Source organism: Streptomyces xingningensis (assembly GCF_054957865.1).
Genome location: NZ_JBDJPF010000036.1, coordinates 1 through 56,256 on the forward strand (window position 1 = coordinate 1; position 56,256 = coordinate 56,256).

The following is a 56,256-nucleotide window of genomic DNA, read 5'->3' on the forward strand; positions in this document are numbered from 1 at the left end:
CGAGAGGGCGTGCCGGGCGTCGCGACGGGGCGAACCCTGGCTGACGCGGCACTAGCCCCGGCTGATGCGGCGCCGGCCGCCAAACCCCCACCTCCAGAGCCGCCCTGGCGGTTCGTCAGGAGTCAAGTTTCCGGATTTTCTCACCACCACCGCGGACCGTTCCCCGGTCCGTGACAACCACGGAGGTCGCGACATCGTGGCAACGCAAGGCAAATCGAGGCGCAGACTGGCCGCGGGAGCGGCACTGGTGGTCGCGACCCTCGTCGGAGTCACCGCCTGTGGCGGCGGCAAGAGCGACAAGGGCAGCGGCGGCGGGGGCGGCGGCAAGGCCGCGGGCTTCAATGCGGGTGTCGGCAAGGTCGCCAACCAGTCCGACAAGAAGGGCGGTGAACTGAAGTTCATCAGCACCCAGGACGCCGACTCCTGGGACCCCACGCGGGGCTACTACGGCTTCGGCTGGGACTTCTCCCGGGGCTTCTTCCAGCGAACGCTGATCACCCCCAAGCCGGTGCCCGGAGCGGACAGCACCACCCTGGTGCCGGACCTGGCCACCGACAACGGGCAGGTCTCGGCCGACAAGAAGACCTATACCTTCAAGCTGCGTGACGGCATCACCTGGGAAGATGGCAAGCCCATCACCAGCAAGGACATCAAGTACGGCATCGAGCGCACCTGGGCCCAGGACAAGCTCTCCGGCGGCCCTACCTGGCTGAGTCAGGTCCTGGACCCCAAGAAGGAGTACCAGGGCCCCTACAAGGACTCCAGCCCCGACAAGCTGGGCCTGAAGGCCGTCGAGACGCCGGACGACAAGACCATCGTCTTCCATCTGCCCACTCCCAACGGTGACTTCCTGCAGATTCTGGCGCTCCCCTCGGCGGGACCGGTGCGGCAGGACAAGGACACGGTGGAGAAGTACGGCTCGCATCCGTTCTCCAGCGGCCCCTACAAGTTTGAGTCGTACTCTCCCAACAAGAGCCTGATGCTGGTCCGCAACGACAAGTGGAACCGGGATTCGGACCAGGTCCGCAAGGCGCTGCCGGACAAGGTCTCGATCAAGTTCACCACCAATGCCGACACCATGGACAGCGATCTGATCGCGGGCAACTACGACCTCGATCTCGCCGCCACCGGAATGAGCTCGGCCGGCCGCCAGAAGGCGATCCAGACCAGCAAGGGCAACCTCGACAACCCGCAGACCGGCTTCATCCGCTATGCCGCGTTCCCCAAGTCCGTCGCGCCCTTCGACAACGAGCACTGCCGCAAGGCGGTCATCTACGGCGCCGACCACACCTCGCTGCAGACCGCGCGCGGTGGCCCCGAGGCGGGCGGCGACATCGGCACCAGCATGATCCCGCCGGTCGTCAAGGGCTTTGACCAGAGCTACGACCCCTACAACCTCAAGCAGGGCAAGCCCGATGTGGCCAAGGCCAAGGAGGAGCTCAAGGCCTGTGGCAAGCCGGACGGCTTCAAGACCACCATCGCCGTCCGCAACAACAAGCCCGCGGAGATCGCCACCGCCGAGTCGATGCAGGCATCCCTGAAGAACGTCGGCATCGACGCCCAGATCGACCCCTACGACGGCGCGCAGTCCGCGGGCATCGTCGGCGCTCCCAAGAACGTCAAGTCCAAGAACTACGGCATCATCATCTTCGGCTGGGGCTCCGACTTCCCCAGTGGCCAGGGCTTCCTGCAGCCGGTCGCGGACAGCCGGTTCATCCTGCCCAACGGCAACCAGAACTACCCCGAGATCAGCGACCCCTCGATCGACAAGATCTTCGACCAGGGCATCGCGGAACTGGACCCGGAAAAGGCCGGAAAGATCTACCAGGAGGCCAACAAGAAGGTCATGGAGGGTGCCTGGTACCTGCCCTTCACCTTCGAGAAGAACATCATCTGGCGCAGCTCCCGGCTGACCAATGCCTTTACCGCAGACTCCTGGAACGGCCGTTACGACTACGGCTCGCTGGGCGTCGAGAGTTGATCGTCCGTCCGCTCCACCGGCACACCCGGCGCTAGGCCCGAAGGGCAGGTGAGGGCCGCGTGCGGCGGCTCGGAGGCGCACAACGCCGCCGAGCCGCCGTCGGGCCGACCGCAGTGTTCGCTTATATCGTCAGGCGGCTGTTCGCCGTCATCGTGATGCTGCTCGTGGTCACCCTGGTGACCTTTGGCATCTTCTTCGCCATCCCGAAGCTCACCGGAGCCGACCCCGCCGCCATGTACGTCGGCAAGGCGTCCGACCCGGCGTCCATCGAGGGCATCAGGCAGAAGCTGGGGCTCGGCGACCCGATCCTCGTCCAGTACTGGCACTTCATCACCGGGATCTTCGCCGGCCGCGACTACACCGGGGGCGGCACCAGCACCCATTGCGCGGCACCGTGCTTCGGCTACTCCTTCAAGACCGAGCAGGACGTCTGGCCGATCCTGACCGACCGGCTGCCAGTCACCCTGTCGCTGGCCGGCGGGGCCTGTGTGATCTGGCTGCTGGTCGGGGTCAGCACCGGAGTGGTCTCCGCGCTCAAGCGGGGCACCAAGATCGACCGTGCCGCCATGACCACCGCACTGGCGGGCGTCTCGCTGCCGATCTACTTCACCGCGCTGCTGGCGCTGTCCATCTTCAAGTTCAAGCTCGGCTGGTTTGAATCCGAGTATGTGGACATCGCCGACGACCCCGGCAACTGGTTCGGCTCGCTCGTCCTGCCCTGGGTCACCCTGGCGTTCCTCTATGCGGCGATGTACGCCCGTCTCACCCGGGCCACCATGCTGGAGGTCCTCGGCGAGGACTACATCCGCACCGCCCGCGCCAAGGGCCTGACCGAGCGAGTGGTCATCGGCAAGCACGCCATGCGCTCGACCATGACCCCGATCCTCACCATCCTCGGCATGGACCTCGGCGCGCTCATCGGCGGCGCGATCCTCACCGAAACCGCCTTCAATCTGCCCGGACTCGGCCAGGCGGCGGTCCGGGCCATCAGCGACCGCGATCTGCCGGTGATCCTCGGCGTGGTGCTGGTCGCCGCGACCGCCGTGGTCATCGCCAACCTGGTGGTGGACCTCCTGTACGCCGTGATCGACCCCCGAGTGAGGCTCTCATGACCACCGCACCCGAGCCCGTGCCCGGGGACACCACCCCCACCACCTATCTGGACGTACGCGACCTGCGCATCCACTTCCCCACCGACGACGGCCTGGTGAAGTCCGTCGACGGCCTCTCCTTCCGGCTGGAGAAGGGCAAGACCCTGGGCATCGTGGGCGAGTCCGGCTCCGGCAAGTCGGTGAGCTCGCTGGGCATCATGGGCCTGCACACCGTCGGCCAGTACGGCCGCGGCAAGGCCCGCATCAGTGGGGAAATCTGGCTGGACGGCAAGGAGTTGCTCACCGCCGACCCCGAAGAGGTGCGCCGGATGCGCGGCCGCGAGATGGCGATGATCTTCCAGGATCCGCTGTCCGCCATGCACCCGTACTTCACCATCGGCTCCCAGATCGCCGAGGCCTACCGGATCCACCACGAGGTGGACAAGAAGACCGCCCGCAAACGCGCCGTGGAGATGCTCGACCGGGTCGGCATCCCCCAGCCCGACCGCCGGGTCGACGACTACCCGCACCAGTTCTCCGGCGGCATGCGCCAGCGCGCGATGATCGCCATGGCGCTGGTCAACAACCCCGCCCTGCTGATCGCCGACGAGCCGACGACCGCCCTGGACGTGACCGTACAGGCGCAGATCCTCGACCTGATCCGCGATCTGCAGAAGGAGTTCGGCTCCGCGGTCATCATCATCACCCACGACCTCGGCGTGGTCGCCGAGCTGGCCGACGACATCCTGGTGATGTACGGCGGCCGCTGTGTCGAGCGCGGACCGGCCGACCAGGTCTTCTACGAACCCCAGCACCCCTACACCTGGGGCCTGTTGGGCTCCATGCCGCGCATCGACCGCGAGCAGACCGAGCGGCTGATCCCGGTCAAGGGCTCCCCGCCCAGCCTGATCAATGTGCCGTCCGGCTGCGCCTTCAACCCGCGCTGCCCCTATGCCGACGTGCCCAAGGACGGCGTCACCCGCACCGAGCGGCCCGAGCTGCGCCTGGTGCCGGGCAAGGAGAAGCACCACTCCGCCTGCCATATGTCGCACGAGGAGCGGACCCGGATCTGGACCGAAGAGATTGCGCCCAAGCTGTGAAGGACCAAAAGGACCAGAAGGACCAGACGGTGTCTGACAAAACGGTGCCTGACAAAGACGTGCTCCTCAAGGTCGAGGGCCTGGTCAAGCACTTCCCCATCACCAAGGGGCTGTTGCGCCGCCAGGTGGGCGCGGTGCACGCGGTGGACGGCATTGGCTTTGATGTGCGCGCGGGGGAGACCCTGGGGGTGGTGGGCGAGTCCGGCTGCGGCAAGTCCACCATGGGCCGGCTGATCACCCGGCTGCTCGAACCCACCGGCGGGAAGATCGAGTTCGAGGGGAAGGACATCTCGCATCTCGGCGTCGGCGGGATGCGGCCGCTGCGCCGTGACGTCCAGATGATCTTCCAGGACCCGTACTCCTCGCTCAACCCCCGGCACACGGTCGGCACCATCGTCGGCGCCCCGTTCCGGCTGCAGGGGATCAGCCCCGAGGGCGGGGTGAAGCAGGAGGTCCAGCGGCTGCTGGAGCTGGTCGGTCTCAACCCCGAGCACTACAACCGCTATCCGCACGAGTTCTCCGGCGGCCAGCGGCAGCGCATCGGCATCGCCCGCGCCCTGGCGCTCAAGCCCAAGCTGGTGGTCGCCGACGAGCCGGTCTCCGCGCTGGATGTGTCGATCCAGGCCCAGGTGGTCAACCTGCTGGACGACCTCCAGGACGAAATGGGCCTGACCTATGTCATCATCGCCCACGACCTGTCGGTCATCCGGCATGTCTCGGACCGGATCGCGGTCATGTACCTGGGCAAGATGGTCGAGTTGGCGGACCGCCAGTCGCTCTACACCAGGCCCAGGCACCCCTACACCAAGGCGCTGCTCTCCGCGGTGCCGGTGCCCGACCCCAAGCGGCGCGCCAAGCGGGAGCGGATCCTGCTCAAGGGCGATGTGCCCTCGCCCATCTCACCCCCGGCCGGCTGCCGCTTCCACACCCGGTGCTGGAAGGCGACGGAGGTGTGCAAGCAGCAGGAGCCGCCGCTGATCGCCCTGGAGACCGGACACCAGGTGGCCTGCCACCACCCGGAGGAAATAGCGGAAGCAACAGCCTGAAAAACGTGACAACTTGATAAAGGCATGTGCATGACGGGAGGGGAGGGGGCAGATTCCGCGAGTCGTAATGACCCTTGAAGGGACGGCCCGTGGGACTCGCACCCTCCCGCTCGTTCAGAGCGCGCGCACGATCCACCAAGCTCCTCGCCCTCTCCATCGCGGCGGCCTCGGCCTGTGTGGTCTCGGCCGCCCCCGCCCCCGCATCCTCCCGCCACCACCCGACGCCCGGGGCACCGGGCATCGGCGACTCCTACTTCCCGGGCCTCGGCAACGGCGGCTTCCAGGTGGCGCATTACGACCTCGACATCGCCTACGCCCCGGACACCGGCCGGCTCGACGGACGGACCACCGTCACCGCCCGGGCCACCCAGGACCTCTCCTCCTTCGACCTCGACCTGCAGCAGCTGAACGTCAGCTCGGTCGAGGTGAACGGCAGGCGGGCCGCCTTCACCCGCGACGGGGACGAACTGGTGATCCGCCCCCGGCACGCCCTCTACCAGGGCCACGCCTTCACCGTCACCGTCACCTACGGCGGCATACCCCAGCCGCTCAGCGGCCCCATCATCTTCGGCTCCAAATACGGCTGGATGAAGACCAAGGACGGCGTCTTCGTCGGCTGCGAGCCCAACGCCGCCTCCACCTGGTTCCCCTCCAGCGACCACCCCTCGGAGAAGGCGACCTTCGACATCACCATCAAGGCCCCCAAGGGCCTGACCGCCGTCTCCAACGGCAGGCTGATCTCCACCCGGAACCGCGGCGCCGACACCGTCACCCACTGGCGGGAGAACCGGCCCATGGCGACCTACCTCGCCACCGCCACCATCGGCAAGTTCGACGTCCGGACCGGACGGACCCCGGGCGGCATCCCCATCTACACCGCCATCGACCCGAGCCTGCCCAACAAGGGCAAGGTCGACGTCTACGGCGTCACCGCCGAGGCCACCGACTACTGGTCGAAGATCTTCGGCCCCTACCCCTTCGAGGAGACCGGCGCCATCGTCGGCGACATGCCCGAGGCGGGCTTCTCCCTGGAGACCCAGTCCAAGCCGCTCTACTCCGCCGTCCGCAGCGAGACCACGATCGTGCACGAGCTCGCCCACCAGTGGTTCGGCGACTCGGTCTCGGTCGCGCGCTGGAAGAACATCTGGCTCAACGAGGGCTTCGCCAGCTACGCCCAGTGGCTGTGGGACGAGCACAAGGGCAGGCGCAGCGCCCATGACTCCTTCCTGCGTGCCTATGACGGCATCAAGGCCGAGGCCCCCTTCTGGAAGATCGACGTCGCCGACCCACAGCGCGACACGATGTTCTCCGGCGCGGTCTACGACCGCGGCGCGATGACCCTCCAGATGCTGCGCGAGCGCATCGGCGACAAGGCGTTCTTCAGGCTGCTCCCGCTGTGGACCGCCCAGCACCGCTATGGCAACGCCGGCACCGAACAGTTCATCGCGCTCGCCGAGCAGGTCTCCCATCAGCGCCTCGGGGACCTCTTCCACACCTGGCTGTCCACCCCGTCCAAGCCCGCCCTGCGGTAGTCACTGGCGGGCACGCGTGCCGTGCCGGAAATGTCAGTAAGAATGTCGCGTGCTCACCGATCTGTTCAGCCCCTCCGTCCAGCACTGGCTCGACATCGCCGGAATCTTCGTCTTCGCCATCTCGGGCGCGCTCCTCGGTGTCCGGAAGAACTTCGACGTCTTCGGCATGGCCGTGCTGGCGGAGGTCACCGCGCTGGGCGGCGGGCTGTTCCGGGACCTGGTCATCGGTGCCGTACCGCCCGCCGCCTTCAGCGACCTCGGCTACTTCATCACCCCGCTGATCGCCACCCTGATCGTCTTCTTCCTGCACCCCGAGGTCGAGCGGATCACCATGACCGTGGGGGTCTGCGACGCCGCCGGGCTCGGCCTGTTCTGCGTCACGGGCACCGTCAAGGCCTATGGGCACGGCCTCGGGCTCACCCAGTCCGCCACGCTGGGACTGGCCACCGCGGTCGGCGGCGGGGTGCTGCGCGACGTACTCGCCCACGAGGTGCCCTCGCTGCTGCGCTGGGACCGCGACCTCTATGCGGTGCCCGCCATGGTCGGCGCCGCACTGGCCGCCCTGCTGATCCGCTATGACGCGCTCTCCGGCGCGACCAGCGGGCTCCCGGTCCTGACCGCCTTTGTGCTGCGGCTGCTGGCGATGCGCTACCACTGGCGGGCACCGCGCGCCTGGCACCGGCGCAGCGCGGCCGCGGAAGAGGCCTGATGACGCCGTGCGGCCCGGCTCCAACGCAAACCCACGGGGTCTGGCCGCGCGCCGCGGCTCGTAGAATCGTGCGCACCATGGCCTACCTCGACCACGCCGCCACCACTCCGATGTACCCGGAAGCGGTACAGGCGATGACCGCTCAGCTCACCGTCACCGGAAACGCCTCGTCACTGCACGCCGCGGGCCGGCGCGCCCGCCGCACCGTCGAGGAGTCACGCGAATGGTTCGCGGCCTCGCTCGGTGCCCGGCCCAGCGAGGTGGTCTTCACCGCGGGCGGCACCGAAGCCGACAACCTCGCCGTCAAGGGCCTGTACTGGCTGCGCCGGGCCGCCGACCCGGCCCGTACCCGGGTGCTCGCCAGCCCGGTCGAGCACCATGCGGTGCTGGACGCCGTCGACTGGCTCGCCCGGCACGAGGGCGCGACGGTCGAGTACCTCCCCGTCGACTCCCATGGGCGGGTGCATCCGGGTGCCCTGCGCGAGGCGATAGCCCGCAACCCCGCCGATGTCGCCCTGGCCACCGTGATGTGGGCCAACAACGAGATCGGCACCATCCTGCCGGTTCGCGAACTGGCCGAGGTCGCGGCCGAGTTCGGCATCCCGCTGCACGCGGACGCGGTCCAGGCGGTCGGCCAGCTGGATGTCAACTTCGCCGCCTCCGGCCTGGCCGCCATGACCGTCAGCGGCCACAAGATCGGCGGCCCCTATGGCATCGGCGCCCTGCTGCTCGGCCGCTCCTATGAGCCGGTGCCGCTGCTGCACGGCGGCGGCCAGGAGCGGCAGGTGCGCTCCGGCACGCTGGACGTACCCGCCATCGCCGCCTTCGCCACCGCGGCTGCGCTCGCCTCCGAGCGGCGCGCGGATTTCGCCCGCGAGGTCGGCGCCCTGCGGGACGAGCTGATCCGCGGCGTACGGGCCGCCGTCCCCGACGCCGTCCTCGGCGGCGACCCGGACCCGGCGGGCCGGCTGCCCGCCAACGCCCACTTCTCCTTCCCCGGCTGCGAGGGCGACTCGCTCCTGCTGCTGCTGGACGCCCAGGGCATCGAGTGCTCCACGGGCTCCGCCTGCACGGCCGGTGTCGCCCAGCCCAGCCATGTCGTCCTGGCCACCGGCACCGATCCGGACCTCGCCCGGGGCACGCTCCGCTTCTCCCTGGGCCACACCTCCACCGAGGCGGACGTCCGGGCCGTGACGGAGGCCATTGGCCCGGTGGTCGAACGGGCCCGCTCGGCGGGCCTGTCCTGACTTACCCTGGACGGGCTATGAACGACTTCTCCGGTTTCCCTTCCGGCGGCCGCCGCCTCCGCGTGCTCGCCGCCATGTCCGGCGGCGTGGACTCGGCCGTCGCCGCGGCCCGTGCCGCCGAAGCGGGCCACGATGTCACCGGCGTGCACCTGGCTCTCTCCGCCAACCCGCAGTCCTTCCGCACCGGCGCCCGCGGCTGCTGCACCATCGAGGACTCCCGCGACGCCCGCCGGGCCGCCGATGTCATCGGCATCCCCTTCTACTGCTGGGACCTGGCCGAGCGCTTCCGCGAGGACGTGGTCGAGGACTTTATCGCCGAATACCAGGCCGGCCGCACCCCCAACCCCTGCCTGCGCTGCAACGAGAAGATCAAGTTCGCCGCCCTGCTGGACAAGGCCCTCGCCCTGGGCTTTGACGCGGTGTGCACGGGCCACTACGCCACGGTGGTGGTGCGTGAGGACGGCTCACGCGAGCTGCACCGCGCCTCCGACATGGCCAAGGACCAGTCCTATGTGCTGGGCGTGCTGGACGAGAAGCAGCTCGCCCACGCCATGTTCCCGCTCGGCGACACCCTCACCACCAAGGACGAGATCCGCGCCGAGGCGGAGCGACGCGGCCTGGCCGTGGCCAAGAAGCCCGACAGCCACGACATCTGCTTCATCGCCGACGGCGACACCCAGGGCTTCCTGGCCTCCCGCCTCGGCAAGGCGGCGGGCGACATCGTCGACGAGTCCGGCACCAGGATCGGCACCCACGACGGCGCCTATGGCTTCACCATCGGCCAGCGCAAGGGCCTGCGCATCGGCCACCCCGCACCGGACGGCAAGCCGCGCTATGTCCTGGACATCTCCCCGGTGAACAACACCGTCACGGTCGGCCCCGCCGAGTCGCTGGCCGTCTCCGCCCTGACCGCGATCAAGCCCCGCTGGTGCGGCATCGCACCGGAGGGCACCGGCACCTACACGGCCCAGCTGCGCGCCCACGGCGAGGAGACCCCGGTCACGGCGGAGCTGGTGGACGGCACGGAACTGCGGGTGAGCTTCACGGAGCCGGTGCGCGGAGTCGCCCCCGGCCAGGCGATCGTGCTCTACGACGGCACCCGGGTGGTCGGCTCGGCGACGATCGCGGCAACGGAGCGGGCCGGGGCGGGGGTTGGGGGGTGAGGTCCCGCCACTCGAGGCATCAAGCGCAGCTCACGGTGGTGATGACGATGCGCTCCCCGCGCACGTCGGTGATGTAGTGCACCATGACAGTCCGGCCGTCGGCGATGGATCCGAGAGCGATCCGCACGCCGGGCCCGGCTGCTGCATACGCGGGCCCGTCGAGAAAGGTCATGGAATTGACCGAGGCGAGCTGAGTCGCGAGCCGCTCGACTTCGGTCCGAAGGGCGGGTTCCATACCCTTGTCGACCCGTCTGTGAAGTACTCCCAGCTCCAGTCGCTCACCCGGCGGACTCCAGGGCCTCCACCTCACGCTCTGCTGTGTGCAGGATGTCTGCGATCTCCATGACGGCAGCCTGCTGTTCGTCCCCGGTGGCGGTGTGGAAGGTTCTCATTGCGGCATGAAAGCGAGCGGAGCGTTCAGGATCGCGCTCGATGGCCACGACGATTCCCCACCGACGGTAGAAGAGGCGGATGGCGCCGATACGGCCGTCCTTGCCGGCGGCATCGAATGCCTCCTGCATCTCGTCGATCATCTCGGGAAGTCTGGAGGGCGCCACTGTGGCCACCGCCCGGCGCAACGAGGGCAGGTTGAGCTCGGGCATGGGGATCAACGGCCCGTCGTGGTGGTGCACAGGCTGGCTGCTCATACGGAAGTCGCCTCCTGGATCGGCTGAGACCTCAGACTATCGACCGGCCTTGAGCATGCGCCGGAGTGCAGCGAGTGGGACCGATCGGGGCGGGCCCTGCTCGGTTGCGGTCAGGTCGCCACCGGGCGTGACCCGTGGACGACCGTACCTCTGATCGATCTCGAGCTGCCCGGCCGGGCGGAGTGGCCCCACAGGGCCCCGGCACCTACCCGGCCCAACTGCGTGCCGACGGCGAGGAGACCGACACGCGAATACCGGCACGCGCCAAGGTGGGATCAGGCGGGCTGCGGGGCGGGCATCGCCGGAGCGGCCGCGACCTTGCGGGTCTCGTGCATCATCAGCAGGCCGTTGACCACCATCAGCGTCGCGGTCAGGCCGTGGACGCCGAGCGCGGTGGCCACGGAGCCGTGGTGGGCCAGCACGGTGGTCATGTCGCCGTACGCGGCGAGGGCCTCCACCAGCAGCACCCAGCCCAGCGCCCGGCGGTGGCCCGTCACCAGCAGGATGCCCAGGACCAGGGCCAGGACGACGTCGCGGATTCCCTTGATGATCAGGAAGCCGCCGCCGTCGCCGGACAGCCGGCTCGACAGGCCGAAGCCCGGCGCCGTCGTCTCCGGGCTCAGGATGAACTCCCCTCCGAACCAGAGGATGAAGAGGATGAAGGCGGCGGCCAGGACGGTGTTGATCTTCTTCAGCGACATTGTTCTTCTCCTTGCGAGTTTTGTGAGCTTGGCGAGTCGTATGGGTCCTGGTCAGGCGTCGCGGACACGGCTGATGTGGCGGGCGCAGCGAGGGCGGCCGATGACGTGCCAGATGTCGCGTACCGGTGCGAGGAGGGGCCACGCGTGGTGGGGTGCTCGGCGGCCCTGACGACCCGGCATGGTGCATGGATGCGTGACTGCCCGGGGGGAGGGCAGGGCTTCTCCGGCTGCCCTCCCCCCGGCTACAGCTGCCGTGTCATACGTCGATCTGTTCGAAGATGTGCGGGTACGACACGATGTCGTCGGGGAACTCGGCCGCCATGCGCTGGAACTCCGGGCTGCCGAACGCCGTGGCGAGCGCTTCGGTCGACTCCCAGACCGCGACGTTCATCAGAAGCCGACTGTCCGCCGTTCCCTTGTGCATCTGCAGGGAGACGAATCCCGGCTGAGCCTTCATGAACTCCGCCTGCCTCCGAAAGAGGGCCAGGAACGCTTCCGCCCTCTCCTTCGGGACGACGAAGGTGTTGGCCAGGACGATGGGCCCGGTCTGCTCCTTGAACTGCGCGAACATCGGCGTATTCGGGTCCAGGCTCTGCAGCTTGGCCATCCTCGGTACTTCCTCTCGCTATCGGTTGTCCCACAGCGCTGAGGCCGGCCACCGCCGTACTGGATCCGGCGACGCTCACTACCTGTGGCACGAGGAGATCTGACGGTCACTCAAGGGACATCGCCGGTGACACCAAGGCCTCCAGCGACTGCGACCTTGCCAACGCCTGTTGGCAAACGCTTGTTGGCAAACGTAGAGCCACAGCCCTGGACTGTCAACACTTGTTGGCCTACGTTTGTTGGCATGACCGGCACCACGGAGAACCAACAGGCCGCACGGCGTTCCGACGCCACCCGCGCCACGATCCTCGCCGCGGCCCGCGAGCGGTTCGCGGCGGACGGCTACGAGAAGGCGACCATCCGGGCCATCGCGCGCGACGCGAAGATCGACCCGTCGATGGTGATGCGCTACTACGGCAACAAGGCGGGCCTGTTCGCGGCGGCCGTCGCGATCGACCCCGGGCTGCCCGGCCTGTCCGTCGAACCGCGCGAGGAGATCGGCCGCACGCTGGTGCGCCACTTCCTGACCCTGTGGGAGGAGAACGGGGAGCTCACCGCGCTGATGCGGGTCGGCGTCACCGACCCGGCCGTCGCCGAGCGCATGCAGAGCGTGCTGCGTGAGCAGTTGATCCCGCTGGCCCGCCGGGTGGGCCCCGAGCCGGAGCAGGCGCCGGCGCGGGCGGCGCTGTGCGCCTCGACCGTGCTAGGGCTCGCGCTGACGCGCTATGTGCTGCGGTTTCCGGCGAGCGTGGCGCTCGGCCGCGAGGAGATCGTGGACTGGCTCGGGCCCACGATCCAGCGGTATCTCACCGCGCCGACACCCTAGAAGACGCCCTGGACGACGCCCTGGACGACGCCCTGAAGAACGCGTCGAGAGCCCCCACCGCGACCTCGGTCACGGCGGGGGCCCTCAATGGAGTCGATTGGCGGCAGCCAGGCCCCTTACCCTCACCCGCATGCGACCACCCGCTTACCCGCCCAAGCCCGCGCCCGGCGACCGCATTGCCGTCATCTCACCGTCCGCCGGGCTGCCCGCGATCTTCCCGCGCCCCTACGAGCTGGGACTCCAGCGGCTGCGCGAGGAGTTCGAGCTGGAGCCGGTGGAGTACCCGGCGACGCGGAAGGCGGGGGCGAGCCCGCGGGAGCGTGCGGCCGACATCCATGCCGCGTTCGCCGACCCGACGGTCAAGGCGGTGATGGCAAGCATCGGAGGGGATGACCAGATCACCGTGCTGCCGCTGCTGGACCGAGAGTTGATCCGCGCCCACCCCAAACCCTTCTTCGGCTTCAGCGACAACACCAACCTGCTGCTCTTCCTGCGCAACCTCGGCATCGTCGGCTACCACGGCGCCTCGGTGATGACCGAGCTCGGCCGCCCATACGCCCTTCACCCGATGACTGCCGATTCCCTCCGCGCAGCCCTGTTCACCTCGGGCCCTTATCAACTGCGCCCCGCCGAGCGCTACCGCGACACCGACCGTGACTGGGCCGACCCGGCCACCTTCGCCACGGAGCCCGATGCACAGCCCGCCAACGGCTGGATCTGGCACCGGCCCGAGCGGGTGACCGAGGGTCGCTCCTGGGGCGGGAACCTGGAGATCCTCTCCTGGCTCCTGATGGCGGACCGTGAGATCGAGCGCGACCCCGCCGCTTACGAGGGCAACATCCTGTTCCTGGAAACCTCCGAGGAGATGCCCTCCGCCGAGGAGGTGTTCCGCATCCTGCGCAGCATGGGCGAGCGCGGCCTGCTGGCCCGCTTCCCCGCGCTGCTGATGGCCCGCGCCAAGGCCTGGTCCTTTCCACAGCCCAACGAGGCCGAGGCCAAGCGGCGTTACGCCGACCAGCAACGCGAAGCGGTGCTGCGCGCGCTGGCGGTGTACGCCCCGGACACCATGGCCGTTTTCGACGTGGACTTCGGCCACACCGATCCACAACTGGTGATCCCCTATGGCGGTACGGTGCGGGTGGACGGCCCGGCACGGGGCATTACGGTGACCTACTGACCGACTCCTCGTACTTCCGGCCGACTGCCGCGGCTATAGTCCACAGCTGTGGCAGGGGATATCGGAGGGATACTGGCAGACCGGTACCGGCTGACCGGTCTGTTGGGGCAGGGCGGCATGGGAGCGGTCTGGCGTGCTCGTGATGAGCAGCTGGACCGGGATGTGGCCGTCAAGGAGCTTCGCCTTCCCGAACACCTCGGTACCGCCGAGCGGGAGAACTGGATCGCCAGGCTGGACCGGGAGGCTCGCGCCGCCGCACGGTTGAAGCATCCCGGCATCATCACCGTGCACGACCGGGTCACCGGCGATGACGGACGCCCATGGATCGTCATGGAGCTGGTGCAGGGCGGGTCCCTGGACGACCTCCTCGCCAGGCAAGGCCCGCTACCACCGCACCAAGTAGCCCAAATCGGGCGCCAGATGGCCGAGGCCCTCAGCGTCGCGCACCGGATGGGCATCACCCACCGGGACATCAAACCCGCCAACATACTGCTGGAAGGCGATCGCGTCGTCCTGAGCGACTTCGGGATCGCGGCCGTCCATGGTGATGTGACCCTGACGGGCACCGGCATGCTCATGGGCACCCCGGCCTTTATGGCTCCCGAGCAGGTACGTGGCCTGCCCGCCACCGCCGAGTCCGACCTCTGGTCGCTGGGCGCGACCCTCTACAACGCGGTGGAGGGCCACCCTCCGTTCGACGGGGCGAGCCCCAGCGCGGTCTTTGTCGCCGTCGCCACGGAAGAGCCGATCGCCGCCAAGCGCGCCGGGCCCCTCGAACCCCTGCTCAGCGCTCTGTTCCGCAAGGATCCGGCCCAGCGGCTGACCATGGATCAGCTGAACTCGATGCTGGCCGCGCTGACTTCATACCGGCCGACAGCCGTCGATGTGCGGCCCGCAGCGGTGCCCGTCCAGCCCCCTCTTCCGCCTCCGCCGGTGGGCTCGCCGCCGGTCGTCCCACCTCCGCAGCCGCTCGCCTCGCCTGCCGTGCTGCGCCGCCGGAGGCCGGTACGGACCGCGGTGATCAGTGTGGTGGCGCTGGCTCTGGTGGTGGGTGCGTCCATATTCGGATATTCGCTGTACCAGAAGAGGGAGGATTCCGCCGCCTATCAGGCCAATGTACGTGCAACCAAGGAAATGACGGACCCTACCGGTTTCACCCGGACAAACGAAGAAGACGGTGATGCCGACCGGGCACGGGTGACCTATGAGGCGGACGGCTCTTGCTTCGCTGGATGTCCTACGCAGATGGAAGCCGCAAGGACATGGCTCAAATATCAGCATGGTATGGGGGCAGTTGGGTACGTCAAGAGCCTCACCAACTGCCCGAAGAACTGGTGCGTCCTGCCCGTGAAGGTCAGCGGGTACCGCAAGCCGACGGTTCATGACGCTTGGGTACGCGCCGAGAACGGCCGTTTCTATCTCCGGGTCGATGTCGGCCCGCCGGAGTAGCCATCCGCGATGCGGGCGGAGCTTGTGGAGCTCAGAGAGCTCCGGCTTTTACGCTGTTGAACAGGGCGCGGAGGGCGTCTGGGCTGGTCGATATGACGTGTGCTGGGGATTCGCTCTCGCGGAGAGCGGCTTCGTTGATCGTCACGGTCACCTGGACGCAGTTGTTGCCACCGCCTGCACAAAAGGTTGAGCGTTGCCAATCATGGTGACGCAATGTCTAGGTCCTCTCACGGATCGCGTGCGATGGACCGGATGAGCTTTTGAGATTCGTCCGGAGCGAGTGCGGAATTTTCCATCAGGTCCAGCAATGCACGGTAGTTGGCTAGTGGTGTCGGGGCATCTACAAAATGCGCGCCAAAGGCGGTGTCCAGGTGGACTGTGTCCAGCTCAGGAACAGGGCCTTCCGTGTAGAGGATCGATTGGCCCGCGCCGTGGAAGGCACCCGCACTGAACGGGATGACCAGGAACGTGACGTTGTCCCAGTCTGCCGCGTCTGCCAGGTAGTTCAGTTGCTTCCTGGCTACATCCCGGCCTCCGAACTCCAGCCGCAGCGCTGCTTCGTGGATGATGCCGATGTACGGGGTCGCCTGGCTACCCGTGACAACGGCTTGGCGGTCCATACGGTGGGCGACTCGTAGTTCCAGCTGCAAGCGCGGCAGTTCCGGCACGGCGAGATTGAAGATGGCCCGGGCGTAGTCCTCTGTCTGGAAGAGGCCAGGTAGGTGAATGGTCTGCGCGGTCCGGATGCGGGTGGCGTGATACTCGATCTCGGACACATCGAGGTGTCCGTCGGGAAGTTTTCCCCGATATTCGTTCCACCAAGGTCGCATTCGGCGGCCTGCCATTGCCGCAAGCCCGTCGATCAGCCTCGGGTCCGGACACTTGTAGTGGCAGGCCAGTTGGCGAACTCGTTCTTCGCTGAGCCCGGTTCGTCCCGCCTCGACGTTAGAGATCATCGTGCGATCGGCGCCGAGCATCGCGGCCGCCTCTTGAATGGAGATGCCTGCCTGTTCGCGTAGGCGGCGCATCTCGGTTGCCAGGCGTCTCTGGCGGCCTGTGGGGGCGTTCCGTGGAGCCATGGATCCTCTCTCATGTGCGCGGAACAGTCTGGCAGTGCGGTTCGCCATGGTCCAGTGAGTCCGTCAACTGCTCACTCGTTCGTGAGTTTTGGCTCACACGTGAGTAGCCGTGCCCTACTGTGTGACCCGCGCCACTCGCTTGTCAGTCTGAGTGCGGAGGCGCCCAGCCCACCACCGCCCCACAGGAGGTGCCCCGTGCCCACGCCACCAACGCCCCGGCCCCAACTCCCCGCCCCCATCCCCTTCGCCGACCCCTGGGAGTACGAACTTGCCTTCCCCTGTGACCCCCGTGGCCCTGGGATCGCCAGGACGACCCTGCGGGCCGTGCTGGTCGCTCACGAGCTGAGCGAACTGATGGACAGGGCCGAGGTGTTGACATCGGAGCTGGCCACCAACTCCGTCCGGTACTCCGGCGGACCGGCGACGGTCCGGCTCTTCTGGTCGCACCCCGTCCTGCGGGTGAGCGTCGCCGACGGCGGCCTGGAGCTGCCGGTTCGGCCCGAACAGCCCACCGCCGATGCGAGCCGGGGGAGAGGCCTGCTGATCCTTGACCTTCTCGCACACCGATGGGGCGGCTTCCCGCTCGGCGAGGACGGCAAGCTGATCTGGTTTGAGCTGGTACTGCCCGAAGATCCGCCCCCTCCGGCGCTGGCGCCGGCCTTGGCCGCCTGAGGGCGGAATTCACTGCATCCTCAACTGCCCCACCAGTACCGGTAATCGATGGCGTAACATGCCGGCCACAGTCACGGCGTTGCCGCCAAGCCGCCGTTCATGCCTGAGTCCACCTTGGAGTGAGCCCATGCCGGAGAACTCACCCGTCACAGCCGACTGGGTACGCCTGCCCGAGGGGCCTGACGCGTACATCGCCCAGCCGGCAGGCGGTCGCACCCCCACCGCCACCGTCGTGGTGGGCATGGAGCTGTTCGGCGTCACGGCCTGGGTGGAAGGGGCCTGCCGGCGGCTGGCCGGTGCGGGATACCGGGCCGTGGCCCCGGACTTCTACTGGCGGCAGGCCCGCCGCGCCGAACTCGGCTATGACGACGCGGGTCGCCAGGAGGGATTCCGGCTGCTGGGCGGTCTGACCCAGGAGAGTGTGGCGGCGGACACCGCCGCCGCCCTCACGGGCGAAAACATCGGCATCCGCGCCTTTGTGGGCTTCTCGCTCGGCGGGCACCTGGGAGTGCTCGCCGCCACCCGGCTGCAACTTGACCTGGTGGTCAGCTGCTACGGCGGCTGGACCCTGGACGGCGGGATCCCGCTCGCCGAGCCGGAGCCGCCGCTCTCACCGGCCGGTGCCGCCGTGATCGCGGAGCGCGGCACGTTCCTGCTGGGGTTGGTCGGCGAGCGGGACTTCCTGATCACCGCCGATGAACGGGAGCGGATGGAGAAGCGGCTCCAAGAGGCGGGCGTCCAGCATGAGTTGGTCGCCTACCCGGACGCCGCCCATGGCTTCCTGTGCGAGGACCGCCCGGACACCTATCACGCGGAGGCGGCGGAGGCGGCGTGGGACAGGATCCTGCGAGCCCTCGCCGTCGAAGCCAAGCGCTTCGCTGGAAAGTGAGGTCATGCGGCTGCGGTCGGTCCGTGGCTGGTCGCGCCCACACGGCGGAGCCGCATCGCGCAGCCGCCCCGCGCCCCTTCGGGGCCCGGTACCGTACCGGACCTCGGCAGGTTCGCCCTGATTGCCCTGATTGCCCCGGCTGCACTTCATTAAGGGAGCCATTTCCCTCACCCAAGGCCCTTCTCACTGCAGGAAACCGGGGCAAGTTCATCCCTGAACCACCCCACCAAGCACCACGCCCCCACCAACCCCGCGCAGCGCAGCGGAGCGGCCCCGGGCACAGCCCGGCACTCCGCACCACCAACGGACCACGGCTCCACCCCTGCTCCGGCCCACCCCCATCCGGCCGCGCAGCGGGCGGGCCCACAGGGGCGCAGCCCCCTGCTGCCCTGCCCCCCCAAACCGCGAAGCGGTGCAGAAACACTCCGTAGCTAGCGCTGGCCGTCGTAATCCCACGGATTGACCAGCGAGGCGCCGGTCCGCTCCAAGTGCTTGATGTTGCGGGTGGCCACCGTCCAACCATTGGCCATCGCGGTGGCGGCGATGAGGGCATCCGGCGGGTCGATGCCGTTGCCTTCGGCCTTGAGCCTCTTGTGAATGGCCAGGAAGGCTGCTGCCTCGGGTTCTCCGATCGCGATGATCCGGCCCTCGTATTCTGCTCGTAGTTCCGACAAGACTGTCGCGTAGAGGGCCTTCCGCTGGGGGTTCGGCGCGCAGTCAACGCCGAACTGGATCTCGGCCATTGTCATGGAGCTGAGGAAGAAGTCATTTGCAGCGAGGGAGCGTGCCCACGCCACGACGGACGGCTCGGGTTTGGGCCTGACGGTGAGTTCGGCGACCACATTTGTGTCCAGTAGGTAGCTCACTTGTCATCCGCCTGCTCGTCATAAGAGCGTTCCCCGAACTCCAGACCCTCGAAGGGGGTCGTGAGCATCCAGTCCAAGAAGCCGTCGGTCCCCAGAGTCGCCCATCGAGTCAGTACCGCAGACAGGTCATCGATGTCGGTCTCGGCCAGCTGAGCATCGAAGTGTCCCTGCTGATCTTCGGGCAGGGCGGCCCGGATGTCGCGGATGGTACGCAGCGGGTGTGCCTCCGTGGAGGAGGAAGCGGCCGGTCGCGGCGTGCTGTCGGGTGCGGTCGACATGGTCGGCTCCCTTAACGCGAGGGCGGGTGTCATGCGTCTCTCCAGCTTAGGCTCTGGATGTTCACGAACGTGGATGTCGGCCCGGCGGCCGTCGACGAGGCGACCGCCGATGCCCGGGCCGCCCGGCGCGAGCGTAACCACCGATCTAGTTGCCCTCCCGCCCAAGTCACCTCTTGTGGTGAAGAGTTGATGGATGGCTTGCGGCCAGGAAGTGTGGGCTGCCCGCAGCCCCCCGTATCCTGCCCCCATGAACATCACCGTCTTCTGCTCCGCCGCCGACCTCGATGACCGCTACACCACTCCCGCCCGCGAATTCGCCGGGCGGATCGGCAAGGGCGGGCACACCATGGTGTGGGGTGGTTCGGAGTCCGGGCTGATGAAGGTGATGGCGGACGGGGTGCAGCAGCACGGCGGGCGGCTGGTCGGGGTGTCGGTGGAGTTCCTGGCCGCCAAGGCCCGTAAGAGCGCGGACGAGATGGTGATCGCCAAGGATCTGGCCGAGCGCAAGGCGGGGCTGCTCGCGCGTGGTGACGCGGTTGTGATCATGGTCGGCGGGACGGGGACGCTGGACGAGGCGACCGAGATCCTGGAGCTGAAGAAGCACGGGTTGCACGCCAAACCCGTGGTGCTGCTGAACACGGCCGGGTTCTATGACGGGCTGAAGGAGCAGCTGCTGCGGATGGAGGCGGAGGGGTTCCTCCCCGTTCCCCTCGCGGACCTGGTGTTCTTCGCCGAGGACGGCGCGAGTGCGCTGGCGTATCTGGAGCTGGCGTATCTGGAAAGGTGAGCAGGCGCGCGATAGGGCAGTAGGGCAAACTGGCGCGCATGGCAACTCATGTGATCACTGGTGCCGGATCGGGCATTGGGGCGGCCGTCGCCGAGCGGCTGCTCGCCCGCGGGGACGAGCTGTATCTGTTCGCGCGGGACGCGGGGCGGGCCAAGGAACTGGCCGCGCGGTTCCCGGGGGCCCGTACGCTCGTCGCCGACCTGGCCAACCCGGACCGGCTGTCCTGGGCGCTGAGCCATCAGACGCTGCCCGACCGGATCGACTCGCTGCTGCACATCGCGGGCGTGGTCGACCTCGGGATGGTCGGTGATCTGACGACCAAGACCTGGAGCGGCACGCTCGCGGTCAACCTGGTGGCCCCGGCCGAGCTGACCCGGCTGCTGCTGCCGCAACTGCGCGTCGCCAAGGGGCAGATCGTCTTCGTCAACTCGGGGGCGGGGCTCAGTGCGCACGCCGGCTGGAGCGCGTATGCGGCGAGCAAGCACGGGCTCAAGGCGCTCGCCGATGCGTTGCGCGCGGAGGAGCATGAGCACGGTGTGCGGGTCACCAGCGTCTACCCGGGGCGTACGGCCACCGCGATGCAGGAGAAGGTGCACCGGCAGGAGGGCCGGGAGTATCAGGCGGGGAAGTGGATCGAGCCGCAGTCGGTGGCGACCACGGTGCTGCTCGCCCTCGATCTGCCGCGGGATGCCGAGATCAACGATCTGACAGTCCGGCCAGGTCGCTGAACCGGCCAGGCCGCTGGAGCGGGATGGTCGCTGAGGCCGGGCGTACGCTGAAGCCATGACTAGTGCACTGGACACCGTGACAGCCGGATCCTCGATCCGGGACATACGACTCCTCATCAATGAGCTGGGCAAGCGGATGGATGCGCACCGGCGCAGCCGGATCGCCGAGTTCGACCTCACGCTGACGCAGGCCAAGGCCCTGGAGGAACTGGGGGACCCGAGGACGGCGCGGGAACTGGCCGTGGTGCTGAACTGCGAGCCGCCGAACGTCACTTACGTCATGGACAAGCTGGAGAAGCGGGGCCTGGTGGTGCGGGAGCCGCATCCGCAGGACCGGCGGGCCAAGCAGCTCGTTCTGACCGAGGCGGGGCAGGAGTTGAGGCTGGAGCTGATGCGGCGGATGGGGGAGGAGTCGCCGCTGGGTCATCTCCCGCAGGACGAGCTGGATGAGCTGCGCGACCGGCTGTACCGGGCACTGACCGGGTCGGAGGAGCGCTGAGCGCGGCGTAGCCCCTGGGAGAGCGGGTGACCCAGGGGCTTCTGTATAGCCTTAGTAAAGTTACAGCTGTAACTATTGTCGCTGTAATCGATACAGCTGTAACTTCTTTTGCATGATCACTGAGACCCGCACTCCGGCGGCGGCCCCGGCAGCCCCGGCGGCCCCGGCAGCCGCCACCCCCGCCACCCCCGCCGCACTCGCCGCCCCCAAGCGTCAGGGGCTCCAACTCCTCGCCCTGGCTCTTGGGTTTGTGATGGCCGCTCTCGACACGACGATCATCAATGTCGCGGGGCCGTCCCTCCGCAGCGGACTGCACCTGTCCCTCTCCGGCCTCACCTGGGTGGTGAGCGGATACATCCTGGTCTTCGCCTCGCTGCTGCTGCTGGCAGGCTCGCTGGCCGGCCGCTATGGAGCCCGCCGCATCTACCTCACCGGGCTGGGACTGTTCGTCGCATCCTCGCTGCTGTGCGCGGTGGCGCCCACGGCGGCCGTGCTGATCGTGGCCAGGCTGCTGCAGGGCGCGGGCGCCGCGCTGTTCATGCCCAGTTCGCTGACCTTGCTGCTCAACGCCTTCCCGGGGGCCAAGGAGCGGGCCCGGGTGCTCGGTCTGTGGTCGGCGATCGTCTCCGTCGCGGCCGGGGTCGGGCCCGCGCTGGGCGGGATCTTGGTCGGCTCGCTGGGCTGGCGCTCCATCTTCCTGATCAACCTGCCGGTGGGCATCGTCGGACTGTTCCTGGCCCGTCGCGTGGTCGCCCCCATACCCGGCAAGCCGGGCATGCTCGGTGCCGGTGGGCACGCCCTCGGACTGCTCGCCCTGGCCGGTCTCAGCTATGGCCTGATCCAGGGGCCGGAGCTCGGCTGGACCGCCCCCGCGGTGCTGGGCGCCCTCGCGGTGGCCGTGCCCGGTGCCCTCGGCTTCGCCGCCCGGGAGCGTCGTGCGGCGCAGCGCATCCTGCCCAGTGAGCTCATCGCCAACTCCGGGGTGCGGGCCGCGAGCCTCATCGGCTTCTTCTTCAACTTCGGCGCCTATGGCGGGCTGTTCGTGCTCGGCCTCTTCTTCCAGCAGGCGCGTGGTGCGAGCCCGATGGTGGCCGGCCTGGAAATGCTGCCCGCCCAACTCGTCTGGCCCATCGGCAACATCCTCTACGCCCGCTACGGCCGTCGCATCGGCAACCGCGCCGCCCTCGCCCTCTCTCTGGGCTTCTCGGCCGCCGGCATGATCATCCTGGCCTTCACCGTCTCGCCCGGCATGCCCTACTGGGTCCTCGCCGTCGTCCTCGGCGCCCTCAACATCGGCATCGGCGTCGCCTCCCCGGCCATGACCGGCGCACTGATGGAGTCGGCCGGACCGGCGCATGCCAACATCGCCAGCGCCGCCCTCAACGCCAACCGCCAGATCGGCAGCCTGGTCGGCATCGCCGTGATGAGCGCCGTGCTCGCCGGGGTCACCGGCTGGTACCCGGGGATCACGGTGATCTTCGCCCTGGTCGGTGCTGTGTACCTGGCCGGTGGCCTGGCCGCCTGGCTGGGGCTGCGCGCCGGGCGCGAGGGTTCTCGTACCCTTCCTGAGTGAGCGAAATGAGCGAGTTGGACTGGGGCCCCGGTGGCATTGCCACCGGGGTCGGTTCCATGCCCGGGACGGACGCCCGGGAGGCGGCGAAGACCGTCACCGGGTCCTTGGAGAACCTGCCGTACCTGCCGGAACTGCCCGCCCGGGGGCCCGGCGCGGACATGATCGGCCGCACTGCGGGGCTGCTGGTCGAGGTGTTCGCGCATGTCGAGCCCAGCGGGTGGCGGATCGGCGACCGGCCGGGGCGGGACACCCGGCGGGCGCGGTCCTGGCTGGGCGAGGACCTGGACGCGCTCGAGGAGTTTGCCCAGGGATACCAGGGCCTGCTGAAGGTCTCGGCCGTCGGCCCGTGGACCCTGGCCGCCACGCTCGAACTGCGCGGCGGCCAGGCCGCGTTGAGCGACCCCGGAGCCTGCCGGGACCTGGCCGCCTCGCTCGCCGAGGGGCTGCGGACACACCTCGCGGAGGTAAGGCGCCGGGTGCCCGGGGCGCGGGTGGTGCTTCAGCTCGACGAGCCGTCGTTGACCGCGGTGCTGCGCGGACAGGTTCGTACGGCCAGCGGCTACCGCACCCACCGGGCGGTCGACCGGGGCGTGGCCGAGGGTGCGCTGCGACAGGTGGCGCAGGCCGCGGAGGGCGCGCTGATCGTCCATAGCTGCGCCCCCGAGGTGCCGTTCGCGCTGCTGCGGCGAGCCGGCGCGACAGCCATCTCGTTCGATTTCTCGCTGCTCACCGAACGTGAGGACGAAGCCCTCGGGGAGGCCGTGGAGGCGGGCACCAGACTCCTCGCGGGCGTGGTGCCCGGCGTGGACGGCCCATTGTCAGACCCTGCCGGTAGCGTCATGGGGGTCAGGACGCTGTGGCGCAGGCTGGGGCTGCCGCCGGGGACTCTTGCCGAGTCCGTGGCCGTCACTCCGGCGTGCGGGCTGGCGGGTGCTTCGCCCGGGTATGCCCGGGCGGCGCTCGCGCACTGCGTCCGGGCGGCGAGATCACTCGCGGACAACCCTGAGTGACGGCGCTCATCATGCAACGGGAGGAAGAGACGGTGGCTGTCGAACAGCACGGCGGGCACGGCGACAGGCTCGCTGCGGCGCGGGAGCAGCACGCGCTGCTGGCCGAGCAGGTCGAGGAGCACCGCTTCCGGTATTACGTGAAGGACGCGCCGGTCATCAGCGACGCCGAATTCGACCGACTGCTGCGCTCGCTGGAGGCCCTGGAGGAGGCGCATCCGGAGCTGCGCACACCCGATTCGCCCACCCAGAAGGTCGCGGGTGTCTACGAAACGGAGTTCACCTCCGTCGAGCACCGTGAGCGGATGCTCTCGCTGGACAACGCCTTCACGGACGAGGAGCTGACCGCCTGGGCGGAGCGCATCGCCAAGGACGTGGGCGAGGGCGCCTCGTATCACTTCCTGTGCGAGCTCAAGGTCGACGGCCTCGCCGTCAACCTCACCTATGAGCACGGGCGCCTCACCCGGGCCGCCACCCGTGGCGACGGCCGCACCGGCGAGGACATCACCCCCAACGTCCGCACCATCGCCGAGATCCCCGACCGCCTCGGGGGCGACCGCGTCCCGGCCCTGGTCGAGGTGCGCGGTGAGGTCTACTTCCCGATGGCGGAGTTCGAGCAGCTCAACGCCCGCCTGGTGGAGGCCGGTGAGAAGCCGTTCGCCAACCCGCGTAACGCGGCCGCCGGTTCACTGCGCCAGAAGGACCCCAGGGTCACCGCGACCCGGCCGCTGCACATGGTGGTGCACGGCGTCGGCGCCCGCGAGGGCTTCGCCATCGACTGCCAGTCGCACGCCTATGAGCTGCTGCGCGAGTGGGGCCTGCCCACCGCCGCGCACGCCAAGGTCGTCAACTCCCTCGATGAGGTGCGCGAGTTCATCGCGCACTACGGCCGGCCCAAGACCCGGCACTCGATGGAGCACGAGATCGACGGCGTGGTCGTCAAGCTCGACGAGATCCCCCTCCAGGGGCGCCTGGGCTCCACCGCGCGCGCCCCGCGCTGGGCCATCGCCTGGAAGTACCCGCCGGAGGAGGTCAACACCAGGCTCATCGACATCCGCGTGGGTGTCGGGCGTACCGGGCGGGTGACCCCGCAGGCGGTCTTCGAGCCGGTCACGGTCGCCGGATCCGAGGTCGAGTTCGCCACCCTGCACAACCAGGAGGTCGTCAAGGCCAAGGGCGTCCTCATCGGCGACACCGTGGTGATCCGCAAAGCGGGCGATGTGATCCCCGAGGTCCTCGGCCCCGTGGTGGATCTGCGGGACGGCACCGAGCGGGAGTTCGTGATGCCCGCCGAGTGCCCCGAGTGCGGGTCGGAGCTGCGCCCGATGAAGGAGGGCGACATCGACCTCAGGTGCCCCAACTCCCGCACCTGCCCCGCCCAGATCCGCGAGCGCGTCTACTATCTGGTGGGCCGTCAGTGCCTGGACATCGAGAACTTCGGCTATGTGGCGGCCACCGCCCTCACCCAGCCCCTGGAACCCGCCACTCCGCCGCTGAAGAACGAGGGCGATCTCTTCGACCTGACGATCGAGGAACTGCTGCCCATCAAGTCCCATGTGCTGGACCCGGACAGCGGCCTGCCCAAGCGCGATCCCAAGACGGGCGAGGAGAAGGTCGTCACCTTCTTCGCCAACCAGCAGGGCGAGCCCAAGAAGAACGCCCTCGCCATGCTGGAGAACATCCAGGCCGCCAAGGACCGCCCGCTCGCCCGCATCGTCAACGGCCTGTCCATCCGCCATGTGGGGCCGGTCGCCGCGGCCGCACTGGCCCGTGAATTCCGGTCGGTCGACCGGATCGCCGAGGCCAGCCAGGAGGAACTCGCCGCCGTCGACGGGGTGTCCGACACCATCGCCACCGCCGTCCGGGAGTGGTTCGCCGAGGACTGGCACCGCGAGATCATCGAGAAGTGGCGGGCCGCCGGCGTCCGCATGGAGGAGGCGGCGGGCGAGGAGGAGGCCCCCCGGCCACTGGCCGGGCTGACGGTCGTCGTCACCGGAACCCTCGCCTCCTACACCCGCGATGCCGCCAAGGAGGCACTCCAGAGCCAGGGCGCGAAGGTGACCGGATCGGTCTCCAAAAAGACCGACTTCGTGGTGGTGGGCGACAACCCGGGATCGAAGTACGACAAGGCGATGCAGGTGAAGGTCCCCGTCCTCGAAGAGGACGGCTTCGCCGTGCTGCTCGCGGAAGGGCCCGAGGCCGCCCGCGCCGCCGCGGTGCCTCAGGAGGCCACCCCGTCGGAGTAATGCCCGCATAGTCAGTGGGCATTACCCCTACAGCGCCTGCCAGATGGCTGCAGAAGGCCGGATCCCGTTCGGGCAACCGTTGCCGATCGCTGCCCGTCGTAGCCTTCTGCGGCCTACTGTTGAGATGTGCGCCTGCCGTGGCGCGGGCACCGCCGGCTGTGAGAGGGACGGGCATGAAACCCACCGACAGCGCCGAACCGGTATCACGGCTGCGCCGGGATCCACCGCCCGCGCTTCCGGTGGTCTGCGTCCCCCTCGCCGCGCTGGTGCTCGCCGCGGGAATCTTCGGCGCGCTCAGCGCCGGGCGGGCCCTGTTCCCCGGCCATACCGTCGGCTGGTCCCTGGCCACCCTCACCGCACTGATCGTCGCCCACCTGGTCGCGCTCGGCCGCGACCGCTGGTGGGGCGGCACCGGCTCGGGCGCCGCCCTCACCCTGGCCGTCCTGCTGCTCTTCGGCTGGCTGCCCGCCGCCCTGATCGGCATCGCGGTGGTCACCTTTGTCGCCATCGCCCGCCGGCACCGATGGCGCCAGGCCTTACTGCACTGTGCCGTCGACATCCTCGGCGTGGCCGCCGGCGGGCTGGTGCTCAACGCCTGGGGCGCGGACGTCTCCGTCGAGCACCCCTGGCTGCCCGACACCTGGCGGCCGGCCGACGTCCCCGAGATCGCCCTGACCGCCTTCGTCTATCTCGCCGTCACCCGCGCCCTGCTCTGGCGCTATCTGGCCCCCCGCACGGGGCTGACCACCAGCGGCGCCCGCGCCGCCCTCATCCGGCAGGCGCTCGTCGGCGGGGCGCTGCTGGGCATCGCCCCGCTGATCGCCGTGGTCGCCGACCATGCGCCGCTGCTGCTCCCGCTGTTCGCCGTCCCGCTGATCGCCCTCGACTCCACCCTGTGGATCGCCCACGCCCGTGCGGAGGAGCAGCTCCGCGACCCCCTCACCGGGCTGCCCAACCGGCAATGGCTGCTGGAGCGCACCTGGGCCGCGCTCGACGAAGCCGAACAATCCGCCGACCGCACCGCACTGGTGCTCATCGACCTCGATCGCTTCCGGTCGGTCAATGACACGCTCGGCCATCTCGCCGGTGACCGGCTGCTGCTCCAGATCGCCGCCCGGCTGCGGCTCGCCCTGCCGCGCGAGGCGGAGGCCGCCCGGCTCGGCGGCGACGAGTTCGCGGTGCTGCTGCCCGTCACCGACTCCCTCACCAGCGCCCAGCGCGCCGCCCGCGCGCTGGTCGCCGCCCTGGGGTCGCCGCTCGACCTGGACGGGCTCACCCTGGTGCTCGAGGCCAGCGCGGGCGTCGCCGTCTACCCCGACCACGCGCTCGACGCCGAGGGCCTGCTGCGCCGGGCCGATGTGGCGATGTACCAGGCCAAGCGCGACCGCAGCGGGGTCGAGGTCTACGAGGCCCGCCGCGACGGCAACACCCCCGACCGGCTGGGCCTGTTGGGCGATCTGCGCCGGGCGCTCGACGCGGGCGAGGTGGAGCTCCACTACCAGCCGAAGGTCGGCTTCGACGGCCATGTGGAGGGGCTGGAGGCCCTGGTGCGGTGGGTCCACCCGGAGCGGGGGCGGGTCTCGCCGGACGAGTTCATCGCGATAGCCGAGTCGTCCGGGCTGATGCCCCGGCTGACCGAGTACGTCCTGGAGACCGCGCTGGCGCAGGTCGCCCGGTGGCGGGCGATGGGCCTCGAGGTGCCGGTCGCCGTCAATGTCTCCCCGCGTGACGTCCACACCCCGGGCTTCGCGGGCGCGGTCGCCGCCCGCCTCGCCCGGCACGGCGTCCCGCCGGGCGCGCTCCAGCTGGAGATAACCGAGCACGTCCTGCTGGAGGACCCGCAGCGGGCCGCCGACACGCTGGCCGGGCTGACCGGTCACGGCGTGAAGATGTCCCTCGACGACTTCGGCACCGGCTATTCCTCGCTGGTCCATCTGCGCCGGCTGCCGGTGAGCGAGCTCAAGATCGACCGCTCGTTCGTCGCCCGGCTGGCGATCGACAACGAGGACGCCGAGATCGTGCGCTGCACCCTCGACCTGGCGCACTCGCTCGGCCTGCTGGTGGTCGCCGAAGGCGTGGAGGACGACGAGACCTGGGAGCGGCTGCGGGATCTGGGCTGCGACGCGGTGCAGGGCTGGCTGGTCGCGGCCGCGATGCCGCCGGATGAGACCACCGCCTGGCTGCGGCTGCGCAGCGAGGGCGGCTGGCGTCGCGAGAGCGCCCCGCTCCCCGCGGTCACCGCGGCGGCGGCGGAGGAGGACGCGGTGACGTAGGGCGGGTCCGACGGGGTGTCCGGGCGTTGCGGTTTCCGGGGCCGGAGCCCCCGGAAACCCCCGCCCGGCCGAGCGCGGCGAAACCGTTTCGCGGGCAGTGCGTCCGGCGCCATAGGATTGGGCGCGAAACCACCACACTCACCCTGAGGATCGCTGCATGCCTGGCATCACGCGCGAGGAGGTCGCCCACCTCGCCCGGCTGGCACGTCTGGAGCTGCAGGACGAAGAGCTCGACCACTTCGCCACTCAGCTCGACGACATCATTGGCGCGGTCGCCCGCGTCTCCGAGGTCGCCGACCAAGACGTACCGCCGACCTCCCACCCGCTGCCGCTGACCAATGTCATGCGCCCGGACGTCGTCCGTCCGTCGCTGACTCCGCAGGAGGCGCTGTCCGGCGCCCCCGCCCAGGAGCAGCAGCGTTTCAAGGTGCCGCAGATCCTGGGGGAGGAGTGACCATGACCACCGAGCTGATCAGGCTGACCGCCGCCGAGATCGCGGCGAAGATCGCCTCCGGTGAGGTCACCGCCGTCGAGGTGACCGAGGCCCATCTGGCCCGCATCGAGGCCGTGGACGAAAAGGTGCACGCCTTCCTGCACATCGACCGCGAGGGCGCCCTCGCGCAGGCCCGCGCCATCGACGAGAAGCGCGCCCGGGGCGAGAAGCTCGGCCCGCTGGCCGGTGTGCCGCTCGCACTCAAGGACATCTTCACCACCAAGGGGATCCCGACCACGGTCGGCTCAAAGATCCTCGAGGGCTGGATCCCGCCGTATGACGCGACGCTCACCCGGCGTCTGAAGGACGCCGGCATCGTCATCCTCGGCAAGACCAACATGGACGAGTTCGCCATGGGGTCGTCCACCGAGAACAGCGCCTACGGCCCCACCGGCAACCCCTGGGACCTCACCAGGATCCCCGGCGGTTCGGGTGGCGGCTCCAGTGCCGCGCTCGCCTCGTACCAGGCCCCGCTGGCGATCGGCACGGACACCGGCGGCTCCATCCGCCAGCCCGCCGCCGTCACCGGCACCGTCGGCGTCAAGCCGACCTATGGCGGCGTCTCGCGCTACGGCATGGTCGCTTTCTCGTCCTCGCTCGACCAGGGCGGCCCCTGCGCCCGTACGGTGCTGGACGCGGCCCTGCTGCACGAGGCCATCGCCGGCCACGACCCGCTGGACTCCACCTCCGTCGACGCCCCGGTGCCGCCGGTCGTCGAGGCGGCCCGCAACGGCTCCGTCCGGGGCATGCGGGTCGGCGTGGTCAAGCAGTTCCGCGGCGAGGGCTACCAGGCCGGGGTGCTGCAGCGCTTCGACGAGTCCGTGGAGCTGCTGAAGGAGCTGGGCGCCGAGATCGTCGAGCTGGACTGTCCGTCCTTCGACCTGGCGCTGGCCGCGTACTACCTGATCGCGCCGTCCGAGTGCTCCTCGAACCTGGCCCGCTTCGACGGCCTGCGCTACGGCCTGCGGACCGGCGACGACGGCAGCCGTTCCGCCGAGGATGTCACCGCCCTCACCCGGGAGACCGGCTTCGGCCCGGAGGTCAAGCGCCGGGTGATGCTCGGTACCTATGCGCTCAGCTCCGGCTACTACGACGCCTACTACGGCTCCGCGCAGAAGGTCCGCACCCTCATCACGCGGGACTTCGAGAAGGCCTTCGAACAGGTCGATGTGATCGTCTCGCCGACCACCCCGACCACCGCCTTCGCGATCGGCGAGCGCGCCGACGACCCGATGGCGATGTACCTCGCCGACCTGTGCACCATCCCGACCAACCTGGCGGGCAACGCGGCCATGTCGCTGCCGTGCGGCCTCGCCCCGGAGGACGGGCTCCCGGTGGGGCTGCAGATCATTGCCCCGGCCATGAAGGACGACCGGCTCTACCGGGTCGGCGCGGCCGTCGAGGCCGCGTTCCACGACCGCTGGGGCCACCCACTGCTGGAGGAGGCACCCGCACTGTGAGCAGCGCTCTGAAGAAGGCCAAGGGCTTCAAGAAGTCCAAGGCAGGCACGTATCTGTCCATCGGCACCACGCTGTTCGGCGCGCTGAGCGTGGCCAAGCAGGCCAAGAAGGCGCGCGGCGAGCAGGACACCCTGCAGCTGGTCGACGCGGTCGTCTCGGCCGCCGCCATCGTCACCGGCGTCGCCCTGCTCGTCCGCGAGCTGCGCCGGATGAACAGCGACGACGTCCTCGCGGACTGAGCCGGGACTGAGAGGTTAGTTTTCCGTGACCGTCACTGAACTGGTGTCGTACGAGGACGCGTTGGCGTCCTACGACCCCGTCATGGGCCTGGAGGTCCATGTCGAGCTCGGCACCAAGACCAAGATGTTCTGCGGGTGTTCCACCGAGCTGGGCGCCGAGCCCAACTCGCAGACCTGCCCCACCTGCCTCGGCATGCCCGGCTCGCTCCCGGTCGTCAACGCCGTCGGCGTCGAGTCCGCGATCAAGATCGGCCTCGCGCTCCACTGCGAGATCGCCGAGTGGTGCCGCTTCGCCCGGAAGAACTACTTCTATCCGGACATGCCGAAGAACTTTCAGACCTCCCAGTACGACGAGCCCATCGCCTTCAACGGCTACCTCGATGTACAGCTGGAGGACGGCGAGATCTTCCGGGTGGAGATCGAGCGCGCCCACATGGAGGAGGACACCGGCAAGTCCACGCATGTGGGCGGCGCCACCGGCCGCATCCATGGCGCCCAGCACTCGCTGCTCGACTACAACCGGGCCGGCATCCCGCTCATCGAGATCGTCACCAAGCCGATCACCGGTGCCGGGGAGCGCGCTCCCGAGGTCGCCAAGGCGTATGTCGCCGAGCTGCGCGAGCTGATCAGGGCGCTGGACGTCTCCGAGGCCCGCATGGAGATGGGCCAGCTGCGCTGCGACGTCAACCTGTCGCTGCGGCCCAACGGCACCGAGAAGTTCGGCACCCGCTCCGAGACCAAGAACGTCAACTCGCTGCGCAGCGTGGAGCGCGCGGTGCGCTTCGAGGTCCAGCGGCATGCCGCCGTGCTGTCCTCGGGCGGCACGATCGTGCAGGAGACCCGGCACTTCCACGAGGAGGACGGCTCGACCACCTCCGGCCGGATCAAGGAAGAGGCCGAGGACTACCGCTACTTCCCCGAGCCGGACCTGGTGCCGGTGGCCCCCTCCCGGGAGTGGGTCGAGGAGCTGCGGGCCACACTGCCCGAGCTGCCCCGGGTGCGCCGCAACCGGCTGCGCGAGGAGTGGGGCATCTCGGCGCACGACATGCAGTCGATCCTCAACGCGGGCGCGGTCGACCTGATCGTCGCCACCATCGACGCGGGTGCCGACGCGGCTTCGGCCCGCAAGTGGTGGATGGGCGAGCTGGCCCGCCGCTCCAACGAGGACGGCGTGGAGCCGGCCGCGCTGCCGATCACCCCCGAGCAGGTCGCCCGGGTCGCCGCCCTGGTGGCCGAGGGCTCCCTCAACGACAAGCTGGCCCGCCAGGTCATCGAGGGCGTGCTCGCGGGCGAGGGCGGCCCGGACGAGGTCGTCGAGAAGCGCGGCCTGAAGGTCGTCTCCGACGACAGCGCCCTGGGCACGGCCGTGGACGAGGCCATCGCGGCCAACCCGGCCATCGCCGACAAGATCCGCAGCGGCAAGGTCGCGGCGGCGGGCGCGCTGGTCGGGGCGGTGATGAAGGCCACCCGTGGCCAGGCGGACGCGGCACGGGTGCGGGAACTGATCGTCGAGCGGCTTGCCCGAGAGGACGATTGAGCACAGCTTGGAGAAGCTCGGGGTCGAGGGCTGATCCCGACCGGCCGGACCGTGGCCGCCTCCCTCCGTCCCGGAGGGAGGCGGCCACGGTCGTCACCACGGTCATATAGGCGATCAGTCGCAGTTGGCCGGAATTATTCGCTACGTACCCCATGGGCGGAAACGGTCCGGCATGATCCCGGGGAGCGGGCCGGTCCGGGTGCCCGAACTCATATGGCTGGGGGTAGCAATGCGACGGTTGAGCACAGCGCTGGCCGCGTTCCTGCTGGCGGGTGCCGGGCTGACGGTGACGGCGGGGACGGTCGCGGCCGAGGGGGCCGGCGATACCGCACAGAGCTGTCGGATCGGTTGGGGAAGCCGGACCAAGGCCAGTCCGCAGAGCGACAACAAGCCGCTGACGGACATCAGAGCCGGTCGGCACGGCTGCTTCGACCGGATGGTCTTTGACGTCCACACCCCGTACGACCGTCCGATCGGGTACCGGGTGCAGTACGTCGACCAGCTGTATCAGGACGGTTCCGGGGATCCGGTCCCGGTGAACGGGGGTGCGATCCTGGAAGTCCGGGTGGCCGCCCCGAGCTACGACCCGGAGGCCGAGGGCCCCAGATACCCCGGCCATGTCGGGAAGCCACTGCCCGGCGTGGACCTCGCCGGATACCGGACCTTCCGCGACGCCAAGTTCGGCGGCAGCTTCGAGGGTGAGAGCCAGGTCGGCCTCGGGGTACGCGCCCGGCTGCCGTTCCGCGTCTTCCAGATGGGCAACCACCTGGTGGTGGACGTGGCCCACTCCTGGCGGGGCATCCGCTGACACCGGGCACCCACCCTTAGGAGTGGGGCCGACGGAGACCAGCCGGGTCATCGCGATGTTCGGCATCGGGCCGGCCGCGGCGGTCGCCCCGGATGCGTTCGTCCTGCGTACCCCGCCGGGGGAACCCTCCTCCGTACCGCCTAAGGCCCCCCGGACCATCCCCCTAAGGCCCACCCCCGCCAAACATCCGGAACTCACCCGATGTAGCCGTCCCCCCTCAGAGACGAAGCTTCTCGTAGGCCGGAAAACGGCCCGGAAAACAGGCTCGTCACCACCAGGGGGACCGACATGATCGACTACCTGCTCCACACCTTCCGCGCCCTCGACCTCGCCCGGGACGCCGCCGACCACCGGCTGGCCGCCGAGGCCCGGGACGCCGCCCGGGCCGCCCGGAAGGAGGAGAAGAAGGCGAAGGGCGACCCGGACCGGCGGCTTCGCGACGTCTACGGCCGGGCCGCCTGAGCGCGGCGGCTGTGATCAATTCGGAGGCCGAGTTGTCGGTGGGCTGTGCGATGCTCGGCAATGTGCACAAGAACTCCGTCAGCCCGGTATTCGTCGGCCGCACCGAGGAACTCGAGACGCTCACCGACGCGCTCGCCCGCGCCGCCGCGGGCGAGCCGCAGGCCCTGCTGATCGGTGGGGAGGCGGGCGTCGGCAAGACCCGGCTGATCGAGGAGTTCCTGGGCGCCGCCCAGGCCGCCGGTGCGGTCACCGCGCTGGGCGGCTGTGTGGAGATCGGCTGGGAGGGCCTGCCCTTCGCGCCCGTCTCCACCGCCCTGCGCTCCCTGCACCGGCAGCTGGGCGAGGAGCTCGCCCGCGCGGCCGCCGGGCAGGAGGGCGAGCTGGCCCGGCTGCTGCCCGAACTGGGCGAGACCGCCCGGGAGTCCCATGACGAGGAGGGCCGGGCCCGTCTCTTCGAACTCACCGCCCGCATGCTGGAGCAGCTCACCGCCGACCGCACGCTCGTCCTGGCCATCGAGGATCTGCACTGGGCCGACCGCTCCACCCGCGAACTGCTCGCCTACCTCTTCCGCTCCCTGCACACCGCGCGCCTGGTCATCGTCGCCACCTACCGGTCCGACGACATCCACCGCCGCCACCCGCTGCGCTCCTTCCTCGCTGAGCGCCGGATGCGCACCCTGCACCGCATCGAGCTGCCCCGCTTCACCCGCGCCGAGGTGCGGGCCCAACTGGCCGCGATCAACGGCACCCAGCCCGACCAGGCCACCCTCGACCAGGTCTTCGAACGCTCCGACGGCAACGCCTTCTTCGTCGAGGAGCTGGTTGCCTCCCTCGCCTGTCACACCGGTCTCAGCGACTCCCTGCGCGATCTGCTGCTGGTCCGTGTCGAGGCACTGGGCGAGGAGACCCAGCGCGTGGTGCGCACCACCGCCGGCGCCGGCTCCTTTGCGGAGTACGAGCTGCTGAGCGCCGTCGCGGGGCTCGGCGAGGACGAGCTGCTGGCGGCCCTGCGCGAGGCGGTGGGCGCCAGCATCCTCGCCCCCACCTCCGACGGCGACGGTTTCCGTTTCCGGCACGCGCTGGTCCGCGAGGCCGTCCTGGACGACTTCCTCCCCGGCGAGCTGCCCCGCCTCCAGCGGCGCTACGCCGAGGCCCTGGAGGCCGAGCCCGGGCTGGTCCGGGCCGATGCGCTCACCGCCTGCCTGGCCAAGTACTGGTATCACGCCCACGATCCGGTCAAGGCGCTGCCCGCCGTGCTCCAGGCATCCGTGCAGGCCCGGCGCCGGTATGCCTACGCCGAGCAACTGGGCCTGCTGGAGCGGGCCCTGGAGCTGTGGGAGGCCGTCCCGGCGGAGATCCGCGAGCAGCAGCGCCCCTTTGATGCGGCCGAGATGTACCCCGCCTGCGGCCGTGGCGACGAGCCGCTCCGCCGGATCGACCTGCTGGCCGAGATCGTGACGGCCGCGTCCATGGCGGGCGACCGCGAGCGTTCCCTGGCCGTCTGCAAAAAGGCGCTGCGCATGCTGGACGAGACCACCGACCCCTTGCGGGCCGCCTGGTTCTGGACCCAGCGCAGCAAGCTGATGGAGGCCCTGGTGCGCACCGACGGCTCGGCGGAGCTGGCCAAGGCCCAGGAGCTGGTGCGCGGGCTGCCGCCGTCCCCGGTGCACGCCGAGGTGGTGGCGCAGGCCGCCGCCTGGCACACCCTGCACACCCCGGGGCCGGAGAGTTATGCCCTCGCCGAACGCGCCGTCGAGCTGGCCCGGTTGGTGGGTGCCGAGGCCACGGAGCTGAACGCCCGGCTCACCCTGGGCGGCCTCAAGATCGACGCCGGGGATGTGGAGGGCGGCCTGGCGGAGATGCGGGCGGTGGCCGACCGGGTCGCCGAGCTGGGGCACATCCATGTCGTCGGGCGCAGCCGGATCAATCTCTCCTCGGCCCTGGAGGGCGTGGGCCGCTCGGCGCAGGCCGTCGAGGTGGTGGACGACAGCGCCGAGCTGCTGCTGCGCTTCGGCCTGCGCGACGCCAATGCCTGGGCCTATTCCAACAAGGCCAAGTCGCTCTACTCGCTGGGCCGTTGGGCGGAGGCGGAGGAGACGGTCCGCTCGATCGAGCGGCTGGCCCAGGGCCGCAAGTCGCTCGGCCATGCCGCCCACTGCCTCGTCCTGCTGGCCCTCGCGCGCGGCGACTGGGACACCGCCGAGCGGGAGCTGGCCGCGGCCCATGACCACTACGGGGTCCAGGATCCGCAGCAGCAGCACACCGTCCCGCTCACCCACTCCACCCTGGAGCTCGCCGCCGCCCGGGGTCGCCTCGCGGACGCCCGTGCCGCGCTGCATGAGGTCCTGGACTCGGGGCTGTCCGCCTCCGCCCAGCGCTATGCCTGGCCCCTCCTGGTGGCCGCCGCCACCGTCGAGGCCGATGCGCGGGGCCTGCCGTCCGCCGAGTCCGGCCGCGCCGAGGTCCTGGCCCGGATCCGCAAGGCCGCCAAGCGGCTGCCGCAGATCGCCCCCGTCTGGCAGGCGTACGGTCTCTACCTGGACGCCGAACTCCTGCGCGCCGAGGGCCTGGAGGAGCCGGACCGCTGGGCCGAGGCCGTGGCCGCCTTCGAGCGCGTCGACCGGCCGTACGACCTGGCCCGGGTCCGCCACCGCTGGGCCGAGGCCCTGCTGGCCGCCGGCGGTGCGGGCGCGGCCGCGGAGCGGGCCGCCGAGATCCTGCCGTCGGCGTATGCCACCGCCGTCCGCCTCGGCGCGCGCCCGCTGCGCGAGGCCATTGAACTGCTGGCCCGCCGGGCCCGGTTGCCGCTCACCGCGGAGCCCGAGGCTCCGGCGGCCGCCGAGCCCGGGACCGATGCCGAATCGCTGGGCCTCACCCCGCGCGAGCGCGATGTGCTGCGCCTGGTGGCGCTGGGCCGCAGCAACCGGCAGATAGCCGAGGAGCTGTTCATCTCGCCGAAGACGGCGAGCGTCCATGTCTCCAACATCCTGGCCAAACTGGGCGTTTCCGGCCGGGGCGAGGCGGCCGCGACGGCATACCGGCTGCGGCTGTTCACCCCTGCCGGGGGCGTATGACCACCACGCCCGAATCGAGATCGATCGGGCCCTTGCCGGGGTCGGCGTCGCCGATGTCGTCCAGGCACAGTTCGTGACGTTGACGCTCCTCCTCGGTGTGCTTACGGCCGGGCGAGAACACTTCTTCCAGCGCGCTGAACATCGCAACTCCCTTGCGGCGGCGTCGTTCCGCCAGTCTAGGCGGACGTTTGCATGGACCACGGATAGGCGATCGACTGGACTCTGTACCTACTAGTATGTACATTGCTGCCATGAGCACTTCGGAGCGCTTGATCGAAAGCACCCGTGCCCTCCTCTGGGAGCGCGGCTATGTCGGCACCAGCCCCAAGGCCATCCAGCAGCGGGCGGGCGCCGGACAGGGCAGCATGTACCACCACTTCACCGGCAAGCCCGACCTCGCCCTCGCCGCCATCCGCCGCACCGCGGAGGAGATGCGGGCCAAGGCGGAGGAGCAGTTCACCGCGCCCGGCACGGCGGTTGAGCGGGTCACCGCCTATCTGCAGCGCGAGCGCGATGTGCTGAAGGGCTGCCCGGTCGGCCGGCTGACCCAGGACCCGGACATCGTGGCCGACCCGGTGCTGCGGCAGCCCTTGGACGAGACCTTCGACTGGCTGCGCGGCCGGCTCGCGGAGGTTCTGGCGGAGGGACGCGACCGGAGCGAGCTGGATGCCTCGCTCGACCCGGCCGCCACGGCCGCCACCATCGTCGCCGTGCTGCAGGGCGGCTATGTCCTCGCCCGGGCCGCCGACTCAACTGACCCATACCAGCAGGCCATCCAGGGTGTGCTGGGCCTCTTGAAGGGATTTGCCCGATGACCATGGTTCCCGCGCCCCAGGAGTGGTTCACCGGCGAGGTGTGGTTCGACGAGCTGGCGACGCCCGTGGAGCCCTCGCGGGTCCGCGTCGACACCGTGCGCTTCGCCCCCGGGGCACGTACCCGCTGGCACCACCACCCACTGGGGCAGGTACTGCACGTCACCGACGGCACGCTGCACGTCCAACGCGGCCAGGGCCCGGTGGAGATGATCCCGGCCGGTGGCACCGTGCGGATCGCCGCCGGTGAATGGCACTGGCACGGCGCGGGCCCCGACGCCTCGATGACCCATATCGCCATCCAGGAAGTCGCCGACGACGGCACCGAGGCCGAATGGGGCCCTGCCGTCTGAGACCCGGCGTCCCCATGACCCGACAGAAGGACAGCACCAGCATGTATGCGATGCAGTATGAGATCACCCTGCCCGCCGACTACGACATGGAGATCATCCGCACCCGGGTGGCCACCCGTGGCCACGCCCTCGACGACCGGGCCGGGCTCGGGCTGAAGGCCTATGTCATCCGCGAGTGCGGCGTCGACGGTTCGCCGGTCAACCAGTACGCCCCCTTCTACCTCTGGGACGACATCGGCGCCATGAGCGCGTTCCTGGTCGGCGGCGGTGGCTTCCAGGGCATCATCGGCGACTTCGGCCGCCCGGCCGTCCGGCACTGGACCGGGGTGGCCCGCGAAGCGGGTCCCGCCCGGGGCGCGGTGCCGCGCGCCGCCTCCCGCCGCCTCACCCCGATCCCGGCCGGCACCGACCCCGGTGATCTCGCCGCCCTCGTCGGGCGCGAGATCGATGAACTGGGCGAGCTGGCAGGGCGGCCGGGCGTCCACACCGCGGCCCTGGCCTTCGACCCCCAGCACTGGCAGCTGATGCGCTTCTTCCTCTGGGAACGCACGGTCCCGGAGGCCGACGACGCGACCGAGCGCTATGAGGTGCTGCACCTGTCGTCCCCGCACCTGGACGCCATCCCGGCCGGCCGGCACTGGTAGGGCGCTTCTTATGGGTCAGCACAGGCCACGCGACGCTCCCCCAGCTAACGCTGGGGGTGCCCCCAGGCACGGCGCCTCGCCGCGTTGTCGCATCACCCGAGTACGCCCAGTACGCGGGTCATGCTCCGCCTTGCGATGCACCGCACCAGACGCCGCGTGGCCCGCGCTGACCCATAAGAAGCGCCCTAGCCGTCAGGCGGCCGGCACGGCCGCGGCCGCTGTCGCGGCGGCCCGGCGCGGCGCGGCCAGGCAGGACAGCGCCAGCCCCAGTGCGCTCAGCGCCGCGCCCGCCAGGCCGGTCCAGCGCAGCCCGCCGGCCGCCACGATCACCCCGCCGACGGCCGAGCCGAGCGCGGTGGCCAGCTGGAAGGCGCCGACGTTCACGGACACCGCCAACGTCGGTGCCGCCGAGGCGTGTTGCAGGATCAGACCCTGCAAGGGCGCGATGGTCGCGGTGGCGAGCAGCCCCAGCAGCAGTACGGCCGCCACCGCCGAGGGCTGCCAGATCATCGCGAAGGGCGTGAGCGCCAGCAGCCCGGCCAGGGCGCCGAAGACCGCCCGCAAGGTCGTGCCCGGGGCACGGTCCGTGAGGCGGCCCGCGATGAGATTGCCGAGGAAGCTTCCGGCGCCATAGGCGAGCAGCAGCACCGAGACCACCAGGGCCGCGAAGTGGGCGACCTTGGTGAGCAGCGGGGCGATATAGGTGAAGACCGTGGCCACCCCGGCGAAGCCCACCGCGGTGGTGGCGATGGCCAGCAGCACCGGCCGCTGGGCGAGCACCCGGAGTTCCGTCCTGGCCCCGGCCGTCTCGGCCGGCCGGCGGGGGAGGACGGCCGCCAGCAGCGCGGTGCCCAGCAGGCTCAGCGCGGTCAGTACGGTGAAGGGCGTGCGCCAGCCGGTCCGTTCGCCCAGCAGTGCCCCCAGCGGCACGCCCAGCAGGGTCGCCACGGTGAAGCCGGAGACGATGGCGGCGGTGGCCCGGCCGACCCGGTCGGCGGGGACAACCTGGGTCGCCAGCACCAGGGCCAGGGCGAAGAAGGCGGCGTGGCTCAGGGAGGAGATCACCCGGCCGGCCAGCAACATCGCATACGATCCCGCGGCCGCGCTGACCGCACTGCCCACGGCGAAGAGCAGCATCAGCCCGAGGGCGAGCCCCTTGCGGGGCAGCCGGGCGGTGAGCAGGGTGACGGCCGGCCCGCCGACGACCACGCCGATGGCATAGGCGGTGACGGTCTGTCCCGCGGCCCCCTCGGAGACGCCCAGGTCACCGGCCACCTGCGGCAGCAGTCCCGAGATGAGGTATTCCGAGGTCCCGACGACAAAGACGCTGACGCACAGCGCCAGCAGAATCACAGAGCTCTTTTTCATGCGGTGACGCTAAAGTCTCACATGAATGTGAGAGTCAAGTGTCGACGGGGAGGCGGGGGATCGCATGCGCATCGGGGAGATGGTCCGGCGTACCGGAGTGAGCGAGCGGCTGCTGCGCTACTACGAGGAGCAGGGGCTGCTGCGCCCGGCCCGGTTGCCCAGCGGCTACCGGGTCTACCGCGAAGCGGACGTGGACACCGTCCGGCGCATCCGCGCGCTGCTCGCCGCGGGGTTGACGACCTGCGTGATCGCCCGGATCCTGCCCTGCGTCCGCGACGAGGGCCCACGTCTGGTGCCGGTCTGCTCCGATCTTGTCGCCCAGCTGCGCGGTGAGCGCGAGCGGATCACCTCGGCGATCGAGGAACTCCGGGTGTCGCGCGGCATGCTGGACGCGGTCATCGCGGCCGGACCCTGAGCTCCGGCGGCTCGGCCGGACACCCCTCAGTCCCACGACCCCAGAGCCCGCGGCAGCGCCGCGATCTCCGCCAAGTCCCCCGCGCCGAGCCGGAGTCCGGCGGCCGCCGCGTTCTGCACCGCCCACCGGGCCTTCTTGGTGCCCGGCACCGGGACCACCTGCCGCCCCTGGGCCAGCACCCAGGCCAGGGCCACCTGCGCGGCGGACGCGCCATGGCGCCGGGCGACGCGGCGCAGCCCGGCCACGATCGGCTGGTTGGCGGCCATCATCTCGGCCGTGAAGCGTGGATGCCGGGCGCGGATGTCCTCCGGTTCAAAGCCCTGGCCCGGGGTGAGGGTGCCGCTGAGGAAACCATTCCCCAGGGGCATCGCGGCCAGCAGGCCCACCCTGCGCGAGGCACACCACGGGACCAGCGCCGCCAGCGCCTCCCGGGACCAGACCGACAGCTCGGCCTGTACGCAGCTGACGGGGAAGACCTGTTGGACCCGTTCCAGCTGCCGGATCGTCGCGTCATACAGCCCGGTCCCGGGCCGGCGCCGGGCGCGCACCCCTATCGCGCACCAGCCCAGCGCCCGTACCTTGCCGGCGGCCACCAGTTCAGCCATGGCACCCCAGGTCTCCTCGATGGGCACCTCGGGGTCGGGCCGGTGCAGTTGGTAGAGGTCGATGACATCGGTCTGCAGCCGGCGCAGCGAGGCGTCGCAGGCGCGCTTCACATAGCCGGGCCGTCCATTGGCGACGATGTGCTGGTCGCCCACCAGCAGGCCGCACTTGGTCGATATAAAGGCATCCGAGCGCCGCTCCCGCAATACTCGCCCCACCAGCAACTCATTGGTGAACGGGCCGTACATATCGGCGGTGTCCAGCAGGCTCGCCCCGGCGTCCAGGGCCGCGTGGACGGTGCGCAGTGCGCCCTCGCCGCTCTGCTGGGAGGCGGTGTACGCCCAGTGCATGGGCATGCACCCGAGGCCGACCGCGCCCACTTCGAGCGCTGCCGCACCGATTGTCCTGCGCTCCACCTGCCGTGTCCCTCCCGTGCCTCGCCTCCAAATTAACCTCTGTGGCGAGCGGTGTTTCGCCTAGCCTCCAGGCATGACCGCAGATCACAGCGATACCGCTCGTCCCCTGGTCTGGCTGCCGCTCCGCCCGGAGGAGATCGGAGACCTTCCGGAGGGCCTCGCATACGCCTATTGGAATGGCGAGGGAGACTTTCCGACCGATCCCGCCCGGTGCGCCTTCTACTGCACGCCCTATGAGTCGCGCGGCCGGCTGGCCCCGGCCGAGGTGTGCGGCCGCCCCGTGCCGCTGATGCGCAACTTGCGGGTGCTGCAGGCTCTCACCGCCGGGATCAACCACCTTGAACCGTTCCTGCCGTTGCTGCCGTCCGGTGCGCGGGTGTGCAACGCCCGGGGACTGCACGATGCGAGCACCGCCGAGCTGGCCCTCGCCCTGACCCTCGCCTCGCTCCGGGACATCCCCGGTTTCGTCAGGGCACAGGACGCCCGGGAGTGGCGGCAGGGGTTCCGGCCGTCGCTCGCCGACAGGTCCGTACTCATCATCGGTTACGGTTCGATCGGCAGTGCCATCGAAGACCGGCTCGCACCCTTTGAATGCGCGCGGGTGGCGCGCGTCGCACGCTCCACACGCGAGACAGCGCGCGGTCCCGTGCACCCGGTCACCGCTCTGCCCCAACTGCTTCCCGATGCGGACGTGGTGATCCTGGTGACCCCGCTCACCGAGGAGACCAAGGGGCTGATGGGCGTCAAGAACCTCGCCCGGATGAAGGACGGCGCGCTGCTGGTGAACGTCGCGCGGGGCGGGATCGTCGACACCGAGGCGCTCCTCGCCGAACTGAACAGCGGCCGGCTACGGGCGGCCCTGGATGTCACCGACCCCGAACCACTGCCCCCCGGGCACCCGTTGTGGAGCGCCCCCGGGGTTCTCGTCACCCCCCATGTGGGTGGGCCTTCTTCGGCCTTTTTCCCCCGGGCCAAGGCGCTGCTCCGTGGCCAACTGGCCAGATTTGCACTGGACGAGCCTCTTCACAACGTCGTAGCCACTGCCATCTGAAGCCACGTAGAGGTACCGTTCGGCTGCACTGAGTATCCATAATCCCGTAGCTAGTTACGCTATGTATATGAGCTATGTCCCTGAGTGACCAGTCTGGTGTATCGTCCGGACCGGGGGCTGCGCCGCGCACCGTACGGCCGCAGCGAAGTACCGGCACTCAAGGGGGGCGACGGGCGATGCACGGCCAATGGACGATCAACCCGACGCGGCTCATGCACCGGCCACTCATGCACCGGCGACGAATCCGGCGAATGCACTGCACGGCGACCCTGCTCCTGTGGCTCCCCTGGGTCGCCTGGCTCAGGACGGCGGCGCGGTGAGCGCCCCCGGAGCGGCGCTGCCCCGGCGGCGTTCGCCGGCCGACGGTCCCGTCGGCGGCTCGGGGGTGGTGTCCCAGCTGCTCCTCGCCCTCGTCTGCGGGGGCTATGCGACGGGCGCCGTCTTCGGCTGGGGCTCCTCCGATCTCGCGCTCACCATGGGCGACTTCGGGCTCAGCGGCGCCGCCGGTCTCGCCGCCGCCTCCTGCTTCTGGTACGCGCGCACCCGCACCACCCGCTTTCGGCCCGCCTGGCTGCTGTTCGCCGCCTCCTCCGGGATGGCCGGCTTCGGCAACGCCGTCTGGGGGTGGTACGAGGTCATCCTCGGCCGGCACGTACCCAGCCCGTCCCCTGCCGACTTCTGCTTCCTGCTCTTCGCCCCGCCCGCCATCATCGGGCTGCTGGTGCTCGCCCGGCGCCCGGTCACCCGGGCCGGCTGGGTCTGCCTGGCGCTCGACTCCTGGCTGATCGGCGGCTCCCTGCTGACCCTCTCCTGGAGCCTGGCCCTCGCGCACACCGCGCACTTCGAGGGCGAGACCGTGGCGCACGCCGCGCTCAACCTCGCCTACCCGCTGCTGGACATCGTGCTGGTGTCCATGGTGCTGGCCCTGCACTTCCGCCGCTCATCCGCCAACCGTTCCGCGATCAACACCGCCATTGCCGCGCTCGCCCTGACCGTGCTGTGCGACGCCCTGTTCACCTCGCCCCTGCTGCGCGACAACTACCGCTCCGGCCAGATCCTGGACGCCGGCTGGTTCGCGGGCTACATGCTGATGGCGTACGCACCCTGGGTGGCCCGGGAGGAGGGCGAGCCCCCGCGCGGCCAGGGCCGGGCCGGGCCGGCGCCCAGCCGGCCCATCGCAGGCTCGCTGGCCGCCCTCACCCCGTACCTCGCCGCCGCCGTCTGCACCCTGGGCATCCTCTACAACGTCCTCGACGGCCACAGCGTCGACCGGGTCGTACTCTTCACCGGCTGTACGGTCGTCCTGGCGCTCGTCGTCCGCCAGGGCATCATGCTGCTCGACAACATCTCCCTCACCCAGGAACTGGCACAGAAGGAGAACCACTTCCGCTCCCTGGTGCAGGGCTCCAGCGATGTCATCATGATCGCCGCCCCCACCGGGGTGCTGCGCTATGTCAGCCCCGCCGCGGCCGGGGTCTACGGCCGGGAGGCCGAGGACCTCGTCGGCTCCGAACTCGCCTCCCTCATCCACCCCGAAGACCTGGGCCGGGTGGTCCACGAGGTGCGCCGCTTCCTCGCCGCACCACCCGCCGACGAGCCCACCACCCGCATCGAGTGCCGCTTCCGCTCCGGCGACGGTGAGTGGCTCAACGTCGAGTCCACCGTCAACCGCCATCACGGCGGCCTCATCTTCAACAGCCGTGATGTGACCGAACGGGTGCGGCTCCAGGCCCAGTTGCAGCACACCGCCGAGCACGACCCGCTCACCGACCTGCCCAACCGCTCCCTGTTCACCCGGCGCGTCCAACAGGCGCTCACCGGCCGGAGAGTGACCGACGCGGGCACTGCGGTGCTCTTCATCGACCTCGACGGTTTCAAGGCGGTCAATGACACCGTCGGCCACCAGGCCGGCGACGAACTGCTGGTCCAGGCCGCCCGCCGGCTCCAGGACTCGGTGCGCGCCGGGGACAGCACGGCCAGGTTCGGCGGCGACGAATTCGCCGCGCTCATCATCGGCGACGGCACCCGCGACCCCGCCGCCCGCGAGTACCGCATCCTGGAGATCGCCGACCGGCTCCGGCTCACCCTCTCCCAGCCCTACCGGGTGGAGGGCGACACCGAGGTCCGCGTCGCCGCCAGCATCGGCGTCGCCTTCGCCGAACCCGGCATCACCCCCGGCACCCTGATGCGCAACGCCGACCTCGCGATGTACCGCGCGAAACAGGCGGGCAAGGGCCGCGTCGAGCTGTACGCCCCGCAGATGCAGGCCGACGTCGTACGCCGCGCCGAGCTGGCCACCCGGCTGCGCACCGCACTGCACGACGGGGAGTTCGCGCTGCTGCACCAGCCCGTCGTCGAACTGGCCACCGGCCGGATCACCGCCGCCGCCGCCCAGGCCCGCTGGCGCTCGCCCCAGGGCATCCTCTTCACCCCGGCCGAATTCCTGCGGGTCACCGACCTGGACCGCGGCGAGGAGAGCGCCCGGACCGCCGAACTCGGCCGCTGGACCCTGGAGAAGGCCATCGAGCAGGCGGCCCAGCGCCGCCGCGCGGGCCTGGGTGTCCCGGTGTATGTACGGCTGTCCGCCGCCCGGCTGCTGGACAAGTCGCTGCCGCCCAAGCACCTGGAGGCACTGCTGCTGCGCCATGGCATGCCCTCCGGGGCGTTCGTCCTGGAGTTGTCCGGCAGCGGTCCGCGGGTGCCGCTCGACGAGCTCGAGCACCGGCTGGTCGCCCTGCGCCGGTTCGGCGCCCGCGTCGCCCTCGACGGCTTCGGCAGCGGACACGCCGCGATGAGCGCGCTGCGCCGGCTGCCGATCGACGTCCTCAGGCTCGACCGCGCCCTGGTCGACGGGGTCGTCGAATCCGCCCGGCTGCACAAGATCACCGCCGGGCTGCTGCGGATCGCCACGGACCTCGGCATGCAGTCCGTGGCCGACGGGGTGGACGAACCCGAGCAGGCCCGCGTCCTGCGCGCCATGGGCTGCACCCATGGCCAGGGCCTGGCCTTCTCCGGGGCACTCGATGAACACCGGCTGCGCCATGCCCTGGACCGCGGCTGCTATCCGGTGCCGGGCGACCCTTCGGAGGGCGCGAAGCGGGTGCTCGTCGGCGGCGCGCTGCCGGTGCGTTCCGCGGCGGTGGGCGGGGGAGGCGCCCTCGCCCATGCTCCATTGCGTTCAAATAATGAGACGCCCGTCCCACCCACTTGACACCTCGCATGCACCGGGGGGAGGGTCAGTCACATGCGCACCCGAATTCTCGTACTTGGACAGCGCGTCGGCTGAAGCAGGCCACCGTCTCCGCCTGCTGATCGCACCGGCGCGCTCCCCTCGATTGCCTCCCGGCACGAGGGGTTTTTTGTTGCACTGGCACCTCACAGACCACCACAAAACCCATCCCGCCGAAGTCCGGCCGAAGCATCCGTCACAGCCCACAGCATCTGTCACAGCAGTCGAATCCCCGAGAAGAGAATGTCGATGACCGAGCAGGCCACCGGGGCCCACCATCAGCAGCCGCGCCCGCGCGGCGGCGCGGCGCAGCAGCCCACCACCGTCGAGCACGTCACGGGCGCCCAGGCGCTCATCCGTTCGCTGGAAGAGGTCGGGGCCGACACCGTATTCGGCATTCCCGGCGGCGCGATCCTCCCCGCCTACGACCCGATGATGGACTCCTCGAAGGTCCGCCACATCCTGGTGCGGCACGAGCAGGGCGCGGGCCATGCGGCCACCGGATATGCCCAGGCCACCGGCAAGGTGGGCGTGTGCATGGCAACTTCGGGCCCAGGGGCCACCAATCTCGTCACCCCCATCGCCGATGCCCATATGGACTCGGTTCCGCTGGTGGCCATCACCGGCCAGGTCGCCTCCCGGGCAATCGGCACGGACGCCTTCCAGGAGGCGGACATCTGCGGCATCACCATGCCGATCACCAAGCACAACTGGCTGGTCACCGACCCGGCCGAGATCCCCAGAACCATCGCCGAGGCGTTCCACGTCGCCGCCACCGGCCGTCCGGGCCCGGTCCTGGTCGACATCGCCAAGGACGCCCTCCAGGCGCAGACCACCTTCGTCTGGCCGCCGCACACCGATCTGCCCGGCTACCGGCCCGTCACCAAGCCGCACGCCAAGCAGATCCGCGAGGCCGCCAGGCTGATCACCCAGGCCAAGCGCCCGGTGCTCTATATCGGCGGCGGGGTCCTCAAGGCCCGTGCCACCGCCGAGCTCAAGGTCTTCGCCGAGCTGACCGGAGCCCCGGTGACCACCACCCTGATGGCACTGGGCGCCTTCCCCGACAGCCATCCGCAGCACCTGGGCATGCCCGGCATGCACGGCTCGGTCGCCGCCGTCACCTCCCTGCAGCAGGCCGACCTGATCGTGGCCCTCGGCGCCCGCTTCGACGACCGCGTCACCGGCAAGCTGGACTCCTTCGCCCCCTACGCCAAGATCGTCCACGCGGACATCGACCCCGCCGAGATCGGCAAGAACCGCGCCGCGGACGTGCCGATCGTCGGTGACGCCCGCGAGGTCCTGGCCGATCTGATCGTCGCGGTCCAGGCCGAGCACTCGGCCGGTCATGTCGGCGACCACGCCCTGTGGTGGGACGAGCTCAACCGCTGGCGCAAGGCCTACCCGCTCGGCTACGACCAGCCCGAGGACGGCAGCCTCTCCCCGCAGCAGGTCATCCAGCGCATCGGACAACTCGCTCCCAAGGACACCATCTACGCCGCGGGCGTCGGCCAACACCAGATGTGGGCCGCCCACTTCATCGCCTATGAACAGCCCGCCAGCTGGCTCAACTCCGGCGGCGCGGGCACCATGGGCTACGCCGTCCCGGCCGCGATGGGTGCCAAGGCGGGCCTGCCGGACCGTCCGGTGTGGGCCATCGACGGCGACGGCTGCTTCCAGATGACCAACCAGGAACTGGTCACCTGCGCGCTGAACAACATCCCCATCAAGGTCGCCATCATCAACAACGGCGCGCTCGGCATGGTCCGCCAATGGCAGACCCTCTTCTACAACGAGCGCTACTCCAACACCGTGCTGCACTCCGGCCCCGCTGTGGTCAACGGCGGCTCCGCCACGGGCAACGGCAAGGAACCCTCCGCCGGCACCCGCGTCCCGGACTTCGTCAAGCTCGCCGAGGCCATGGGGTGCGTCGGCATCCGCTGCGAGGACCCGGCCCAGCTCGACGCCGTCATCGAGCAGGCCAACGCCATCAACGACCGCCCCGTCGTGGTGGACTTCGTCGTCCACCAGGACGCCATGGTCTGGCCGATGGTCGCCGCCGGCACCTCCAACGACGAGATCCTGGCAACCCGCGGCGTCCGGCCGGACTTCGCCGACGTCGACGACGACTGAGAGCAGGAGAGACGACCTCATGACCAAGCACACGCTCTCCGTCCTGGTGGAGAACACCCCCGGCATCCTCGCCCGGATCGCCGCCCTGTTCTCCCGCCGCGGCTTCAACATCGACTCCCTCGCCGTGGGCGTCACCGAACACCCCGACATCTCGCGCATCACCATCGTCGTCAATGTCGAGTCACTGCCACTGGAGCAGGTCACCAAGCAGCTCAACAAGCTCGTCAATGTGCTGAAGGTGGTCGAACTCGAGGACGCCACGGCCGTCCAGCGCGAACTCGTTCTGGTGAAGGTCCGCGCCGACAACGAGACCCGCTCCCAGATCGTGGAGATCGTCCAGCTCTTCCGCGCCAAGACCGTCGACGTCTCCCCGGAGGCCGTCACCATCGAGGCCACCGGCGGCAGCGACAAGCTCGGCGCCATGCTCAAGATGCTGGAGCCGTTCGGCATCAAGGAGCTCGTGCAGTCCGGCACCATCGCCATCGGGCGCGGCGCCCGCTCCATCACCGACCGCAGTCTGCGGGCGCTCGACCGCAGCGCCTGATCCGAATACCGAGACCCGACAACCCTCCCCATCGTGCCCGTCATACGGTGGGACGCACATCCGCACCTAAGGAGACATCTCACGTGGCTGCCGAGCTCTTCTACGACAACGACGCCGACCTGTCCATCATCCAGGGCCGCAAGGTCGCGGTCCTGGGATACGGCAGCCAGGGCCACGCCCATGCGCTGTCCCTGCGCGACTCGGGCGTCGACGTCCGGGTGGGCCTGCCCGAGGGCTCCAAGTCCAGGGAGAAGGCCGAGGAACAGGGGCTGCGCGTGGTCACCCCCGCCGAGGCGGCGGCCGAGGCCGACGTCATCATGATCCTCGTCCCGGACCCCATCCAGGCCAAGGTCTACGAGGAGTCCGTCAAGGAGCACCTCAAGGACGGCGATGCGCTGTTCTTCGGCCATGGCTTCAACATCCGCTTCGGCTTCATCAAGCCCCCGGTCGGCGTCGACGTCTGCATGGTCGCCCCCAAGGGCCCGGGCCACCTGGTCCGCCGCCAGTACGAGGAGGGCCGCGGCGTGCCCTGCATCGCCGCCGTCGAGCAGGACGCCTCCGGCAGCGCGTTCGCCCTGACGCTGTCGTATGCGAAGGCCATCGGCGGCACCCGGGCCGGTGTCATCCGGACCACCTTCACCGAGGAGACCGAGACCGACCTGTTCGGCGAGCAGGCCGTGCTGTGCGGCGGCGCCTCGGCCCTGGTCAAGGCCGGGTTCGAGACCCTGGTCGAGGCGGGCTACCAGCCCGAGATCGCCTACTTCGAGTGCCTCCACGAGCTCAAGCTGATCGTGGACCTGATGTACGAGGGCGGCCTGGAGAAGATGCGCTGGTCGGTCTCCGAGACCGCCGAGTGGGGCGACTACGTCACCGGCCCGCGGATCGTCACCGACCAGACCAAGGCCGAGATGAAGAAGGTGCTCGGCGAGATCCAGGACGGCACCTTCGCCAAGAACTGGATGAAGGAGTACCAGGACGGCCTGCCCAAGTACAACGAGTACAAGAAGGCCGACCAGGACCACCTGCTGGAGACCACCGGCAAGAAGCTCCGCAAGCTGATGAGCTGGGTCGACAACAACGAGTGAGCCCCACCGGCCATGGGGCCGCGGCCATCGCCGCGGCCCCGCGGCCGCCGGTGGGCACCCTCGCGGTTGATCCTTTCGCATCCTTTCGCAAGGGCTCAATGAAGACGCCCGTCCGCCGATACACTTCTCGGCAACAAAGCGCGTCAGGCTCACAGCGTCGTGCGTCTTCCACGCGGCTGCGCCCCCTTCACCGCCTGCGGCCGTCGGGACGGCCGTCATGCCAAGGACCAGTGAGGACTGAGACCACGTGAGCACTGCTTCGACTCGTAAACCGGTCGTACTCATCGCCGAAGAGCTGTCCCCCGCCACCGTCGACGCCCTTGGGCCGGACTTCGAGATCCGGCACTGCAATGGGGCGGACCGCGCCGAGCTGCTGCCCGCGATCGCCGAGGTCGACGCGATCCTGGTGCGCTCCGCCACCAAGGTCGACGCCGAGGCCATCGCCGCCGCCGGGCGGCTGCGGGTCGTCGCCCGCGCGGGCGTGGGCCTCGACAATGTCGACGTCGCCGCCGCCACCAAGGCCGGCGTCATGGTGGTGAACGCCCCCACCTCCAATATCGTCACCGCCGCCGAACTCGCCTGTGGCCTGCTGATCGCCACCGCCCGCAATATCCCGCAGGCCAATTCGGCACTGAAGAACGGCGAGTGGAAGCGATCCAAGTACACGGGCGTGGAGCTGTCCGAGAAGACCCTTGGCGTCGTCGGCCTCGGGCGCATCGGGGTGCTCGTCGCCCAGCGCATGTCGGCCTTCGGCATGAAGGTCGTCGCCTATGACCCCTATGTGCAGCCCGCGCGTGCCGCGCAGATGGGCGTCAAACTCCTGTCGCTGGACGAGCTGTTGGAGACCGCCGACTTCATCACCGTCCATCTGCCCAAGACGCCCGAGACCCTCGGGCTGATCGGCGACGAGGCCCTGCACAAGGTCAAGCCGACGGTCCGCATCGTCAATGCCGCGCGTGGTGGCATCGTGGACGAGGAGGCCCTGGCCTCGGCGCTGAAGGAGGGCCGGGTCGCGGCCGCCGGTCTGGACGTCTACGCCTCCGAGCCCTGCACCGACTCTCCGCTCTTCGAGTTCGACAATGTGGTCGCCACCCCCCATCTCGGCGCCTCCACGGGCGAGGCCCAGGAGAAGGCGGGCATCTCCGTCGCCCGGTCCGTACGCCTGGCCCTCGCGGGCGAGTTGGTGCCGGATGCCGTCAATGTCCAGGGCGGGGTGATCGCCGAGGACGTCAAGCCCGCCCTGCCGCTGGCCGAGAAGCTCGGAAGGATCTTCACCGCGCTGGCCGGGGAGGTCGCGCTCCGGCTCGATGTCGAGGTCTATGGCGAGCTCACCCAGCACGATGTCAAGGTGCTCGAACTCTCCGCGCTCAAGGGCGTGTTCGAGGACATCGTCGATGAGACCGTCTCCTATGTGAATGCCCCCCTCTTCGCCCAGGAGCGCGGCGTCGAGGTCCGTCTCACCACGGGTTCGGAATCTCCCGAGCACCGCAATGTGGTGACTGTGCGCGGCACCCTCGCGGCCGGTGACGAGGTCTCCATCTCCGGCACCCTGGCCGGTCCCAAGAACCTCCAGAAGATCGTCGCCGTTGGTGAGAACGACGTCGACCTGGCCCTCGCCGACCATATGGCCTTCCTCCGCTATGTCGACCGGCCGGGCGTCGTCGGCACGGTCGGCCAGATCTTCGGCGAGGCCGGCATCAACATCGCGGGCATGCAGGTCTCGCGTGCGGTCGAGGGCGGCGAGGCACTGGTCGCCCTGACGGTGGACGAGTCGATTCCATTGCCGGTGCTGGCGGAGATCGCGGAGGAGATCGGGGCGGCGTCGGCGCGGGCGGTGAACCTGACGGACTGAGGTCCGGGGCCGTACGAGCGTAGGCGCCGGGCTCGGCCGCAGCCTCCGATACGAGGCGCGGCCGGACCCGGTGATCTTGCGCACCTTGTCTTCCGGGCGCTCAGCCGACCACCTCGTCTGCCGGGCGCACTGCCGCCCGGCTGCCCGCCGTCAGGCCCGCCAGCAGCCGGAGTGAGGTCTCCGAATCGGATCCGGCGGCCACGGTGTAGGTCACGAGCATCTGCTCGGGGTCGTCCGGCAGCGGCAGCGCCTCAAAGTCGACCGTGAAGTTCCCGACCGCGGGATGGTGGATGACCTTGGAGCCGTAGGACTTCTGGTGCACCGGGTAGCCGGACCACAGCTTGGTGAACTGTGCGCTGCCCAGGGAGAGTTCGCCGATCAGCGTGGCCATCGCGGGGTCCTCGGGGTGCCGCCCGGCGTATGAGCGCAGCTGACCGACCACCTCCTTGGCCACCTTGTCGAACTCCGGGTAGCGGTCGGGCCCGTCGGCGAGGAATACCAGCTTGGCGATGTTGCGATCTCCGGGCGGCAGTTGGTCGAAATCCGCGACCACGGTGTTGGCGAGGGGATTCCAGGCCAGTACGTCCATCCGGCGGCCGAGCACAAAGGCCGGGACGTCATATGCGGACTCCAGCAGCCGGCGCACGCCGGGCCGCACCCGCTGCGGCCGCGGCGTGCGTGCCCGACGGGGCGCGGGGCGGGCCAGGTCGCGCAGATAGGTGCGCTCGCCGGGAGAGAGCCGCAGGGCGTCGGCCACCGAATCCAGCACGGCGTCGGACACATTGCGGGTGCGCCCCTGCTCCAGCCGTACGTAGTAGTCGATGCTGATCCCCGCCAGCAGCGCCAGCTCCTCCCGGCGCAGGCCGGGCACCCGGCGGCGGACCGCGGGGCCGGTCGGCATCCCGAAATCCTCCGGTCGCACGGCGGCACGGCGGTTGCGCAGGAATTCACCAAGGTCGGACATGCTCCTCAGTATCCGCCGGGCGGGCCGATCTTGCCTGGGTCCATCAGTACCAGGAACGCCGGTCCCCCTGAATCGCCGTGCCTGGCAGGAGCGCTGGAGTGGGCGGAGAGTGGACGCAGGGCAGGCACTCCGAAGGATCCGCACAAGAGATCCGCACAAGAGAACGGAACATTCTTATGCGTACGACCATTCTGGGGCGGACCGGCATCACGGTCAGCCGGATCGCGCTCGGCACGATGATGCTGGGGGAGTGGGGAAACCGGGATCACGATGACGCCGTGCGCCTGGTGCACACCGCGCTGGACGCGGGGGTGAACTTCATTGACACGGCCGACATGTACTCGGCGGGCGAGTCCGAGCAGATCGTCGGCAAGGCCCTCAAGGGTCGCCGGGATGAGGTCATCTTGGCGACCAAGGCGCACTTCCCCATGGGGGAGGATCCCAACAGCCGCGGGAATTCCCGGCGTTGGATCAAGAAGGCGGTCGAGGCCAGCCTGCGCAGGCTGAACACCGACTACATCGACCTCTACCAGATCCACCGCCCCGACCCGTCCACCGATATCGACGAGACCCTCTCCGCACTCTCCGACCTGGTGCGGGCGGGCAAGGTAATGGCCATCGGGTCGTCCGACTTCGCCGCCGAGCAACTGGTCGAGGCACGTTGGACCGCCGAGCGCCGGGGCCATGTGCCCTTCCACACCGAGCAGCCGCCCTACTCGATCTTTATGCGGGGCATCGAGCGCTCGGTGCTGCCCACCGCGCAGCGGCATGGGATGGGGGTGCTCACCTGGAGTCCGCTGGCCAGTGGCTGGTTGACCGGGAAGTACCGCAAGGCGAGCCCACTTGAGCTGAACGACTTCCTTGGACCGCGTCGCATGATCTCGCACAAGTTCGATCAGAGCCTGCCCGGCAATGTGCGTAAGTATGAGGTCATCGAGGAGCTGATCAAGCTCGCGGGCGAAGCCGGTGTTCCGCTCGCACACCTCGCACTGGCCTTTGTGCTGACGCATCCGGCGGTGGACAGCGCGATCATCGGCCCCCGCACCGTCGAGCAGCTCACCGATCTGATCGCCGCCGCGGATCTGACCCTGGATGACGCCGTGTTGGACCGCATCGATGAGCTGGTGCCGCCCGGCACGGATCTCAACCCCGCCGATGCGGACTACACCCCGCCGCAGCTGGCCGATGCGGCGCTGCGCCGGCGCCCGCAGGCCTGAGCTGAGAAATTAGTTGTACTCTTTAAATGATTGGAGTTGTTAAACCAACTGGAGGTTCTGCATGCCCGAGCTCTCCCGTCGTCGCTGGCTGGTCCTGGCAATCTGCTGCACAGCCCTGCTGCTGGTCAGCCTGGACAACACCATCCTCAATGTGGCGCTGCCCTCCCTGCAAAAGGACCTGCACGCCTCCGTCTCGGGTCTGCAGTGGACCATCGACGCCTATCTCGTGGTCCTGGCCTCACTGTTGATGCTCGCCGGTTCGACGGCCGACCGGATCGGCCGCCGACGGACGTTCCAGGCGGGTCTGGCCCTCTTCACCGCTGGTTCGGCGCTGTGCAGCCTGGCGCCCGGGCTGCACTGGCTGATCGCGTTCCGTATGGTCCAGGCCGTCGGTGGGTCCATGCTCAATCCGGTCGCCATGTCGATCATCACCAACACCTTTACCGAGCCCAGAGAGCGGGCTCGCGCGATAGGGGTGTGGGGTGGAGTCGTGGGCATCAGCATGGCGGCCGGGCCGATCGTCGGTGGCGCACTGGTCCAGTCGGTCGGCTGGCGCTCGATCTTCTGGATCAATGTGCCGGTGGGGCTGGCCGCATTGGTCCTGACCATTCGCTATGTCCCCGAGTCCCGGGCGTCCAGACCACGTCGGGTCGACCCGGTCGGCCAGCTGCTGATGATTGTGCTGCTGGGCTCCTTGACCTACGGGATCATCGAGGGCAGGGCCGCGGGCTGGAGCTCGCCGCTGATACTCGGCTGCTTCGCACTCGCGCTCGGTGCGCTCAGCTCGCTGGTGATCTATGAGAACAAGCGCAGAGAACCCCTCATAGAGCCACGGCTGTTCCGCAGCGCCCCGTTCAGTGGTGCCACCCTGATCGCCGTGAGCGCCTTTGCCGCGCTCTCCGGGTGCCTGTTCCTCAACATGCTCTATCTGCAGGATGTGCAGGGTCTCTCGGCGCTGGGGGCCGGGCTGCACATGCTGCCCATGGCGGCCATGTGCCTGGTCTTCGCACCGCTGTCGGGGCGGCTGGTGGGTTCCCGCGGTCCGCGGCTGCCGCTGATGTTGGCCGGGGTGGCGATGACGGCCAGTGGCGTCCTCTTCGCGGCCTTCGACGCCCAGTCGTCCGACCCGCTGCTGTTCGCCGCGCTCGTCCTGTTCGGCGTGGGCTTCGGGCTGGTGAACGCTCCGATCACCAACACCGCCGTCTCCGGCATGCCGCGCGCCCGCGCCGGGGTCGCCGCCGCGGTGGCCTCCACCAGCCGCCAGGTCGGCGCCTCGCTCGGGGTGGCCGTGATCGGCGCGGCGGTCGCCGCCGGGGTGCGGGGTACGGGCTGGTGGATCATCGCCGGGTGCGGGCTGGCCGTCCTGCTGCTGGGTACGCTCACTACCGGCCGCTGGGCCACCGGGACCGCGGAGCGGGCTGCGGCCCGCCTCGACTCCGACCAGACCAGGATCCCGGTGACCACATGACCAAGCACCATGAGACGACGCACCATGAGACGACCGCCACGCATCACGAGGCCGCGAGCCGGGCCTGGGGCAATCTGCGGGAAATGGTCCTCGGCGGCAATGAGCGTCGCAAGGAGGTGGCCGATGCGCTCGGGATGAGCTTCTTTCGCATCAAGGCGCTGCGCAGGATCGCCAAGCGACCGGTGACCCTGCGGGAGTTGGCGGACGATCTGATGACCGACCGCCCCTACACCACACTGGTCGTCGACGCCCTCGCCAGACAGGGCCTGGTCGACCGGACCGCCAATCCCGCCGATCGCCGCTCCAAGATTGTTTCGGTCACGGAGGCGGGGCGGGCGGCCGCCGACCGCGCCAACAGCATTCTCGGCACCCCGCCTCCCGCCCTGTTGGCCTTGCCCGAGGAGGAGTTGGCGGCCCTGGACCGCATCATGGCACGGCTGGTCGCCGCCTCGGAGTCCCCCGGGAGACACGCTTAGACCGGTGTCGGCTCGGCATCCGGAGCGACATGCGGCCGGGCCGCGTCGGCCGGGGCCGCCGCCGGAGCGAGGCCGCGCAGGCGGCGGATCGCAAAACCGGAGGCGAGGAGCATCACGGCCATGGCGCCGATCGCGGCCGCATGCATGCCGCTGGTGAAGGCATCGCGCGCGGCGGAGGCGAGTGCGGCGCCCGCCCGGCCGGGGAGGCGATCGGAAACGACCAGCGCACTGCCCAGCGTCTCGCGCACGGAGCGCAGCGCGCCAGGCGGCAGCCCGGCGGGCGCCGCGTCGGTCACGTCCCGGCGGTAGACGGCCGTGCCGATGGAGCCCAGGACCGCCGTGCCCAGCGCGGCACCGAACTCCTGGCCGGTCTCCAGCAGCGCGGCCGCCGAGCCGGACTTCTCCGGGGGGACCGTGCCCAGGGCCAGGTCGGTGATCAGGGTCATCACCGTGACGATGCCCACGGCGACGATGCCCGCCGAGACCAGGATGAGCCAGCTGCCCGAGCCGCTCGTCGTGCCCAGGGCCAGCGCATACCCGGCCGCAGCGATGGCGAACGCCCCGCCGATGACCTTGGCGCGTTCAACGCCCCGTGCCACCAGGGCGGTTGCCGCCGGTGCGGCGCCGCCCACCGCGACCGAGGGGATCAGGGCCCACAGTGCCGCCTCCAATGCGCTCTTGCCCAGCACCAGTTGCAGATACTGCATGGTGAAGACGGTGAACCCGCCCATGGCGAACATGGCCACCGAGTTGACGCCGATCGAGGCCGCGAAGCCACGGCCGCGGAACAGCGCGGGGCTGATCATCGGCTCCTCGGCGGTTCGCTGCCGCCGGACGAAGAGCACGCCGATGACGAGTCCCCCGCCGATCGCCAGTGCGGGAAGCGGCCCGTAGCCATCGGCGGCGATGCGCTTCAGGCAGTAGACGACCGGCAGGACCGATGCGAAGGAGAGCACCGAGCTGAGGAGATCGAAGCGACGGCCGGGGGAGGGGTTCTTGAACTCCGGCACCAGCAGCGGGGCGAGGACCAGCAGCAGCCCCATGGCGGGCAGATTGATCAGGAAGACCGACCCCCACCAGAAGTGACTCAGCAGAAAGCCGCTGAGCACCGGGCCGAGCGCAATCCCGCCGGCCATCGCACCGGACCAGATGGCGACCGCGGTGCCGCGCTGCTTCTGGTCGCGGAACATATTGCGGACCAGTGCCAGCGTGGACGGCATCAGGGTGGCACCGCCGATGCCCAGCAACGCCCGTACCGTGATGAGCATTTCGGCGCTGTGTGCATAGGCGGCGGCTATCGATGCGGCACCAAAGGCGGTGGCCCCGATCAGCAGCAGCCTGCGGCGCCCTATCCGGTCGCCGAGCGCGCCCATGGTGAGCAGCA

Annotated in this window: 53 protein-coding genes (1 of these 53 only partly in view); 40 read left to right on the forward strand and 13 right to left on the reverse strand. The window is 69.9% G+C overall.

Annotated elements, in window-relative coordinates; genetic code table 11:
* Positions 1-196: 196 nt before the first annotated feature.
* The 8 genes from ABCR83_RS19475 to mnmA all read left to right on the forward strand — a co-directional run bounded on the left by ABCR83_RS19475 (position 197) and on the right by mnmA (position 9,869).
* Entirely contained in the window at positions 197-1,981 is a 1,785-nt protein-coding gene (locus ABCR83_RS19475; protein ID WP_462696343.1) for an ABC transporter substrate-binding protein, read from the forward strand.
* 113 nt (positions 1,982-2,094) lie between these two features.
* A complete protein-coding gene (locus ABCR83_RS19480; RefSeq protein ID WP_462696401.1) occupies positions 2,095-3,093 on the forward strand; it encodes an ABC transporter permease in 999 nt (332 codons plus the stop codon).
* On the forward strand, positions 3,090-4,172 hold the full coding sequence (locus ABCR83_RS19485; protein ID WP_462696344.1) for an ABC transporter ATP-binding protein: 1,083 nt from the start codon (positions 3,090-3,092) through the stop codon (positions 4,170-4,172). The genes ABCR83_RS19480 and ABCR83_RS19485 overlap by 4 nt, the downstream gene beginning before the upstream one ends.
* A gap of 29 nt (positions 4,173-4,201) precedes the next feature.
* Positions 4,202-5,218: an ABC transporter ATP-binding protein gene (locus ABCR83_RS19490; protein ID WP_462696345.1), complete on the forward strand. Its 1,017-nt coding sequence runs from the start codon at positions 4,202-4,204 to the stop codon at positions 5,216-5,218.
* A gap of 89 nt (positions 5,219-5,307) precedes the next feature.
* Positions 5,308-6,750 (forward strand): M1 family metallopeptidase, encoded by a 1,443-nt coding sequence (locus tag ABCR83_RS19495; RefSeq protein ID WP_462696346.1) that lies wholly within the window; start codon positions 5,308-5,310, stop codon positions 6,748-6,750.
* 49 nt (positions 6,751-6,799) lie between these two features.
* Positions 6,800-7,459 (forward strand): trimeric intracellular cation channel family protein, encoded by a 660-nt coding sequence (locus ABCR83_RS19500; protein WP_462696347.1) that lies wholly within the window; start codon positions 6,800-6,802, stop codon positions 7,457-7,459.
* A 77-nt stretch (positions 7,460-7,536) separates the two neighbouring features.
* Positions 7,537-8,706: a cysteine desulfurase family protein gene (locus tag ABCR83_RS19505; protein ID WP_462696348.1), complete on the forward strand. Its 1,170-nt coding sequence runs from the start codon at positions 7,537-7,539 to the stop codon at positions 8,704-8,706.
* A 17-nt stretch (positions 8,707-8,723) separates the two neighbouring features.
* Entirely contained in the window at positions 8,724-9,869 is a 1,146-nt protein-coding gene (gene mnmA / locus ABCR83_RS19510) for a tRNA 2-thiouridine(34) synthase MnmA (RefSeq protein ID WP_462696349.1), read from the forward strand.
* A 19-nt stretch (positions 9,870-9,888) separates the two neighbouring features.
* On the opposite strand, the gene ABCR83_RS19515 is transcribed toward mnmA, so the two are convergent.
* The 4 genes from ABCR83_RS19515 to ABCR83_RS19530 all read right to left on the reverse strand — a co-directional run bounded on the left by ABCR83_RS19515 (position 9,889) and on the right by ABCR83_RS19530 (position 11,824).
* Entirely contained in the window at positions 9,889-10,104 is a 216-nt protein-coding gene (locus ABCR83_RS19515) for a hypothetical protein (protein ID WP_462696350.1), read from the reverse strand.
* A gap of 43 nt (positions 10,105-10,147) precedes the next feature.
* Entirely contained in the window at positions 10,148-10,516 is a 369-nt protein-coding gene (locus tag ABCR83_RS19520; RefSeq protein WP_462696351.1) for a hypothetical protein, read from the reverse strand.
* A gap of 275 nt (positions 10,517-10,791) precedes the next feature.
* Positions 10,792-11,217, reverse strand: coding sequence for a DUF4267 domain-containing protein (locus ABCR83_RS19525; protein WP_462696352.1), 426 nt, complete (start codon positions 11,215-11,217; stop codon positions 10,792-10,794).
* 256 nt (positions 11,218-11,473) lie between these two features.
* Positions 11,474-11,824, reverse strand: a complete 351-nt coding sequence (locus ABCR83_RS19530; protein WP_462696353.1) for an antibiotic biosynthesis monooxygenase family protein — start codon at positions 11,822-11,824, stop codon at positions 11,474-11,476.
* A gap of 243 nt (positions 11,825-12,067) precedes the next feature.
* Here ABCR83_RS19530 and ABCR83_RS19535 point away from each other — a divergent pair, with 243 nt between their 5' ends.
* The 3 genes from ABCR83_RS19535 (at position 12,068) to ABCR83_RS19545 (ending at position 15,275) form a co-directional block, all read left to right on the forward strand.
* Complete coding sequence (locus ABCR83_RS19535; protein WP_462696354.1) at positions 12,068-12,649, forward strand: TetR/AcrR family transcriptional regulator; 582 nt, start codon at positions 12,068-12,070, stop codon at positions 12,647-12,649.
* 130 nt (positions 12,650-12,779) lie between these two features.
* Positions 12,780-13,826 carry a S66 family peptidase gene (locus ABCR83_RS19540; protein ID WP_462696355.1) on the forward strand — a complete coding sequence of 349 codons (1,047 nt, stop codon included), beginning with the start codon at positions 12,780-12,782 and terminating at the stop codon, positions 13,824-13,826.
* Positions 13,827-13,874: 48 nt separating this feature from the next.
* The gene (locus ABCR83_RS19545) at positions 13,875-15,275 is read left to right on the forward strand and encodes a serine/threonine-protein kinase (RefSeq protein ID WP_462696357.1); all 1,401 of its coding nucleotides are present in this window, start codon (positions 13,875-13,877) and stop codon (positions 15,273-15,275) included.
* A 31-nt stretch (positions 15,276-15,306) separates the two neighbouring features.
* Here the strand turns inward: ABCR83_RS19545 and ABCR83_RS19550 are convergent, their stop codons facing one another.
* Positions 15,307-15,489 carry a DUF397 domain-containing protein gene (locus ABCR83_RS19550; RefSeq protein ID WP_462696358.1) on the reverse strand — a complete coding sequence of 61 codons (183 nt, stop codon included), beginning with the start codon at positions 15,487-15,489 and terminating at the stop codon, positions 15,307-15,309.
* A gap of 13 nt (positions 15,490-15,502) precedes the next feature.
* Complete coding sequence (locus ABCR83_RS19555) at positions 15,503-16,354, reverse strand: Scr1 family TA system antitoxin-like transcriptional regulator (protein ID WP_462696359.1); 852 nt, start codon at positions 16,352-16,354, stop codon at positions 15,503-15,505.
* A gap of 195 nt (positions 16,355-16,549) precedes the next feature.
* Between ABCR83_RS19555 and ABCR83_RS19560 the strand changes: the two genes are divergently transcribed.
* Positions 16,550-17,026 (forward strand): ATP-binding protein, encoded by a 477-nt coding sequence (locus tag ABCR83_RS19560; RefSeq protein ID WP_462696360.1) that lies wholly within the window; start codon positions 16,550-16,552, stop codon positions 17,024-17,026.
* 127 nt (positions 17,027-17,153) lie between these two features.
* Positions 17,154-17,915: a dienelactone hydrolase family protein gene (locus ABCR83_RS19565; protein WP_462696362.1), complete on the forward strand. Its 762-nt coding sequence runs from the start codon at positions 17,154-17,156 to the stop codon at positions 17,913-17,915.
* A gap of 431 nt (positions 17,916-18,346) precedes the next feature.
* On the opposite strand, the gene ABCR83_RS19570 is transcribed toward ABCR83_RS19565, so the two are convergent.
* Both ABCR83_RS19570 and ABCR83_RS19575 read right to left on the reverse strand, forming a co-directional pair.
* Positions 18,347-18,781 (reverse strand): PIN domain-containing protein, encoded by a 435-nt coding sequence (locus ABCR83_RS19570; protein WP_462696363.1) that lies wholly within the window; start codon positions 18,779-18,781, stop codon positions 18,347-18,349.
* Positions 18,778-19,059: a hypothetical protein gene (locus tag ABCR83_RS19575; RefSeq protein ID WP_462696364.1), complete on the reverse strand. Its 282-nt coding sequence runs from the start codon at positions 19,057-19,059 to the stop codon at positions 18,778-18,780. Before ABCR83_RS19575 ends, ABCR83_RS19570 begins: the two co-directional genes overlap by 4 nt.
* A gap of 247 nt (positions 19,060-19,306) precedes the next feature.
* Between ABCR83_RS19575 and ABCR83_RS19580 the strand changes: the two genes are divergently transcribed.
* The 14 genes from ABCR83_RS19580 to ABCR83_RS19645 all read left to right on the forward strand — a co-directional run bounded on the left by ABCR83_RS19580 (position 19,307) and on the right by ABCR83_RS19645 (position 36,245).
* Entirely contained in the window at positions 19,307-19,846 is a 540-nt protein-coding gene (locus tag ABCR83_RS19580) for an LOG family protein (protein ID WP_462696365.1), read from the forward strand.
* 38 nt (positions 19,847-19,884) lie between these two features.
* Positions 19,885-20,574 carry an SDR family oxidoreductase gene (locus ABCR83_RS19585; protein WP_462696366.1) on the forward strand — a complete coding sequence of 230 codons (690 nt, stop codon included), beginning with the start codon at positions 19,885-19,887 and terminating at the stop codon, positions 20,572-20,574.
* Between the two features lie 55 nt (positions 20,575-20,629).
* Entirely contained in the window at positions 20,630-21,073 is a 444-nt protein-coding gene (locus ABCR83_RS19590; RefSeq protein WP_462696367.1) for a MarR family winged helix-turn-helix transcriptional regulator, read from the forward strand.
* A 112-nt stretch (positions 21,074-21,185) separates the two neighbouring features.
* Positions 21,186-22,646 (forward strand): MFS transporter, encoded by a 1,461-nt coding sequence (locus ABCR83_RS19595; RefSeq protein ID WP_462696368.1) that lies wholly within the window; start codon positions 21,186-21,188, stop codon positions 22,644-22,646.
* Positions 22,647-22,651: 5 nt separating this feature from the next.
* Positions 22,652-23,656 (forward strand): methionine synthase, encoded by a 1,005-nt coding sequence (locus tag ABCR83_RS19600; RefSeq protein WP_462696402.1) that lies wholly within the window; start codon positions 22,652-22,654, stop codon positions 23,654-23,656.
* Between the two features lie 32 nt (positions 23,657-23,688).
* Complete coding sequence (gene ligA / locus ABCR83_RS19605) at positions 23,689-25,899, forward strand: NAD-dependent DNA ligase LigA (protein ID WP_462696369.1); 2,211 nt, start codon at positions 23,689-23,691, stop codon at positions 25,897-25,899.
* A gap of 173 nt (positions 25,900-26,072) precedes the next feature.
* A complete protein-coding gene (locus tag ABCR83_RS19610) occupies positions 26,073-28,172 on the forward strand; it encodes a putative bifunctional diguanylate cyclase/phosphodiesterase (protein ID WP_462696370.1) in 2,100 nt (699 codons plus the stop codon).
* Between the two features lie 157 nt (positions 28,173-28,329).
* Positions 28,330-28,626 carry an Asp-tRNA(Asn)/Glu-tRNA(Gln) amidotransferase subunit GatC gene (gene gatC / locus ABCR83_RS19615; protein ID WP_462696371.1) on the forward strand — a complete coding sequence of 99 codons (297 nt, stop codon included), beginning with the start codon at positions 28,330-28,332 and terminating at the stop codon, positions 28,624-28,626.
* 2 nt (positions 28,627-28,628) lie between these two features.
* Entirely contained in the window at positions 28,629-30,125 is a 1,497-nt protein-coding gene (gene gatA / locus ABCR83_RS19620; protein ID WP_462696372.1) for an Asp-tRNA(Asn)/Glu-tRNA(Gln) amidotransferase subunit GatA, read from the forward strand.
* Positions 30,122-30,364, forward strand: a complete 243-nt coding sequence (locus ABCR83_RS19625; RefSeq protein ID WP_462696373.1) for a hypothetical protein — start codon at positions 30,122-30,124, stop codon at positions 30,362-30,364. Before gatA ends, ABCR83_RS19625 begins: the two co-directional genes overlap by 4 nt.
* 25 nt (positions 30,365-30,389) lie before the next feature.
* Complete coding sequence (gene gatB / locus ABCR83_RS19630; protein WP_462696374.1) at positions 30,390-31,901, forward strand: Asp-tRNA(Asn)/Glu-tRNA(Gln) amidotransferase subunit GatB; 1,512 nt, start codon at positions 30,390-30,392, stop codon at positions 31,899-31,901.
* 229 nt (positions 31,902-32,130) lie between these two features.
* Positions 32,131-32,709, forward strand: coding sequence for an AMIN-like domain-containing (lipo)protein (locus ABCR83_RS19635; protein WP_462696375.1), 579 nt, complete (start codon positions 32,131-32,133; stop codon positions 32,707-32,709).
* A gap of 288 nt (positions 32,710-32,997) precedes the next feature.
* On the forward strand, positions 32,998-33,171 hold the full coding sequence (locus ABCR83_RS19640; protein ID WP_462696376.1) for a hypothetical protein: 174 nt from the start codon (positions 32,998-33,000) through the stop codon (positions 33,169-33,171).
* A gap of 50 nt (positions 33,172-33,221) precedes the next feature.
* Positions 33,222-36,245, forward strand: coding sequence for a helix-turn-helix transcriptional regulator (locus ABCR83_RS19645; RefSeq protein ID WP_462696403.1), 3,024 nt, complete (start codon positions 33,222-33,224; stop codon positions 36,243-36,245).
* On the opposite strand, the gene ABCR83_RS19650 is transcribed toward ABCR83_RS19645, so the two are convergent.
* Positions 36,223-36,387, reverse strand: a complete 165-nt coding sequence (locus ABCR83_RS19650) for a DUF6191 domain-containing protein (RefSeq protein ID WP_462696377.1) — start codon at positions 36,385-36,387, stop codon at positions 36,223-36,225. The two genes, ABCR83_RS19645 and ABCR83_RS19650, sit on opposite strands and share 23 nt — an antisense overlap.
* Positions 36,388-36,496: 109 nt before the next feature.
* Between ABCR83_RS19650 and ABCR83_RS19655 the strand changes: the two genes are divergently transcribed.
* From ABCR83_RS19655 to ABCR83_RS19665, 3 genes are read left to right on the forward strand one after another with little or no spacing between them, the layout of a single operon-like run.
* A complete protein-coding gene (locus tag ABCR83_RS19655) occupies positions 36,497-37,060 on the forward strand; it encodes a TetR/AcrR family transcriptional regulator (protein ID WP_462696378.1) in 564 nt (187 codons plus the stop codon).
* Positions 37,057-37,410, forward strand: a complete 354-nt coding sequence (locus ABCR83_RS19660; RefSeq protein WP_462696379.1) for a cupin domain-containing protein — start codon at positions 37,057-37,059, stop codon at positions 37,408-37,410. Before ABCR83_RS19655 ends, ABCR83_RS19660 begins: the two co-directional genes overlap by 4 nt.
* A 41-nt stretch (positions 37,411-37,451) precedes the next feature.
* On the forward strand, positions 37,452-38,054 hold the full coding sequence (locus ABCR83_RS19665) for a DUF4865 family protein (RefSeq protein ID WP_462696404.1): 603 nt from the start codon (positions 37,452-37,454) through the stop codon (positions 38,052-38,054).
* Between the two features lie 192 nt (positions 38,055-38,246).
* On the opposite strand, the gene ABCR83_RS19670 is transcribed toward ABCR83_RS19665, so the two are convergent.
* Complete coding sequence (locus ABCR83_RS19670) at positions 38,247-39,422, reverse strand: MFS transporter (protein WP_462696380.1); 1,176 nt, start codon at positions 39,420-39,422, stop codon at positions 38,247-38,249.
* 64 nt (positions 39,423-39,486) lie between these two features.
* Between ABCR83_RS19670 and ABCR83_RS19675 the strand changes: the two genes are divergently transcribed.
* Positions 39,487-39,837 carry a MerR family transcriptional regulator gene (locus tag ABCR83_RS19675; protein WP_462696381.1) on the forward strand — a complete coding sequence of 117 codons (351 nt, stop codon included), beginning with the start codon at positions 39,487-39,489 and terminating at the stop codon, positions 39,835-39,837.
* Positions 39,838-39,863: 26 nt separating this feature from the next.
* Here the strand turns inward: ABCR83_RS19675 and ABCR83_RS19680 are convergent, their stop codons facing one another.
* Positions 39,864-40,856 (reverse strand): aldo/keto reductase, encoded by a 993-nt coding sequence (locus ABCR83_RS19680; RefSeq protein WP_462696382.1) that lies wholly within the window; start codon positions 40,854-40,856, stop codon positions 39,864-39,866.
* Positions 40,857-40,929: 73 nt separating this feature from the next.
* Here ABCR83_RS19680 and ABCR83_RS19685 point away from each other — a divergent pair, with 73 nt between their 5' ends.
* The 6 genes from ABCR83_RS19685 (at position 40,930) to serA (ending at position 50,747) form a co-directional block, all read left to right on the forward strand.
* Entirely contained in the window at positions 40,930-41,907 is a 978-nt protein-coding gene (locus ABCR83_RS19685; RefSeq protein ID WP_462696383.1) for a 2-hydroxyacid dehydrogenase, read from the forward strand.
* 316 nt (positions 41,908-42,223) lie between these two features.
* Entirely contained in the window at positions 42,224-45,118 is a 2,895-nt protein-coding gene (locus ABCR83_RS19690; protein WP_462696405.1) for a putative bifunctional diguanylate cyclase/phosphodiesterase, read from the forward strand.
* Positions 45,119-45,385: 267 nt separating this feature from the next.
* A complete protein-coding gene (locus ABCR83_RS19695) occupies positions 45,386-47,266 on the forward strand; it encodes an acetolactate synthase large subunit (RefSeq protein ID WP_462696384.1) in 1,881 nt (626 codons plus the stop codon).
* A 19-nt stretch (positions 47,267-47,285) separates the two neighbouring features.
* Positions 47,286-47,810 (forward strand): acetolactate synthase small subunit, encoded by a 525-nt coding sequence (ilvN, locus tag ABCR83_RS19700; RefSeq protein WP_462696385.1) that lies wholly within the window; start codon positions 47,286-47,288, stop codon positions 47,808-47,810.
* Between the two features lie 83 nt (positions 47,811-47,893).
* The gene (gene ilvC, locus ABCR83_RS19705) at positions 47,894-48,895 is read left to right on the forward strand and encodes a ketol-acid reductoisomerase (protein WP_462696386.1); all 1,002 of its coding nucleotides are present in this window, start codon (positions 47,894-47,896) and stop codon (positions 48,893-48,895) included.
* 247 nt (positions 48,896-49,142) lie between these two features.
* Entirely contained in the window at positions 49,143-50,747 is a 1,605-nt protein-coding gene (gene serA, locus ABCR83_RS19710) for a phosphoglycerate dehydrogenase (protein WP_462696387.1), read from the forward strand.
* 100 nt (positions 50,748-50,847) lie between these two features.
* On the opposite strand, the gene ABCR83_RS19715 is transcribed toward serA, so the two are convergent.
* On the reverse strand, positions 50,848-51,711 hold the full coding sequence (locus ABCR83_RS19715; RefSeq protein ID WP_462696388.1) for a helix-turn-helix domain-containing protein: 864 nt from the start codon (positions 51,709-51,711) through the stop codon (positions 50,848-50,850).
* A 176-nt stretch (positions 51,712-51,887) separates the two neighbouring features.
* On the opposite strand from ABCR83_RS19715, the gene ABCR83_RS19720 reads away from it, so the two are divergent.
* The 3 genes from ABCR83_RS19720 to ABCR83_RS19730 all read left to right on the forward strand — a co-directional run bounded on the left by ABCR83_RS19720 (position 51,888) and on the right by ABCR83_RS19730 (position 54,872).
* Positions 51,888-52,928, forward strand: a complete 1,041-nt coding sequence (locus ABCR83_RS19720; RefSeq protein WP_462696389.1) for an aldo/keto reductase — start codon at positions 51,888-51,890, stop codon at positions 52,926-52,928.
* Between the two features lie 61 nt (positions 52,929-52,989).
* The gene (locus tag ABCR83_RS19725) at positions 52,990-54,396 is read left to right on the forward strand and encodes a DHA2 family efflux MFS transporter permease subunit (RefSeq protein WP_462696390.1); all 1,407 of its coding nucleotides are present in this window, start codon (positions 52,990-52,992) and stop codon (positions 54,394-54,396) included.
* Entirely contained in the window at positions 54,393-54,872 is a 480-nt protein-coding gene (locus ABCR83_RS19730; RefSeq protein ID WP_462696391.1) for a MarR family winged helix-turn-helix transcriptional regulator, read from the forward strand. Before ABCR83_RS19725 ends, ABCR83_RS19730 begins: the two co-directional genes overlap by 4 nt.
* Here ABCR83_RS19730 and ABCR83_RS19735 read toward each other — a convergent pair.
* A protein-coding gene (locus ABCR83_RS19735) for an MFS transporter (protein WP_462696392.1) crosses the window boundary here: on the reverse strand, positions 54,869-56,256 show its 3' portion. 187 nt of this gene lie beyond the right edge of the window; the window shows 1,388 of its 1,575 coding nt (coding positions 188-1,575); the start codon falls outside the window, past its right edge; it ends in the stop codon at positions 54,869-54,871. The genes ABCR83_RS19730 and ABCR83_RS19735 overlap by 4 nt on opposite strands.

What these genes read in the sequence shown, in the direction of transcription:
- ABCR83_RS19530 (WP_462696353.1), bottom strand. Translation starts at nt 11,824, where the DNA reads ATGGCCAAGCTGCAGAGCCTGGACCCGAATACGCCGATGTTCGCGCAG.
- ABCR83_RS19580 (WP_462696365.1), top strand. Translation starts at nt 19,307, where the DNA reads ATGAACATCACCGTCTTCTGCTCCGCCGCCGACCTCGATGACCGCTAC.
- ABCR83_RS19585 (WP_462696366.1), top strand. Translation starts at nt 19,885, where the DNA reads ATGGCAACTCATGTGATCACTGGTGCCGGATCGGGCATTGGGGCGGCC.
- ABCR83_RS19650 (WP_462696377.1), bottom strand. Translation starts at nt 36,387, where the DNA reads ATGTTCAGCGCGCTGGAAGAAGTGTTCTCGCCCGGCCGTAAGCACACC.
- ABCR83_RS19505 (WP_462696348.1), top strand. Translation starts at nt 7,537, where the DNA reads ATGGCCTACCTCGACCACGCCGCCACCACTCCGATGTACCCGGAAGCG.
- ABCR83_RS19575 (WP_462696364.1), bottom strand. Translation starts at nt 19,059, where the DNA reads ATGTCGACCGCACCCGACAGCACGCCGCGACCGGCCGCTTCCTCCTCC.
- ABCR83_RS19665 (WP_462696404.1), top strand. Translation starts at nt 37,452, where the DNA reads ATGTATGCGATGCAGTATGAGATCACCCTGCCCGCCGACTACGACATG.
- ABCR83_RS19525 (WP_462696352.1), bottom strand. Translation starts at nt 11,217, where the DNA reads ATGTCGCTGAAGAAGATCAACACCGTCCTGGCCGCCGCCTTCATCCTC.
- ABCR83_RS19595 (WP_462696368.1), top strand. Translation starts at nt 21,186, where the DNA reads ATGATCACTGAGACCCGCACTCCGGCGGCGGCCCCGGCAGCCCCGGCG.
- ABCR83_RS19600 (WP_462696402.1), top strand. Translation starts at nt 22,652, where the DNA reads ATGAGCGAGTTGGACTGGGGCCCCGGTGGCATTGCCACCGGGGTCGGT.
- ABCR83_RS19730 (WP_462696391.1), top strand. Translation starts at nt 54,393, where the DNA reads ATGACCAAGCACCATGAGACGACGCACCATGAGACGACCGCCACGCAT.
- ABCR83_RS19590 (WP_462696367.1), top strand. Translation starts at nt 20,630, where the DNA reads ATGACTAGTGCACTGGACACCGTGACAGCCGGATCCTCGATCCGGGAC.
- ABCR83_RS19645 (WP_462696403.1), top strand. Translation starts at nt 33,222, where the DNA reads ATGCTCGGCAATGTGCACAAGAACTCCGTCAGCCCGGTATTCGTCGGC.
- ABCR83_RS19640 (WP_462696376.1), top strand. Translation starts at nt 32,998, where the DNA reads ATGATCGACTACCTGCTCCACACCTTCCGCGCCCTCGACCTCGCCCGG.
- gatA (WP_462696372.1), top strand. Translation starts at nt 28,629, where the DNA reads ATGACCACCGAGCTGATCAGGCTGACCGCCGCCGAGATCGCGGCGAAG.
- ABCR83_RS19685 (WP_462696383.1), top strand. Translation starts at nt 40,930, where the DNA reads ATGACCGCAGATCACAGCGATACCGCTCGTCCCCTGGTCTGGCTGCCG.
- ABCR83_RS19715 (WP_462696388.1), bottom strand. Translation starts at nt 51,711, where the DNA reads ATGTCCGACCTTGGTGAATTCCTGCGCAACCGCCGTGCCGCCGTGCGA.
- ABCR83_RS19725 (WP_462696390.1), top strand. Translation starts at nt 52,990, where the DNA reads ATGCCCGAGCTCTCCCGTCGTCGCTGGCTGGTCCTGGCAATCTGCTGC.
- ABCR83_RS19610 (WP_462696370.1), top strand. Translation starts at nt 26,073, where the DNA reads ATGAAACCCACCGACAGCGCCGAACCGGTATCACGGCTGCGCCGGGAT.
- gatC (WP_462696371.1), top strand. Translation starts at nt 28,330, where the DNA reads ATGCCTGGCATCACGCGCGAGGAGGTCGCCCACCTCGCCCGGCTGGCA.
- ABCR83_RS19655 (WP_462696378.1), top strand. Translation starts at nt 36,497, where the DNA reads ATGAGCACTTCGGAGCGCTTGATCGAAAGCACCCGTGCCCTCCTCTGG.
- mnmA (WP_462696349.1), top strand. Translation starts at nt 8,724, where the DNA reads ATGAACGACTTCTCCGGTTTCCCTTCCGGCGGCCGCCGCCTCCGCGTG.
- ABCR83_RS19515 (WP_462696350.1), bottom strand. Translation starts at nt 10,104, where the DNA reads ATGGAACCCGCCCTTCGGACCGAAGTCGAGCGGCTCGCGACTCAGCTC.
- ABCR83_RS19675 (WP_462696381.1), top strand. Translation starts at nt 39,487, where the DNA reads ATGCGCATCGGGGAGATGGTCCGGCGTACCGGAGTGAGCGAGCGGCTG.
- ABCR83_RS19660 (WP_462696379.1), top strand. Translation starts at nt 37,057, where the DNA reads ATGACCATGGTTCCCGCGCCCCAGGAGTGGTTCACCGGCGAGGTGTGG.
- ABCR83_RS19695 (WP_462696384.1), top strand. Translation starts at nt 45,386, where the DNA reads ATGACCGAGCAGGCCACCGGGGCCCACCATCAGCAGCCGCGCCCGCGC.
- ABCR83_RS19670 (WP_462696380.1), bottom strand. Translation starts at nt 39,422, where the DNA reads ATGAAAAAGAGCTCTGTGATTCTGCTGGCGCTGTGCGTCAGCGTCTTT.
- ABCR83_RS19635 (WP_462696375.1), top strand. Translation starts at nt 32,131, where the DNA reads ATGCGACGGTTGAGCACAGCGCTGGCCGCGTTCCTGCTGGCGGGTGCC.
- ABCR83_RS19555 (WP_462696359.1), bottom strand. Translation starts at nt 16,354, where the DNA reads ATGGCTCCACGGAACGCCCCCACAGGCCGCCAGAGACGCCTGGCAACC.
- ABCR83_RS19540 (WP_462696355.1), top strand. Translation starts at nt 12,780, where the DNA reads ATGCGACCACCCGCTTACCCGCCCAAGCCCGCGCCCGGCGACCGCATT.
- ABCR83_RS19565 (WP_462696362.1), top strand. Translation starts at nt 17,154, where the DNA reads ATGCCGGAGAACTCACCCGTCACAGCCGACTGGGTACGCCTGCCCGAG.
- ABCR83_RS19720 (WP_462696389.1), top strand. Translation starts at nt 51,888, where the DNA reads ATGCGTACGACCATTCTGGGGCGGACCGGCATCACGGTCAGCCGGATC.
- ABCR83_RS19535 (WP_462696354.1), top strand. Translation starts at nt 12,068, where the DNA reads ATGACCGGCACCACGGAGAACCAACAGGCCGCACGGCGTTCCGACGCC.
- ilvN (WP_462696385.1), top strand. Translation starts at nt 47,286, where the DNA reads ATGACCAAGCACACGCTCTCCGTCCTGGTGGAGAACACCCCCGGCATC.
- ABCR83_RS19520 (WP_462696351.1), bottom strand. Translation starts at nt 10,516, where the DNA reads ATGAGCAGCCAGCCTGTGCACCACCACGACGGGCCGTTGATCCCCATG.
- ABCR83_RS19485 (WP_462696344.1), top strand. Translation starts at nt 3,090, where the DNA reads ATGACCACCGCACCCGAGCCCGTGCCCGGGGACACCACCCCCACCACC.